The sequence below is a fragment of the Galbibacter sp. PAP.153 genome, assembly GCF_037029175.1.
GTDB lineage: Bacteria > Bacteroidota > Bacteroidia > Flavobacteriales > Flavobacteriaceae > Galbibacter > Galbibacter pacificus.
Genome location: NZ_JAZEUN010000015.1, coordinates 1 through 57,671 on the forward strand (window position 1 = coordinate 1; position 57,671 = coordinate 57,671).

A 57,671-nucleotide genomic window follows, 5' to 3' on the forward strand; every position below is an offset into this window, starting at 1 on the left:
TAAGTTATATATGTTTTTATTACCCTTTTAACCAGGCTTCACGTAAAGTATCTTGTTGGGGGGTCGTGGTTTCCATTTTTGTTATTTTGTCCACTTCAATGCTAGGGGAGCCTACCTTTCCTTTAAGGGTCAACTCCTCTCCATCTCTATTTATAACCATGTTGATATCGGTTTCGGGCTGCCATGACATAGAGCCAATTATAACGTTTCTTATGTTTTCCATTGTAAATTCTGTACCGTTAACCGATTTGATGATATCCCCGCTTTTAAGTCCCAATGCTTTCATGGAGCTATTAAGGGCTGTTTTTCTTACAAATATTTCATTGTTTTGCGGATTTACATCTATATAAGGGATTTGCCCGTTTAAGAAAAAACCTGTTTCTTTTTCTTCGGTATGGAATGTTAACCCTGCCTTGTTTAAAAATTCATCATAAGGAATAGGAGTGTCACCAATAACATAGGTATTGAAGAAAGTTCTAACCTCGGGGTAGGTAAGCGAAACTATTTTATCGAATAATTCATCATCTTTAAAAGACTTGTCCATTCCATATTCCCTTGAAAGTTGTTTCATTAACCATAAAATTCCTTTCTCGCCATTGCTTTCCTCGCGGATAATAATGTCGAGGCACATCCCGATAAGGGCGCCTTTTTCGTATACATTGGCATATTGGTCTTTGTAGGGTTCTACCAATACATTTTTGCTCATTTTTGTAAATGACAAACTATCGTTGTAACGCTTTGAGTTTTGAATTTTCGTGGCAATCCTGTCGTAAAAATCTTGTTCGTCAATAAGTCCTTGATTTATTTGGAACAGGTTGGCAAAATATTCGGTAACACCTTCGTACATCCATAAATGTTCGGACATTTTTGGGTTGTTGTAGTCAAAATATTGAATTTCTTCCGAATGAACCGTTAATGGGGTTACAATGTGGAAAAACTCGTGCGAAACAACATCTGTCATGGTTTTTACCATATCTTCCTTGGGCATGGTTTCGGGCAATACAACGGTGGTGCTCGTGTGATGCTCTAACGCTCCAAAACCTGTTGGGTCGCCTTTTTCCATAGCGCCTAAAAACAATAGGATGTTATAGGTTTTTGTTGAATTGATGTCCCCTAAAAATGTTTTTTGGGCCTTCATCATTTTTTCCATTTCGTTTTTAATGCTTACGGCAGAATAAACTTTATTAGGAGAATAGACCGACAAGGTTACTTCAATATCGTTTACCGAAAAAGTTTGGGAATCTGGTTTGGAGTACATTATCGGGTTATCGGTTACCTCAAAATAGCGGTTGGCAAGAAAAGTGTCGGTATTTGCTTCTTGTGTTTTGGTGGTAGCTTTATGTAGCGACGTGGAAGCTTCAAAACCACTTGGATGCTTAAAATGCAACAAATAGGATTGTTCTTTTAAATTATCGAAATACCCTACAAACATATGAAGGTTTAAAAAGAAGTCCTTATTGGCCTCGATATTGCTCCCTGCCGGGGAAAAAACGGGGTCTTCTACTTCGCCTTCGGTATCAAAAGAATCATTTACGTCGTATTCAATCCGGTCTAATTGTGTAGCATTGTCTATTTTCCACGTATTTACGTCCACACTGGTGGCCTGTAATGGTTTGTTGTTGTAATCGTAAGCGGTGAGGTTTTCTATAAACTGCCCATAATCATTATTGCTGTATGTTCCGGGAACGGTTTTTGGGATATAAAAATTAATGCTTTCGGCAGTGAACCTTCCCGGGTCTACCGAAACATGTACCATATCGTTCTTTACATTTACCAAGTCTATATTGGTTTCTATGGGCATGCTGGTTGCAAGATCGTTTACTTTTGGGGTACAGGCCACGATAGAAGCGGCAAGCAGTGTAAAAATTAATTTCTTCATATTCTTATTTTCTTCAAATTTCTGTATAAGACCTTAATATTTTAAATTAGTTACCAATTTTAACTATTAAATAACTTTTTCAGGTAAATGGCAACGCCATCTTCTTTGTGGTGTTCTGTAACGGCTTTTGCCACAGATAGCACTTCTTTCCTTGCATTGGCAACTGCCACGCCACAACCAACGGCGGCAATCATCTCCACATCGTTATAATTATCGCCAAAGGCCACTGTTTCTTCCAGTGTAAAATCGGGATAGCAACAATTTAGCAGTTTGTTGATCCCGGTAAGCTTTGAAACTTCTTTATTGGCTATCTCAATATAGGTTTCTTTAGATCTGTACAGGTGCAAAACAGCACCGTAGTTTTCTTCAAGATAGGTGTAAATTGCATCAATTTTATCTTTATCGCCCATGCACATAATTTTATGGGCGCCTTTTTCTTTTGATTTCCATAGGGAAACAACATCTTTGTTTGTTTTAACTTCTGGAGACGTCTTGGTGTTTGTTTCTTCTCTTAATGCCCAGTAATCCATACTGTCTACATACCAATCGTCTGCATTAAAAAGACTTATATGAATTTTATCCGAACCGTTTTTTTCGTTTTCGTTAACCAATTTTTCTATGATGCCTACGGGGATTTCGGTAGAATGTATTACTTTTTTCTTTTGAACCACATAAGCTCCGTTGAAAGCAATTAAGGGCAGTTCCAGAACATCTAATTCTTCTTGTAAATGATACATTTGCCTTGGCATTCTGGAAGATACAAGTATAAAGGGGATTTTATTTTTTAATTTTTGTATTTCTTTTATGGTAGGTTTTGTAAGTTCTCTTTTTGGGCCCAATAGCGTTCCGTCTATATCGCTAAAAATTATTTTGTACATTGAAATAGTTTAGGGGTTTGTTTTTATAAAGGGTATTTCTTGTCCGTTTTGGTAGAGTGTTAAGCCCACGACCGTGTTGCTTTCATCGCGTTCAAAAACAATTTTGGCTTTAACAATTTTATAGAAGAAGGTAGATTCTCCTTGATAATACACAGGGAATTCCGGTTGATTATTAAGTTGGGCATGCAGGGCATCTTCAACTAGAGAAAAATTATATGTCATGTTTAAGCCATCGTTTATATAATTCCCTTCAAAATCCATAAGTTCTTCGGCAGTAATAGGCATTTCTTCTTTGGCAAAATCCAACGGATTTTTATCCGGGTCCATTAAATATTCTGCAATGTCCTCAGCAGGGCTGGAACCGGAATTCGTCATAATGGCGACCACTTTTCCATGTTTGCCATCAATAGCAATAAAAGTCCTAAATCCGCCTGTACCTCCACCGTGAAAAATAATTCCCTCCGGATTGATAAACCAAGCAAGTCCGTGCAATTGGCCCTCTTGATCTTTAAAGTGAACGGTTTTTGTGTATTCTTGGGCTTTGTATAGCGGACTATCGTTTTTTAAATAGCTCTCTCCGTATTTAACAAGGTCTTTTATGGTGCTCCTTATGCCGCCCGCAGCCGCCATGGCCTGAAATTTCCAATGTGGCACTTCTTTCTGGGAAAGGTATCCCTTTGCATAATTTCCTTTTTGGCTTTCGGGAACTTTAAAATATGTATTTTTTAAGTTTAATGGCGTCAAAATTTTCTTTTTCACCAAGTTTTGATAAGTATCGTTTTGGCTAATGGATAGGATTTCGCCCAAAAGTCCGGCCCCAAGATTGGAGTATTCAAACTTTTTCCCAACATTTCTGGGGATATAATGACTTAAAAAAGAAAACATGTCCGACCGGGTATAATTGGCATATGGATTCATTTGATCCATAACATTTATATTGTTTGGAATTCTTGGTAGGCCGCTCGAATGCGTAGAAAGGTTTTTAAGGGTCACGGAAACCCCTTTTTTATCGGTTAAATCAATAGAATCGGGCAAAAACTCATTGGCTTCATCATCAATGGAAATAATACTGTCCACAGCATATTTTGCCAGCAACAAGGAAGTAAAGGTTTTGGTGATCGAACCTATTTCATAAAGGGTGTTTTCGTCTGCCTTTATCTTGTTTTCGAGGTCTTTGTAACCTTTAACATAATAATATACCCCAGACGAATCCAATACGCCTACTGCAATGGATGGGTTGATATGGTTGTCGATACGATATTGTATTTCTTTTTTTACATTTTCGGGAATTTGGGCAGTCCCGGCGTTTAAAAAGAAAAAAGTTACCGCAAAAAGGGCGGTATGTTTAAACTTCATTTGATGTCTTTTATACTTTATACGTTTTGTTTTAATCTTTAGTTCACAAATAGCGATTAAAAGTTGTAAATTTTAAGGGGGTGAATACTTTAAACAGCATATAAAGCAATTATGCGTAAAGGTAAGAAAGAGTTATTGAAATTCTATAAAAGAACAATAATATAAATAGATGCTTTATTTAACACCAAAATAGATTTAAGAATTTTATTTTTGAAGAAAAATCAAACCTATGCGCTATTTATTGGTTTTCTCGCTATTGTTTTTTCAGCAATTATCGGCAAATGCCCCATTTTGGGGCAAAACCGGGCACCGTGTTGTGGGTGAAGTTGCAGAGCAGCATTTAAAAAACAGCACAAAACGAAAAATAATGAAATTGCTGGACGGACAAAGCTTGGCCTTGGTATCTAATTATGGCGACGATATAAAATCTGACCCAAAATACAAAGAGTATAGTGCCTGGCATTATGTAAACTTTCCTTTTGATAAAGCATATGGCGAAGAAACTCCCAGCGAATATGGAGATATAATTATTGGCATTGATAAATGCATTGCGGTTTTAAAAGATGATAATGCCAAAAAGGAAGACAAAGTCTTTTATTTAAAATTATTGGTTCACTTTATGGGCGATCTTCACCAGCCGTTACATGTGGGCAGGGGCGAAGATAAAGGTGGAAACGATATACAGGTGCGCTGGTTTAACGAGGGCAGTAACTTGCACCGTGTTTGGGATAGCGATATGATTGATTTTTACGGAATGAGTTACACAGAACTGGCCAACAACTTGCCGGTGTATTCCAAAACACAAGAAAAGTCCATTGCCGAAGGAAGTATTTTAGACTGGGTCGAAGAATCGCAGGAATTGGCCAAAAAAGTATATGCATCGGCAAATACCGGAGAGAAATTGGGGTATAGGTATATGTACGATTATTTCGATACCGTAAGGGCACAACTTGAAAAAGGCGGGCTGCGTTTGGCCAAGGTTTTAAACGATATTTTTTAAACCCTTTTTGAAGATAAACAACTTTGCGGTAAAGGTGTTTTTTAAATTTAAGAATGCTCGACAAGTTCCTTTCTGTATTCTTTTGGAGTTTTATTAAAACGTTTTTTAAAAGACTTTGTTAAGTGGCTCTCATCGGTAAAGCCCAGTTCGTAACTAATTTCAGAAATGGTATAATTCGTGTTTTTTAGCCGGTATTTTACAAGCATTAATTTATAGTTAATAATATATTGCCTTATACTTTCCCCGGTTTCTTTTTTAAAAAGCGCTACAATATTGGCGGGAGACATATTGAATTTGGCAGCCAAGTGCTCTATTTTTACCAGTTCGGGTTCGTATACATGTGTCCGGATGTACGAGAGTATCTGGTCTGTTTTTTTTAGGTTCAGAGTTGGCTTAACGTCATTGGGGTTGTACGTTTTAATAATGCTTCTGGCCAAAATGCTCAAAGTGGTTGTAATGGCATTGGTAATAATGCTCCAGTAAAACTCGTCCTTACTCTTGTATTCGTCTATTATAAAATCATGGATTCTCCATAACCTTTTTCTGTCATCATGGCTAAGCTGGCATTCCCTGGGCATAATGTTGGGGTTGTGCAATATGTGCTCTATGTTGTGCAGCCAATGCTCTCTGTCTGGTAAACTGGACTTACTTGAGAACAGGATTTCGGTAAACTTAAAAGCAGTGTAACAGGTCTGGCTGTTTGGATTGATATAATAATCGTCTTCGGGAGCAATTAAAAAAATACTTCCTTCATTATATAAAACTTCTATTTCATTAATTGTAATAATACCCTTACCATATTTAATGTAAAGGATTTGGAAATAGTTGTGCCTGTAGTTAGAAGGACTCCGTTTGTTAATCACTTCTTCTACCAGTAGAAAACCTTCGTGAAAGGCACCTGTCTTCATGTTTTATTATTTAAAAATCAGTTGGTTACTTCAAAAATAGAAATTTTTTTATTGTTTTTTACAAGTTGTAAGCCTTATATCTGCGGTAACTTTGTCCTGTAATTGGAAGTAAAGATAAAACGTTCATTAAAATATACATTTTACCTATTTATGTAAATCATAATTATGTGAGATTTTTCATAATTTTTTTTGGTTGGTTAGTTTGTAGAGCCGTACATGGTCGTGCCCTAAAACGCAAGTGCGGTTCTACTATTTTAAACAATAAATAGTGTAGTTAAAGATTTTTCATTGATTGTATTTTTTATTGGTTAGTATTTAAGGGCCGCAATTTCCCCCAAGCATTGTCCCCAAACCTGCACGCGGCCCTTTTTTTAAAATACGGTTAATTGCATATAAAAAGTTTGTTTGATTATTTTTTAAGTTGGTTAGTTAGAAAAGGCCGTGCGTTCCCTAAAGCATGGCCTTTTTTTATGGTTTACAGTCTGTAAATCAATTTACTATAATGAGAAAAGGAAATTTTTTTATTGTTTTTTACAAGTGGTAACCCTTGTATCTATGGTAACTTTGTCCTGTAATTGGAAGTAAAGATAAAACGTTCATTAAAATATACATTTTACCTATTTATATGAATGATTCTTGTATAAGATTTTTCATAATTTTTGGTTGGTTAGTTTGTAGAGCCGTTCGTAAACGTGCCCTAAACCGTTATGGTTCGGCTCTACTTTTTTAAATGAATAGGTAATTACAAAGATTTGTTTGATTATTTTTTAAGTTGGTTAGTTTGAGAAGGCCGCATGTTCCCTAAAGTGCGGCCTTTTCTTTTTTCATGAAGTTTTAATCTTCAATTACCGTTTTAAGCTCGTTTCGGTATTGAGAAGGAGATTTTCCCGTAAATTTTTTAAAGGATTTATTGAAGTACGAAAAATTGTTGAAACCACTTTCAAAGCATATTTCGGTAATACCAATGGGTTTTTCGGCAAGCAGTTTAGAGGCGTGCACCAATCTGTATTCATTAACAAAATGTGTAAATGTCTTTCCCGTAATCTGTTTAAAATAACGGCAAAAAGAAGGGACCGTCATGCCAGAAATATTGGCAATTTCTTCTAAAGTAATTTGTTGCTGAAAATGTGTCTTCACATAATTAAAAACAATATTGATCCTGTCGTTGTCCTGAACATCGGCTTGCATGGAAAAGCCTTCGGCATTTAAAATCTGGTAATCTTCGGATAACTGAAGCTCGTTTAAAATAGACAAAAAGCCCAGCAACCGTTCAAAACTGTTCATCTTTTCCAGGGCCTCGATGCGGGTCCCGATTATTTCTTTTGTTCTTCCGTTAAAGGCAAGTCCGCCCTTGCAGCGCTTAAACAACAAACTAATGTTGTTCATTTCGGGTTTAGACATAAGTTCGGCACCCAAAAAATCGGGCAACATTTGTATAACCACCTCATTTTCGTTTCCCGTAAACTTATCGGTAAATCCACAATGAGGAAGATTGGAACCAATTAAAATAAGGTCTCCTTCAGTATAATAAGAGATATGGCTCCCAATTTGCCTTTTCCCGGCACCTCCTTTTACATATACAAGCTCTATTTCCGGATGGTAATGCCAATACGATGTGTTCTGGTTTTGGTTCTCATCGTATTTAATGAAAGAAAAAGAACTGCCGAAGGTTGGGTTAATTACTTCTAATGCAGGCTTTTTAATACTCATAGCATAATGTTTTTTTATAATACAACTTAATAAATATACATGTTCTATCGGGGTGCAAGATACAAAATATTACCATAAATATGTGCTATTTTATCCTTTACTTTAAATTAACATGCATGTTGTGTTAAAATAGTGCATAAACTTGAAAATCCTGACGTAGTGTACCTGCCATGTTGCACCTATCTTTGTAATGTAGTTAAAATAAATGTCTAACTATTAAAAATTGCAAGAAGATGAAAAAAACAATTAAAAACAGTATGCTGGTTGTTATACTAAGTGTAATGACTTTAGCCATGGCAAGAGCCAACGATTTTTACCTTTCGGTAAAAAAGGACGATAACAGAACTGTTGACCTGTTTATTGAGAAAACAAACCAGCCTTTGGCAATCTCTTTTGTTGACGCAAGAGGCGAGGTGCTTTATAATTATAAGTATAAAGAGTTACCAACAAACGTAAAGCGTTATAACTTTAAAAATTTACCAACGGGAACTTATTATTTCGTGGTAGAAAGCGAAACTAAAATAGAAAAGGTGCCTGTTGTACTTTCTGAAAACGAAACTGTTGTAAAAAGAGGAAAAACAACAACTATTTACAAACCTTATTTTAGAAAAGACAACAATTTGTTGAGTGTAAACATGTTGAGTATTGACGAATCTCCGGTAGATGTTAAAATTTACAACGAGACTACCAATCAACTAATTCACGAAGAAGTATTAAAAGGGGAAAAAAGCTTAGGAAAAAGATTTGACTTCTCTAATGTAAACGGAGTTTACAGATTTGAAGTAACACACAAAGGAAATACTTTTTACAAAACAGTTAGCTTGTAATCTTACATTAGATTTTAAAGTTGGAAAAGGGAGAGGTTAGACTCCCTTTTTTTTATGCCAAATTTTTACCGAAGTCCATTTTTTTAATGCTTTTTAATGGCTCCGGCATAAAATATCTTTATGTATTGATATACCAATATGCCCAGAACATTAGTGCAAATTGTAATGGTACGCGCAATATTAACATCCATTTTGGAGCTACTTTTTCAAACTTCTTGTCCTGTAGCATGTAAATATGCACAGGGATAAATGCCAAAAGCATTATTATAATTCCCCAAAGGGCAATGTTTTTCAGGTTGGTAAACAATAATATCCCCAACAGTATTTCGGCTAGGCCACTAACATATACCATTACTTTTTTGTACGGAATGTAAAGCGGCATTATGGACACGTATGTATTTGGTTTTACAAAGTGCAATGTTCCGGTAATTATATAAATAACGGCCATTAAGTAAAAGTGCCATGGATGTAGCATATTGGTTTATGTATATGGTGTTTTTTTATTTTTTTATGATTAAGGCATTGACTTCTTTTTTTAATTTTGGGAGGTGATTTATTAAAATCGACCAAATGTTTTCATCAGAAATATTGTCGTAAACATGAATAATATGGTTTCTTAAGCCAACAATAGATTTTGCATGCGTAATATGATCTGCATAAGAAGCATCATATTTTATAATTCTGTTTAAAGCCTCTCCAATAATTTCTAAATTTCTTTCAATGGCCCTTTTTAACATTAAGTTTTCTTTGTAAGTATGGAAATCTTTGTTTGTTTTTTTGAAATATCCTTCAATTTCATCAATTGCCATTTTAACGTCGTATAACCATTTAAGAATCCTTTCATCCATAAATTAATTCTTTGTTTCTGTTGATGGAATTAATTAAGATTGGATTTTTGAGGGTTTGCTCTTCAATCAAATCGATTTCCCTACCTAATAGTTTTTTTAAATTTTCTTTAAAATCTATATAATTGTCGAAGTATTGTGCTAAATCTATGGGCTTGAACTTTACCAAAAAATCGATATCGCTTTTTGTGTTGAAATCCGCATTTAAAACCGAGCCAAAAAGGTACATTTTTTCCACATGGTAACTGGCGCATAACTTCTTTATATTATCGATATGGTTTTCAATCGGGTTCATTTATCAAATGTAACGAATTTTTATAGAGCAATCTATTTTATATATTCTGCCCGCCTAAAGCGTACAGCTTCCCAGTCGGGGTTTATTTTTAATATTTTTACTTGTTCGTAGCGGTTTTTTACCAATGGGGCCCAGTCGTAATCGTCGGTGATGTCGGTAGTGAGTTTTTCTGATTTTTTTCTGGGGTGGGCAACCCACAGTACTACATCGTCCTTAAGTTTGGGGTGCAGGGTTTGCATTTGGCCTTCCAGTTCTTTAATGGTATTTACAAAAACCAAAGCAAATTCCATTTTGTTTACCTGAATGAGCGACTGGTAAATGTCTATATCTACCAAATTGGCCAATTGCTCGGCAAAACCTTCGGGTTCGTTGAGGATCAAGATTTCTTTTTGATTCTCCAGCTTCAATTTTTCGAATAATGTTTTCATATTATTGGCAGTTTATGAGGTATGTGGTATATGTATTGGTTTTTGCACTTATACAAGGTATAAAAAATATTTGTCGGGAGCAACATACGGTATTTAATTGAGTAATTTAAAACTTAAAATCTTTAATAGTGATAAGGGAAAAGGGATTAGGGAGATAGTTGATTATTAATTGATAATTGGATAATTGATAAATGATAACATTGCTGCTAAAACAGCTATTTATTGTGCTTCAATACTAATTGAACGTGCTCCAATACTTTTTGAACATGCTCCAACGCTAATTGAATGTGCTCCAATGCTAATTGAATGTGCTCTAATACCAATTGAACATCTTCCAATACTAAATGAACATGCTCCAATGCTATTTGAATGTGCTCCAATACTGTTTATGGGCGCCCTTATTTCTATAGGCTTTATATGGCTACATATATTACTCACTGATTTACAGCGAGTTGACCTTGACAAACTCCTGCAAGGTCTTTTTTATGACCTTGTAGGTCTGTATTTCGGTTTTAAAATACCTACAAGGTTTTGAGAACCTTGCTGGGTTAAACAAAAACAATAGATGTTAACTTTTTTACACCAAACTCCCTTTAAATACCAGCTGAAGGCCATTTATACTTAATAAAAAGTTTTATGCCCGATTGTGCTTATTTTGCATCGTTACATTTATATTATGATTTTTATCGTATTTGAAAACAAAGAGCTTTTGTATCTTTGACATAATTAAAGTTTGAGGAGGGAGCCTAAAAAACAAAGTGATGAAAATAGAACAAATATACACCGGATGCCTTGCCCAAGGTGCTTATTATATAGAATCTGAAGGAGAAGCTGCCATTATTGACCCATTGCGGGAAACGGCTCCTTACATAGACCGTGCAGAAAAAGGAGAAGCCAAAATTAAATATGTTTTTGAAACACATTTCCATGCCGATTTTGTTTCTGGACATGTTGATTTAGCCGAAAAAACAGGAGCAACCATTGTTTTTGGCCCAAATGCCAAAACAACATATGATATTTACCAGGCAGAGGACAACGAAGAATTTAAAATTGGAAAGCTGACCATAAAGGCACTCCATACCCCCGGGCACACATTGGAGTCTACCACGTATCTTTTAATTGATGAAGATGGAAACAACAAGGCATTGTTTACGGGAGACACTCTTTTTTTGGGAGATGTAGGAAGGCCCGACCTGGCCATAAAACAAGATGTTACCAAAGAAGACCTGGCAGCAATGCTCTTTGATTCTTTGAGAAATAAAATTATGCCCTTGGAAGACCATATTATTGTTTACCCCGCTCATGGAGCCGGATCTGCCTGCGGAAAGAACTTGAGCAAGGAAACCGTGGATACCTTGGGCAACCAAAAGAAAACAAATTATGCGCTTCGAAGCGATATGACCAAAGAAGAATTTATAGAAGAAGTGTTGGATGGCATTATGCCGCCGCCGCAATATTTTTCTAAAAATGCACTTTTAAATAAAGAAGGGTATGAAACTTTTGAAACAGTACTAAAAAAGGGAAATGCCCCACTTACCCCTGACGAATTTGAAGCTATTGCCAATCAAGAAGGTGCACTTGTACTGGATGTAAGAAATCAAGACGAGTTTTTAAACGAGCACATTCCCAATTCTATCTTTATAGGCCTGAACGGTTCTTTTGCACCGTGGGTAGGCGCTTTGATAAAAGACTTAAAACAGCCTATTTTGCTGGTGGTGCCGGATGGAAAGTCTACCGAGGCCGTAACACGCTTGTCTAGGGTTGGGTACGATAATACTTTGGGTTATTTGGAAGGCGGACTGGAAAATTGGAAAAAAGCAGGAAAAGAAACAGATACCATACAATCTATTACTGCCGATGCTTTTGAAAACGAATACAATAACACCATAGAAATATTGGATGTGAGAAAGCCGGGGGAATTTGAGGCCGAACACCTGCAAACAGCCGATAGTTTTCCTTTGGATTTTATAAACGATAACATGGGGCAATTGGATAAAACCGAAAAGTATTACATTCATTGTGCCGGCGGGTATCGTTCTGCAATTGCTGCCTCCATATTAAGGGCCCGGGGCTATAAAGATTTAGTGGATATAAAAGGGGGGTTTGGAGCCTTAAAAAACACCCAGATCCCTAAAACGAACTTTGCCTGTCCGAACTCGTAAAAAGGGCAAAAAACTATAGAAATGCTTAGAAAAGATTATCTTTTAAGGTTTTTAAACGACTTATTTGAAGCCCTCCAAAAAATTAAAAAAAAGGTTGGCACAAATATAGAAGATCCAAGTACCGATATAGCAAATGCATATAACATGTTGGGTAAGGATGTTAATTTTTTCCTGGACAATGAAATAGATGTGCTAATTGATTTTTTTAATGCTAAAAACAACGAACATCTTGAATCGATAAAATACTTGGCCGAACTTTTATATTATGACAGCCTTATCCAAAGCAACAAAGGGCCAAAAGAAAAAATGCTTCTAAAGGCACGGGAGCTTATTAATTATTTTAACAACAATTCCACAACTTACGATCTTTCATCATTTCAATTATCAGAAAAAATTGCGCAACAGTTAGTTAATCTTTAGGTTTGCTTTTTTTAAATACCGTAAAACTGTATTTTTATAAAAAATGTTGTTTTGAAGAAAAATATGGGTCAAAAAGACAAATTGGTCAGGGTTGTTATTGCCTTTATAATTGCTGTATTGTTTTATTACCAAATAATTAGCGGTTTTATTGGCGTAGCTTTACTACTTTTTGCCATAGCAATTTTACTTACCAGCCTATTTAGGTTTAGCCCGCTGTACAAAATTATTGGGATCGACACCAATAAAAGCAATAACTAGGCCATAGCCTTGAAAGAAAGCATTTGTAAAAAGAATGAATTATACAATTTCTGCACTAAGCCCGGCCTGAAGTAGTTTGGAACAACGCGGTTTTAAATCGTCGTATTCACCGGTCTTAACTGTACACTTTCCTTTATAATGTACAATAATAGAACATTGTTCTGCTTGTTCGGGGGTATGCTCACAGGTATTGATGAGCATATCTATAACATAATCAAAAGTGTTCACATCGTCATTATAAAGAATGATTTCACTCTGTTTTACCACTTCTTCCTCAAGTAATAATTCTTCTGAAATTCTTTCCTTTGTACTCATATTCAGTATTTTGTACTAATTTATAAATTTTACGGCAACCCAATGATTCTTTTCCAGATTTTCAACAAATTTTAACGAAAATTGCTCGCATCGGTCCTTTATTTTAGGAATATCATCTTTATAAAAGCCACTTAACAGCAATATTCCATCATTATTTAAACAGGAAATGTAAATTGGGATATCCTCTAAAAGAATGTTCCTATTGATATTGGCAATAATTACATCGTAGTTTTTATTATTTAGCAATGAAGCATCGCCTTCATATACTTTTATATGCTCACAATTGTTCCGGGTTATATTTTCGACCGCGTTTTCAAAACACCATCTATCTATATCAATGGCATCTATGTTTGTTGCGCCTTCTTTTTCGGCCAGGATTGCCAACACGCCCGTGCCACAGCCCATATCCAGCACTTTTTTTCCTTGAAGGTTGTTTTTTAACAGAAATTGAATCATCATGTGCGTGGTTTCATGGTGCCCGGTCCCAAAACTCATTTTGGGCTCGATAATGATATCGTATTTGGTTGATGGTTTTTCGTGAAACGGGGCTCTTACGGTGCACAATCCATCTACTTCAATAGGATGAAAGTTCTTCTCCCACTCGGCATTCCAATTTTGTTGCGCTATCTCTTTGTAGGTAAAATTAACCTTAAAAGATTCATTTTTAATTATTTCAACCGTTTCCAAGACATCTGGTGTCCACTCTTTTTTTTGAATATATGCCACTACCCCTTCTTCATTTTCAACAAAACTTTCAAAACCGGCATAGCCTAGCTCGGCTATTAATATTTCGTTTCCCGGCTCGGCGGGATTGACGGTAAATGTATATTCCAGATATATTTGATCCATTTTGGTAATGGTAAAAAAATTGCCCTTCCATATAGTTTTACAGAAAGGCAATGGTATATGTGTATTTTATATTTTTAAATTGCCTTTACGATTGCCACAAAATCTTCGGCCTTTAAAGAAGCACCGCCAATTAGTCCGCCATCGACATCGGGTTTAGAGAAAATTTCTTTGGCATTGTTTGGCTTTACGCTTCCGCCGTACAAAATTGGAACCTCGTCTGCCAGCGATTGACTGTACTTTGCCGCAATTGTATTTCTAATAAATTCGTGCATTTCCTGAGCTTGCTCCGGACTGGCTGTTTCTCCGGTACCAATTGCCCAAACTGGCTCGTATGCCAAAACAATGTGCTTCCATGCATTGGTGTCAAGATGGAACAACGCATTTTTTAACTGACTTTCAACCAAATTAAAATGTTTGTCGGCCTTCCTGTCTTCCAGTTCCTCTCCAAAACAAAAAATTACATCCATATTATTTTTAATGGCTGCATCTACCTTTTTGGCCAGCAAGGCATCGTCTTCACCAAAATAAGCCCTGCGCTCGGAATGCCCTAAAATAACTGTTTTTATGCCTACACTTTTTAACATGGCCGCAGAGATTTCTCCTGTATAGGCCCCGTTTTCTGCTTGGTGCATGTTTTGGGCCACTACTTCAATGGCATTTTCTTTTAAAGCTTCGTATGCTGGGTACAAGTTTGTAAAAGTAGGTGCTATTTTTACCTCGGCATCGGTGGCCGGCATACTTTTTTTTAGATCGCTTATCAGGGTCTGTGTTTCGGCAAGGTCGTTGTTCATTTTCCAGTTTCCGGCAACAATTTTCTTTCTCATTATTTTCTTTTTATTATACTATTGGTGTTTGTTTTAGTTTATACAAAAATATTAATTAAGTAACAGCATCGCTATATACTTAACATCTTCTTACAATTAAAGTTGAAAGTGTTATTTTATTTACTCTTCCATTTTTTTCATCTCTTCCAAAGTTAAAACTTCATATTCAAAATCATCTCCAAAAAGATTTTTGCCATATTCTTCAACGGTTGTGTCCAACCCAGCCTCCTTTCTTCTTGTATTAACATTTTCTGGATCCTTAATTGGCCAAATAATGGGTATCCTTTCTTCGGCTGTATTTATATAAGAGCCTTGTGTTCCATATATCTGCATCTTCCCTTGTCGCATTAAATAACGGTCTTCCATTAATGGCATTAAACGTTTTGGTAATTCCCCTTTTTCTGCTTCTTTTCGAAGCATAGGCAAATATTCTTCAATCTTTGGAGAATGTTGAATTACAAACCATGCTATTTTATCGGTTGGTTCTCCAACCAATGATTTTCCGGGATATCCATATTGGTCAATAATTTTGTCAACTGCAACCATATTTGTAGAGTCAATTACTGGCCATATTTTATCCATGTAATCATTTACCTCCTCCTGAACCTCTATTCCAACTTCTTTTGCTATGGAATCTTTTTTTGCTTTGCTTTCTGCGTAATAAATTTCTCTTATCCCTTGATCCAGTCTGTATATACTGTCTAGTTGTTTTTTTAATGCTGTATTAATTTCAGGTTGCTTAACTACATCCTTACTAAACACAAATTCATCGGCATCGTTATAATGTAATTTCTGGGTTATGGTTCCTTTTTGAAGTTCTAAAAGCGCCGGATTGGAGCGTATAATGGTCTTTACGGTGGTTAAGTCGCAAAAATAAAAGTCGAAATCCAACCCATAATTTTCTTTTACGAGAGCTATTTGTTCTGGATTTGAAGCCGATAGGCCTATTACCCTATATCCTTTCTCTTTTGCTTTTTCTGCTACTTTTTTTATTGCCTGTAATCCTTTTTCATCGGCTTCGTTGATTACCCTGGAAACTATTACCAATACATGGTTTAGATCCATGATTTCTTCGGTATGGTCTTCGCCATCAATTTCCATGGTAAAATCGTGAATGGGCGGTTCGTAACCTTTTTGGATCTCGGTAGTCTTTACATCAATAAATTCGCCATCTACCGTTGGATAATCGCCATTGGTAGTTATCACTTTTTCTTCACCATTTACCTTAAATTTCCATGCATATTCGTATATGGCCTTTGGGGCATTTTCGGGAATTTGTATCCCCTCCATAATATTTGCCCCTATTTTATATGGGCGGAAATCTATTACCGGCAAATGGTTATATACATAATAAACATATATAATACACAATGCCAAGGCTATAAATGTTCCGGATTTTGCAAATTTAACCGTTGATATGTGTTTCCTTCCGAAGAAAAGAATTAAAATAAAAAATAGTAAAACAATATCTTTTGAGAAAGATTGCCAAGGTGTTAATTTTATGGCATCTCCAAAACACCCACAATCGGTAACCTTGTTATAATAGGCCGAATAAAATGTTAAAAATGTAAAAAAGAGAATCATTAACAGCAAACTCCATGTAGTAAATTTAGGTTTAAAACCCAATAAAAGCATTACGCCGAGTAAGGTTTCAAACACAACAATTACAATGGCTATGGCCAATGCGTAGGGTGTTAAGAAATCTAGGTTTAATACGCCCGGGCTAAAATACTCTTCTAGCTTAAAAGAGAAACCTACCGGATCGTTTAATTTTATTAATCCGCTGATGATAAATAATAAACCCACCAAGATTCTTGCTATTGAAACCAATATTTTACCCATTCTTTTTATTTTTCATTTAAGTGAATCATGGCAAATACCGAGTAATTAATCATATCTTGATAATTGGCATCAATCCCCTCGCTCACAATGGTTTTGCCTTTGTTGTCTTCAATTTGTTTAACACGCAATATTTTTTGAAGTATTAAATCTGTAAGCGAGCTTACACGCATATCACGCCAAGCTTCGCCATAATCGTGATTTTTGTTTTCCATTAAAGTTTTGGTCTGCCCTGCTTTTTTGTCATACATGGCCAAGGCATCTTCAGCAGAAAGATCTGCATATTTTGCCACACCTTTTTCTATTTGCACCAACGCCATGATGGAATAATTGATAATCCCTATAAACTCGGATATTTCGCCTTCATCTACTTTTCGCACTTCCTTTTCCTGCAATGACCGTATGCGCTGTGCTTTTATAAATATTTGGTCTGTTAACGACGGAAGCCTTAAAATGCGCCACGCACTACCGTAGTCTTTCATCTTTTTTTCAAACAATTCACGACAAACGGCAATCGCCTCATCGTATTGTTTTGATGTATTTTGCATAAGTTTGATAGTATTTTGCGTAAATTTCGCTTAAAATTTTTAAAAGTTCAAAGTTAGCCATATAAACTTTACCTTTTAATTACTTTTAACGACCGTAAAAATTTTCTTGAACATAAAATAGCTATATAAAATGACTATTAATTGCAATGGTGCCCCTGTAGACCTTTCCAGTCCAAAAATAATGGGAATCCTCAATATTACCCCCGACTCTTTTTACGATGGTGGAAAATACACCAAAGATACCAACATACTCCACCGCGTGGAAAACATGCTTGGGGAAGGTGCTACCTTTATAGATCTTGGAGCCTACAGCTCCCGTCCCGGCGCCGATGAAATTTCTGTTGATGAAGAACTAAGTCGGAGTGTTGCAACTGTGGAGCTAATAGTAAAAAATTTTCCAAACACGCTTATATCCATAGATACTTTTAGGGCCAAGGTTGCCAAAGAGAACATTGAGGCCGGTGCCTGTATGGTAAACGATATCTCTGGCGGGACCTTAGATGCCGATATGCTCTCAACGGTTGGCAAGCTTAATGTGCCATATATTTTAATGCATATGAAGGGAAACCCGAAAAACATGCAGGAAAATGCCCTTTACCATAATTTTATGCGCGAACTGATTTACTTTTTTTCTGAAAGAATTGCCGAGGCCAGGGCACATAAGATAAATGATATTATTATAGACCCGGGCTTTGGGTTTGCCAAAACATTGGACCAAAATTACGAGCTCATGGCAAAACTAGACTTATTGCACATTATCAACCTACCCGTACTGGTGGGAATAAGCCGAAAATCAATGCTATACAAACTCTTAAATACCAATCCCGAAAATGCCCTTAATGCCACCACGAGCCTCCATACCATAGCACTTGGCAAAGGAGCACACATAGTAAGGGTGCACGATGTAAAAGAAGCCATGGAATGTATAAAAATACATGAAATGATAACAAAAAACCGAAAGGATATTTAATCCTCATGCAATATTATAACCTGAGTTGGATTATTCTAACTTTGTCAAAAACGCATATAGATAGTGAGGTACAAGGCCTTTTTGAAGGCAATATGGGATATTGTGTCAGAAAAAACCGAAGCAGATTGCTGAATAGAGATGATTAAGGCTTAATTTTTTAATAAAAGCACCTGTTTCCTACGTTAGCTTTTCACGAGATAGCTCGCTATCCCTTAGAAAACCTGCCTTGCAACCAAATACTTTTATTAATTTTGGCTTTGTTATAATAATCGAACTCAGGTTTATATTTTAAGCTAAACTAAATTTTATATTTTTACATAAAACCAATACGTCTTGGAATTATTTGATTTTGTTGAATTAAAAATAGTAGATATCATCGATATCTTTTTAGTGGCATTCTTGTTTTACTACTTGTACAAACTGGTAAAAGGGACCGTTGCCATTAATATTTTCATAGGGATTGTAGTTATCTATGTAATTTACTTACTTACAGAGGCGCTTAACATGCGCATTCTAAGCAATATATTTGGAAAATTTATTGGGGCTGGGTTCTTTGCACTTTTAGTAGTTTTCCAACAAGAAATCAGGAAGTTCCTCCTTATGGTGGGGTCTACCAATTTTACCAGCAAAAAAGGTTTTTTAAAGCATTTTAACTTTTTAAAGCATGACGGGATTGGCATAGACACCAACATAGATGCCATACTTGCGGCCTGCGAAAAAATGAGCATTATACATACCGGTGCCCTCATTGTTATAGAAAGGAACACCTCTCTTGATTTTGTAAAGCATACGGGAGATACCATGAACATTGAAATAAACCAGCCAATTATAGAGAGTATCTTTTACAAAAATAGCACGCTTCACGATGGTGCGGTTATTATAGAAGGCAATAAAATTGTTGCCACGCGCGCCATTCTTCCTGTGTCTAACGAGCGTACCATTCCGCTCCGTTTCGGGCTTCGACACCGGGCCGCTATTGGGGTAACCGAAAAAACAGATGCCGTTGCATTGGTGGTAAGCGAAGAAAACGGTCAGATTTCTTATATGAAAAATGGGGAATTTGTACTTTACAATGAACTTTCTGATTTAAAAAACATGATTATCAAGGATTTATCCTAACATTTAAAGAAGCAGAAATATAGAATCGCTTTCAATCTAGGGCTAGCACAGAAAGGGTTGGTTTACATAGCATACTTTAAACAGCTTCTTCGGCCATAAACTGTACTTCGTATAAATTTCGGTAATATCCATCTGCTTTTTTAAGCAACTCGGTATGTGTGCCAGATTCTACTATTTTTCCGGCTTCCATTACCAAAATCCTGTTTGCTTTTTTTATGGTTGCAAGTCTGTGCGCAATTACAATAGACGTTCTTCCTTTGGTAATTTTATCGGTTGCTTTTTGAATCAAGATTTCGGAATGCGTATCTACCGACGATGTGGCCTCATCGAGCACCAAAATACTGGGATCGCTTACATAGGCACGTAAAAAGGCTATAAGTTGTCGCTGTCCGCTGGAAAGCATACTTCCTCTTTCTTTTACGTTGTAATGGTAACCACCGGGCAAACTTTTTATAAATTTATGAATGCCAATATCTTTGGCCGCTTGTATTACGCCTTCTTCCTTGATAGAAGGATCGTTTAAGGTAATGTTGTTCAAAATAGTATCGGCAAAAAGGAAAACATCCTGCAATACAACCGCTATTTGAGAGCGTAGCGATTCTAATGTAAAATTGTTAATATTAACTCCATCGGCTAAAATTGCCCCCGAATTGATATCGTAAAAACGGTTTAACAAGTTTATAATGGTCGATTTTCCGGCTCCCGTAGCGCCTACAATGGCAATGGTTTCTCCCGGTTTTGCTTCAAAAGAAATTCCATGCAAAACTTCTTCATCTTCTAAATATCCAAAACGGACATCTTTAAAAACGATGTCGCCTTTAAGGTTTTTCGCAATAACCGTCCCATCGTTGTCAATTCTACTATCTGTATCCAAAATATCAAAAACACGATTGGCGGCAACCATCCCCATTTGCAGCGTATTAAACTTGTCGGCTATTTGACGTAAAGGCCTAAAAATCATGGACGAAAGCATGATAAACATAAAAATATTACCCAAGTCTTCCGCACCGTCTGTAACAGCTCTTAATCCTCCGTACCAAACAATAAGTCCGGTGGTAACGGCCGACATTAATTCTACGACCGCTATAAAAATGGAGTTGTACCAAACCGTATTTATCCACGCTTTTTTATGCTTGTTGTTAATTACTTTAAACTGATTGTATTCTTCTTTTTCACGAACAAAAAGCTGTACGATTTTCATTCCGGTTAACCGTTCCTGAACAAAAGAATTAAGGTTCGATACTTCTTTGCGCACTTCAATAAAGGCTTTTTTCATTGCCTTTTGAAACAATCTGGTGGCGTATAACATTAACGGTAAGATTGCAAAAACGATTAACGATAATTGCCAGTCGAAATAAATCATTACTCCGGCCACCACAATCATTTTAAGCAAATCGCTCACGATCATGAACAGACCATCGCTAAAAATGGCCGCTATACGTTCGATATCGCTCACCGCCCTGGTTACCAAAATACCAACGGAAGAATTATCAAAATACTTCATCCTGAAACGGAGCATGTGCTTAAACAGCTTTACCCGGATGTCTTCAATAACAGATTGCCCTAGCCAGTTGGCATAATAAATAAAGGAAAGCTGGCTAATGACTTCCAGGAACAAAACCGCGGTCATATAAACAACGAACATGAGCAATCCGTGCGCATCTTTGTTTAAAATATAATCATCTACGGTATATTTTAGTAATATGGGCCGTACCGATGAAAATACAGAAAGCATTATTGCTGCAAGCGCAACTCCCAAAAAAGTAAGCCTGTATGGTTTTGTATAGCGCATTAACCGCCTAAACAACCCCACATCAAAGGTATTTCCTGTTGTATCTTTACTCATTTATATTTTTATATATAGCATCGGGGTATAGAACTTCGGTTAAATACAATCCGTGTGCCGGAACCGATACCCCCGCATTGCTCCTATTTTTACTTTCAATTATTTTTTTAACGTCTTCAACAGAAGATTTCCCCATTCCTACATTTATCAACGTACCAACTATTGCACGCACCATATTCCTTAAAAATCTGTCGGCGGAAATATAAAAAACTAACTTATTTTTTTCCTGTACCCAAACTGCTTTTTTAACATCACAAATATAGGTTTTTACATCTGTGTTGGATTTAGAAAAACACTGAAAATCTTTATGTTTTAATAATTCGGTCGCCGCTTCGTTCATTTTATCGACATTCAAATTGGCTTTTAAATAATATGCAAAATCAGTATAAAATGGATCTTTTTGCTGCACTATCCAATATTCGTAACTGCGTTGTTCGGCATCAAATCTGGCATGTGCATCGCTGTTTACTATTTTTATGTCGTGAATGGCTATATCGGTCGGCAAAAAGCTGTTCAACTTATAAATCAGCTCATTTTTGTCTATCATGATTTCCATATCAAAATGGGCGTACATTTGCTTGGCATGTACTCCCGAGTCTGTTCTTCCCGCTCCTAAAATTTGAATTTCGGCACGTAAAAGTGTAGAAAGTGCTTTTTCCAATACTTCCTGAACCGAAATGGCATTGGGTTGATTTTGCCAACCGTGATAGTGCTTACCATTGTATGATAGCTCTAAAAAATATCTCAAACCAAAATGTTATTTTTGCAACAAGGTACAAAGATACCAATATTTTAAAGCAAGAAGTTAAAGGGAAAAGGTTAAAAATTTAATAATAAAAAACAATGTATTAAATTAAACATTCCCATTTTTATTTTCTGATTGTCCGCTATTGGTCATACCATGATGCTTAATGCCAGAAGCAGAATCATTTTGATTAATTACGGATATTCAATTTATTTTTAAGAACCTTCAACCTATTTTATGCAAAAAATACTATTGCTATCAGACACGCACAGTTTTATTAACAACCAAATATTAAAATATGTCAAGCAGGCGGACGAAGTTTGGCATGCCGGGGATATTGGGGACCAAAAGGTTACCGACACCATAAAAAAACTAAAACCCTTAAAAGGTGTTTTTGGTAATATTGATGATGATGTAATAAGAGCCGAATTTCCAGAAAACAACAGGTTTATGTGTGAAAATGTAGATGTATGGATTACCCATATTGGGGGTTACCCAAACAGGTACGACAGGAGAATTCGCAAAGCTATACAAAACAACCCGCCAAAATTGTTCATAAGTGGGCATTCTCATATTTTAAAAGTCATATGGGATAAAAAGTTAAACCTTCTGCATATGAACCCCGGAGCGGCCGGAAAGTACGGTTTTCATAAAGTAAGAACAATGCTCCGGTTTGTTATTGATGGTGAAAACATAAAAGACCTGGAAATTATCGAACTGGAAAAAAGAGCGTAAATATTCGCCTTTTCTTTTTAAATTTTCAGCTTATATTCTAAAAAGGGTGTATTTTTACGATTGACAAAAAGAAAAAGCATGAAAAAAATTTCTCTCATCCCAGTTTTATTAATGGCCGGTTTACTAAATTTTTACGGTTGTACATCCATGAGCACTGCCGGAAGCGGTACTCAAAACAGTAATGTAATGTTGAATACTGTTCAGTCTGTTTTAAAAAACGGCACACAATCTGCTTTTGATGTTTTTGGCGATCAAAATAAATTTATGACCAATGCGCTTATCGATGCCGCCATGCCACAAAAGTTAAAGGACATCAACAGTAAATTGGAATCTTTGGGACTTTCTCAAGTTGTAGAAAAAGAACAGGCATTGATTAGCGATATTGCCAATGCTTCCATAAATACTGTCCGCCCAATTGTTACAAAAGCCATTAATGAAATGACCGCTCAGGATGCCATCAATATTATTTCTGGCGGAAAAGGTGCTGCTACCCAATATTTAAAAGGTAAAACATATAACGACCTTACAACAGCCATTGGCCCAGTAGTAAACAAACAGACCGAAAGCCTTGGGATTAACTCATTACTCTCTAACGCTTTGGGCAGTAACAACAGCTCCCTTAATGCTATTTTAGGTACTGTTTTAGGAAATGGCACAGCTACAAATACTACAGAACTTTTAAACGATGCTATTACAAAACAACTAACAGATGGCTTATTTAGCATTGTGGAAGATGTGGAAAACGATACCCGTGCCAACCCTTCAACTATATTAAACTCAATATTAACCAATTAAGCTAAATAATACCTAAAGAAGCGCTGTCTTCCTGAGTTTATTAAAATTTTAGGTCTCTTTACTTTATTTATAAATAAGTATCCTACAGCCCGATCGAACGAGGTCTTTCGGGCAGGGACCAGCCCAACTTATATAAGTTATGCCTCGCCTGTTGGACCAAAATTTAATGGAATCGGCGGTTGCTCGTAATCCTTGATTTCTCCATGGGCCTGTTCAAACCTGTGCACATTGTCGTTCAATGCCTTTAAAAAGCGTTTGGCATGCTGTGGTGTCAATATAATCCTGCTCTTAACCTTTGCTTTGGGTCTTCCCGGCATGATACTTATAAAATCCACTACAAATTCTGATACCGAATGATTGATAATTGCCAAGTTGGCGTAGGTTCCTTCGGCAGTGGCATCGTCTATTTCTATATTGATTTGATTTTTCTTTTGTTCGTTCTGATCGCTCATTGTATTTGTTTAAAAGTTTGTAAAGTTGTAACCAATTATTGTGGGAGCGTTTTTTAAGTTGCAATACATTTTGCCAACCTTTTTTTGCTCTTGTAAAAATAACATATAAAAAAAGAAAACCCCAAAGGATTTGTCATCCTTTGGGGTTTCTATATTATAAATTAAGCTATAAACTTAAAAATTAACGTGCTGTTGTTTACTGGCCATAATCTCGTTGTACTCTTCTTTAGAGCCTACAATAATATTATCGTAGTCTCTCATTCCGGTACCTGCCGGGATTTTATGTCCAACAATTACATTCTCTTTCAATCCTTCAAGGTCATCTACCTTACCGCTTACCGCAGCTTCGTTAAGGACTTTTGTAGTTTCCTGGAACGATGCAGCCGATATAAACGACTTAGTTTGTAACGATGCCCTGGTAATACCTTGCAATATTGGCGTTGCAACCGCAGGAACAGCGTCCCTGGCCACTACCAATTGCTTATCGGCTCTTCTTAAGATTGAGTTTTCATCCCTTAATTCACGTGGAGAAATAATCTGTCCAGCTCTCAAGGTATCTGAATCTCCCGCATCTTCGATAACTTTCATTCCAAAGATCCTATCATTTTCTTCAATGAAATCATCTTTATGAACTAGTTGTTGCTCTAAGAACGTAGTATCTCCAGAATCCTGAATATTAACTTTACGCATCATTTGACGTACTACAACCTCAAAGTGCTTATCGTTAATTTTCACCCCTTGTAAACGATATACTTCCTGTACTTCGTTCACTAGGTATTGCTGAACTGCAGAAGGTCCTTTAATCCTTAAAATATCTTCTGGAGTAATCGATCCATCAGAAAGTGGCATTCCGGCACGGACGTAATCGTTCTCCTGAACAAGTATCTGATTGGATAATTTTACCAAATACTTTTTAATATCGCCCAATTTAGACTCCACTATAATTTCACGGTTACCTCTTTTTATTTTTCCAAATGAAACTACACCGTCTATTTCTGTAACAACGGCTGGATTTGAAGGGTTACGCGCTTCAAAAAGCTCGGTAACTCTTGGAAGACCCCCTGTAATATCCCCGGCTTTTGATGACCTTCTTGGTATTTTTACAAGAATCTTACCTTCTTCTATCTTTTCATCGTTATCGACCATAATGTGTGCACCTACAGGCAGGTTGTACGAACGTAGCGTTTCCCCTTTTTTATCTTTAATAAGTAAGGTTGGGATTAGCTTTTTGTTTCTAGATTCAGAAATTACCTTTTCCTGGAATCCGGTCTGTTCGTCAATCTCAACTTGGTACGTTACACCTTGCTCGATGTTCTCGTAAGCAATTTTTCCAGAGAATTCTGAAATAATTACGGCATTGTACGGATCCCACTGACATACCACATCTCCTTTGCTTAAAGTCTGCCCTTCTTTAACAAAGATTTGCGAACCGTAAGGAACATTATTGGTAGCCAATATAATACCCGTTTTCTCATCTATAAATTTAACTTCTGCTGTTCTGGAAATTACAATATCAACTTCTTTTCCATCAGCATCTGTTCCTTTTACAGTTTTAAGATCTTCTATTTCAATCTTACTCTTAAACTTGGTAATGATTTTATTTTCTTCTGAAATGTTTCCGGCAATACCCCCTACGTGGAAGGTACGCAATGTAAGCTGTGTACCTGGTTCCCCAATAGATTGGGCAGCCACAACACCAACGGCTTCTCCACGTTGAACCATTTTTCCGGTAGCTAGGTTACGGCCGTAACATTTTGCACAAATACCCTGTTTTGCTTCACAAGTAAGTGGCGAACGTACTTCCATTCTTTCTACAGGAGATGCTTCTATTTTCTTAACGATTTCTTCTGAAACTTCTTCACCTGCCCCTACCAACAATTCTTCTGTAAGCGGATCGTATACATCGTGTAAAGAAACACGTCCTAAGATTCTTTCACCTAAAGATTCTACAACCTCGTCGTTTTTCTTTAACGCTTCTACTTCTACTCCGCGAAGTGTTCCACAGTCTTCGGTATTTACAATAACATCTTGCGAAACGTCTACCAAACGACGTGTTAAGTAACCGGCATCGGCCGTTTTTAACGCGGTATCTGCCAATCCTTTACGTGCACCGTGCGTAGAGATAAAGTATTCAAGAATTGACAATCCTTCCTTAAAGTTTGAAAGAATCGGGTTCTCGATAATTTCACCACCTCCGGCTGTCGATTTTTTAGGTTTCGCCATTAATCCACGCATACCTGTAAGCTGGCGGATCTGTTCTTTGGATCCCCTTGCTCCAGAATCAAGCATCATGAACACCGAGTTAAACCCTTGGTTGTCTTCACGGATACGTTTCATTGCAAGCTCGGTCAACATGGCGTTGGTAGATGTCCAAACATCAATTACCTGATTATAACGTTCGTTATTGGTAATCAATCCCATGTTATAGTTCATCATAATCCCTTCTACCTGCTCGTTTGCATCTGCAATCATTGGGTGTTTTTCTTCAGGTATGATAATATCTCCTAAACTGAAAGAAAGACCTCCTTTAAATGCAAAGTTGTACCCCATGCTCTTAATCTTGTCCAAGAATTCGGCAGTGGTTGGTACATCGGTAGCTTTTAAAATATTACCAATAATATCACGAAGCGATTTTTTGGTCAATACCTCGTTAATATAACCGGCTTTTTCTGGAACTACTTGGTTGAACAAAATTCTACCAACAGTAGTTTCTATAATCTGCATTGTTAATTCGCCATTTTCATTAAAGTCCTTGGCACGGACTTTTACCGTAGCATTTAAGTCAACTTTCTTCTCGTTGAAAGCAATTGTAACTTCATCGGCAGAATAGAAAGTAAGCCCTTCTCCTTTAATTTTATGTTCGGGAGTAGATTTTCTTGCTTTGGTCATGTAGTACAGCCCAAGAACCATGTCTTGAGAAGGTACCGTAATTGGCGAACCGTTTGCTGGGTTTAGTATGTTATGAGAAGCCAACATTAACATTTGTGCCTCTAAAATAGCTTCTGGCCCTAAAGGTAAGTGTACCGCCATTTGGTCACCATCGAAGTCGGCGTTGAAGGCCGTACAAACTAATGGGTGCAACTGGATAGCTTTACCCTCTATCAATTTAGGCTGGAATGCCTGGATACCCAAACGGTGAAGCGTGGGGGCACGGTTAAGTAGTACCGGATGACCTTTAAGAACATTCTCTAGGATATCCCATACAACTGGCTCTCTTTTATCTATAATTTTCTTGGCCGACTTAACTGTTTTTACAATTCCTCTTTCAATTAGTTTTCTAATTACGAAAGGCTTGTAAAGCTCGGCAGCCATGTTTTTAGGAAGACCGCATTCGTACAATTTCATTTCAGGTCCAACAACAATTACAGAACGTGCTGAATAGTCCACACGTTTACCAAGTAAGTTTTGACGGAAACGCCCCTGCTTACCTTTTAATGAATCTGAAAGTGACTTTAACGGTCTGTTTGATTCTGTTTTTACGGCCGAAGACTTACGTGTGTTATCGAACAATGAATCAACCGATTCTTGAAGCATACGTTTTTCGTTACGCAAGATAACTTCTGGCGCCTTGATTTCCATCAAGCGTTTTAAACGGTTGTTCCTGATGATTACACGTCGGTAAAGATCATTTAAATCGGAAGTTGCAAAACGTCCTCCGTCCAATGGAACTAACGGACGTAATTCCGGTGGAATAACCGGAACCACTTTCATAATCATCCATTCCGGATTGTTCTCTCTGTTCTTTTGAGATTCACGAAGTGCCTCAACAACCTGAAGACGTTTTAAGGCCTCTGTTTTACGTTGTTTTGATGTTTCGTTGTTTGCCTTGTGCCTTAATTCATAAGAAAGCTCGTTCAAGTCGATTCTTGAGAGTAATTCTATAAGACATTCGGCGCCCATTTTAGCAATGAACTTATTTGGGTCTGTATCTTCCAAGTATTGATTTTCCGCAGGAAGTGATTCTAGAATATTCAAGTATTCTTCTTCCGTTAAGAAATCCATTTTTTCAACAGGATCCCCATCGGCATTTTTGGCGTTACCCGGCTGGATAACAACATAACGCTCGTAATAGATAATCATGTCCAGCTTCTTAGATGGTAATCCAAGAAGGTACCCAATTTTATTAGGTAAAGAACGGAAATACCATATATGGGCTACGGGCACTACCAAATTGATATGGCCTACCCTGTCGCGACGTACTTTTTTCTCGGTAACTTCTACCCCACATCGGTCGCAAACAATCCCTTTATATCGTATTCTTTTATATTTACCGCAGGCACATTCGTAATCCTTTACCGGACCAAAAATACGCTCGCAGAAAAGACCGTCACGCTCAGGCTTGTGTGTACGGTAGTTAATGGTTTCCGGTTTAAGCACTTCTCCTCTGGATTCTGCTAAAATAGATTCCGGAGAGGCCAAACCAATTGAGATTTTGTTAAATCTCTGTACTGTATTCTTATCTTTATTATTTCTAGCCATAATATATGGTGATAATGAATTAAGTGTAATTTAGTATTACCTTTTTAGCCAAGGCACCCGGTAAAACCAAATGCCTATGCTAAAATTATTATTCTTCTAATCTGATATCTAATCCAAGGCCTTTTAATTCATGCATCAATACATTGAATGATTCTGGCAACCCTGGTTCTGGCATCATCTCTCCTTTTACGATAGACTCGTAAGTTTTGGCTCTCCCGATAACATCATCAGATTTTACAGTCAAGATTTCCCTTAGTGTACTTGATGCTCCGTATGCTTCAAGTGCCCAAACCTCCATCTCACCAAAACGCTGACCACCAAATTGTGCTTTACCACCTAATGGCTGTTGTGTAATTAATGAGTATGGACCAATAGAACGTGCGTGCATTTTGTCGTCTACCATATGCCCTAACTTAAGCATATAGATAACTCCTACTGTTGCTGCTTGGTCGAAACGTTCTCCAGTACCACCGTCGTACAAGTGTGTATGGCCAAATCTTGGGATTCCTGCCTCATCGGTCAGTTCGTTGATTTGATCTAAGGAAGCACCATCAAAGATTGGTGTTGCGAATTTCTTACCAAGGTTTTTACCGGCCCATCCTAATACGGTCTCGTAAATCTGCCCGATGTTCATACGTGAAGGTACCCCAAGTGGGTTCAACACGATATCTACCGGCGTACCATCTTCTAGGAACGGCATGTCCTCCTGACGTGTTATTCTTGCAACGATACCTTTGTTACCGTGACGTCCAGCCATTTTATCTCCTACTTTAAGCTTACGCTTTTTAGCGATATAAACTTTGGCAAGCTTCATAATTCCGGCAGGCAGTTCATCTCCCACAGAAATGGTAAATTTATCTCTTCGCAACGCTCCTTGAAGGTCGTTCAGTTTAATTTTATAATTGTGAAGAAGATCGTTTATCAATGCATTGGTTTCATCATCAGTTGTCCAAGTTCCGCTAACCAAATGCGCAAAATCATCAACTGCATTTAACATCTTTTGTGTGTATTTTTTTCCTTTAGGGAATACTTCTTCGCCTAAATCGTTAAATACACCTTGCGATGTTTTCCCGTTTACAATCGAGAACAATTTTTCTACCAATACATCTTTAAGCTGTGTGAATTTTGTTTCAAACTCCAATTCAAGCTTAGCGATATCTTCTTTATCTTTTGCTCTTTTGCGCTTATCTTTAATAGCCCTTGAGAACAATTTCTTGTCTATAACAACACCACTTAATGACGGAGAAGCTTTTAATGAAGCATCTTTTACGTCACCGGCTTTATCTCCAAAGATGGCACGAAGTAATTTTTCTTCCGGGGTTGGATCTGATTCTCCTTTTGGTGTAATCTTACCAATTAAAATATCGCCCGGTTTTACTTCGGCACCAATACGGATCATCCCGTTTTCATCGAGGTCTTTTGTGGCCTCTTCAGAAACATTTGGTATGTCGTTTGTCAATTCTTCGGCACCAAGTTTGGTATCCCTAACTTCAAGTGAATATTCGTCGATATGGATAGAAGTAAAGATATCTTCCCTTACTACTTTCTCAGAAATTACGATCGCATCCTCGAAGTTATATCCTTTCCAAGGCATGAACGCTACTTGTAGGTTTCTACCCAAAGCAAGTTCCCCTTGTTGTGTTGCATACCCTTCACAAAGTACTTGTCCTTTGGCAACTTTATCGCCTTTTTTAACAATAGGTTTCAAGTTTATGGAAGTACCTTGGTTTGTTTTTCTGAATTTAACGAGATCGTAGGTTTTAAAGTCATCGTCAAAACTTACCAATCTGTCATTTTCTGTTCTATCGTACTTAATAACGATTTTTGAAGCATCTACATAATCTACAACTCCATTTCCTTCAGCATTTACCAATACTCTTGAATCTGATGCTACTTGACGTTCCAAACCTGTTCCCACAATTGGAGACTCCGGTCTTAATAATGGTACTGCCTGGCGCATCATGTTCGATCCCATCAGGGCACGGTTTGCATCATCGTGTTCCAAGAATGGAATTAAGGATGCAGAAATTGATGCAATTTGGTTAGGAGCAACATCTGTATAGTGTACTTCTACCGGATCTACTACCGGGAAATCGCCTTCTTCACGGGCAATTACCTTTTCTGTATCGATGGTACCATCGTTTTTTAAAGGGATGTTTGCCTGTGCAATTTTCTTTTCTTCTTCTTCTTCGGCACTTAAGTAAAGTATTTCGGAAAGGTCTACTTTACCTTCGTTTACTTTTCTATATGGTGTTTCAATGAAGCCCATACTGTTCACTTTTGCAAACACGCTCAATGAAGATATCAAACCAATGTTCGGTCCTTCAGGCGTTTCAATAGGACAAAGACGCCCGTAGTGAGTATAGTGAACGTCACGCACCTCGAAACCGGCCCTTTCACGGGAAAGACCTCCAGGCCCTAATGCTGATAAACGACGTTTGTGCGTAATCTCTGCCAATGGATTGGTTTGATCCATAAACTGAGACAACTGGTTGGTACCAAAGAACGAGTTAATAACCGATGACAATGTCTTGGCATTGATCAAATCGATTGGCGTAAACACCTCGTTGTCACGAACGTTCATACGCTCGCGGATGGTTCTTGCCATACGTGCAAGACCTACTCCAAACTGAGAGGACAATTGTTCTCCAACGGTTCTAACACGACGGTTTGACAAGTGGTCGATATCATCGATCTCTGCTTTGGAATTAATTAACTCGATAAGATATTTAATAATTGTAATAATATCTTCTTTTGTTAACACTTGCTTATCCATGTCGATATTCAAGCCTAACTTCTTGTTCATTCTATAACGGCCAACTTCACCTAAGTTGTATCGTTGGTCCGAGAAGAACAGTTTGTCTATAATGCCCCTTGCTGTTTCTTCGTCTGGCGGTTCGGCATTACGCAATTGACGGTATATGTGCTCTACAGCTTCTTTTTCAGAGTTTGTAGGATCTTTTTGTAATGTGTTGTAGATAATTGCATAGTCTCCTGTTTGGCTATCTTCTTTGTGCAACAAGATAGTTTTAACATCGGTTTCCAGTATTTCATCTACATGTTCTTTTTCTAGAATTGTATCTCTATCCAGGATGATTTCGTTACGTTCTATGGAAACCACCTCGCCTGTATCCTCATCAACAAAATCCTCATGCCAAGTTTTTAGCACACGTGCTGCCAACTTCCTGCCCAACACTTTTTTAAGTCCGCTTTTGGAAACCTTAACTTCTTCGGCTAGATCGAATATTTCTAGAATATCCTTATCGCGCTCGAATCCAATGGCACGGAAAAGCGTAGTAACAGGTAATTTTTTCTTTCTATCGATATAAGCATACATAACGCTGTTGATATCGGTAGCAAATTCTATCCAAGATCCTTTAAAAGGAATAACCCGGGCAGAGTATAATTTTGTTCCGTTAGCATGGAACGATTGACCAAAGAATACACCTGGAGATCTGTGCAATTGCGATACGACTACGCGTTCTGCGCCATTTATTACAAAGGTACCACTAGGTGTCATGTACGGGATGGTACCCAAATACACGTCCTGTACTATGGTTTCAAAATCTTCGTGCTCTGGATCTGTACAATAAAGTTTAAGCCTAGCTTTTAGCGGAACGCTGTATGTTAACCCTCTTTCTATACATTCCTGGATAGAATAACGTGGAGGATCGATAAAGTAGTCTAAAAATTCAAGTACAAATTGATTACGCGTATCAGTAATGGGGAAGTTCTCCATGAAGGTGTTATAAAGACCTTCGTTACCTCTTTCTTCAGATTTGGTTTCCAGTTGAAAGAAATCCTGGAACGATTTAATCTGAATGTCCAAGAAATCCGGATATTCCGGGGTATTCTTTGCAGAGGCGAAATTAATTCTTTCAGTCTGATTTGTGAACATCAATGGACAATATTTTGATTAAAGTGAAAATTGATAAAACGTATATACTCATATACGCAAAAGGGTTTAGGTCTCAACCCGCAAATTTCGGGATGGACCTAAACCGTATTTTACAGCTCGGGGCTGTAGGGTTGAATTACTTTAATTCTACCTCAGCACCAGCTTCTTCTAAAGACTTTTTAAGACCTTCGGCCTCATCTTTAGATACTCCTTCTTTGATAGCTTTAGGAGCGCTGTCTACAATTTCTTTAGCTTCTTTAAGTCCTAAACCGGTTAATTCTTTAACCAATTTAACAACAGCCAATTTAGACGCTCCGGCAGCTGTAAGGACTACATCAAATTCTGATTTCTCCTCAGCAGCTTCACCACCTCCGGCAGCAACTCCACCAGCAACAGCTACAGCTGCAGCAGCAGGCTCGATACCATATTCTTCTTTTAATATATCAGCTAATTCGTTTACTTCTTTAACTGTTAAATTAACTAATTGTTCTGCAAAATCTTTTAAATCTGCCATTTTTCTATCGTTTTAATAAATTTTTAAAATATAATTGTTTTTAAGTGCGTACTTATTATTGTTTTTCTGATAACGTTTTAAGGATACCAGCCAATTTACCACCACCTGATTTAAGTCCGCTAATAACGTTCTTAGCAGGCGATTGTAACAAGCCAATGATATCTCCAATAACTTCCTCTTTGGATTTAATGCTCACCAATGCATCTAATTGGTTATCTCCAATGAAGATAGCTTCTTCGATAAATGCACCTTTTAAAAGAGGTTTCTCAGATTTTTTACGGAAGTCCTTGATAAGTTTAGCTGGGGCGTTCCCTGTTTCGGAAAGCATTAAAGAAGTATTTCCTTTTAGCACTCCGGGCAATTCCCCAAAATCTTTATCAGAAGCTTCCATTGCTTTTGCAAGCAATGTGTTTTTTACAACTGCGAGTTTGATGTTTGCTTTAAAACAAGCTCTACGCAAATTAGAGGTTGTTTGAGCGTCCAATCCTGAAATATCTGCTAAATAGATATTTGTAGTATCTCCTAACTGCGCAGTTAAATCTTCTATTACCGTTAACTTTTCTTCTCTAGTCATGATTAAAAAATTTATACCTGCCTCTTAAACTGCCTTAGGATCTACAGGAACACTTGGGCTCATAGTACTTGAAATAAAGATACTTTTGATATATGTTCCTTTAGCCGCAGTTGGCTTCAGTTTTAATAATGTTTGTAATAATTCGTTTGCGTTACCAGCAATTTTATCTGCCGAAAAAGATGCTTTTCCAATTGCTGCGTGAACGATTCCTGTTTTATCAACTTTAAAGTCGATTTTACCAGCTTTAACTTCACCTACAGCTTTGGCCACATCCATGGTAACCGTTCCTGTTTTTGGGTTTGGCATTAAGCCTCTAGGTCCAAGGATTCTTCCTAGGGGGCCTAATTTACCCATTACGCTTGGCATCGTGATGATTACATCTACATCTGTCCAACCGTCCTTGATCTTTTGCAAGTATTCATCTAACCCTACATAGTCTGCCCCAGCCTCTTTGGCTTCTGCTTCTTTATCTGGGGTAACCAATGCTAAAACCTTAACATCTTTACCGGTACCGTGAGGAAGTGTTACCACCCCTCTTACCATTTGATTTGCCTTACGAGGGTCTACCCCTAAACGCACTGCTAAATCTACAGATGCATCAAACTTAACGTTAGTGATATCTTTTACTAATTGAGAAGCTTCTGCAACAGAATACAATTTGTTCCTGTCTATTTTACCTACAGCTTCTTTTTGCTTTTTTGTTAATTTTGCCATTTCTAGATTCTTTTAAGATTTAAAAAGGCTTATCACCTGAAACCGTTAATCCCATTGATCTTGCAGTTCCTGCAACCATGCTCATTGCCGATTCTACAGTAAATGCATTAAGATCTTGCATTTTGTCTTCTGCGATAGCTTTTACCTGATCCCAGGTAACGCTCGCCACCTTTTTACGGTTTGGCTCTCCGGAACCCTTTTTAACCTTAGCCGCTTCCAATAGCTGAACTGCCGCTGGCGGTGTCTTAATTACAAAGTCAAACGACTTGTCTTTGTAAACGGTGATAACAACTGGTAAAACCTTACCCGGTCTGTCCTGTGTACGTGCATTAAATTGCTTACAGAACTCCATAATGTTAACGCCGGCAGCACCTAGAGCGGGTCCAACCGGTGGCGACGGATTCGCAGCACCTCCCCTAACTTGTAGTTTAACTACTTTACTAACTTCTTTTGCCATTGTTTATGTTCAATTTTAAAATTTGAATCGCCTGATCTTTTGGAAGCTAGGCGAATCTATATAATGTGTAACAATTATATCTTTTCTACTTGCATATAACTCAATTCCAATGGTGTTTTTCTTCCAAAAATCTTCACCATTACCTCAAGTTTACGCTTTTCTTCATTGATCTTTTCAACAGTTCCGTTAAATCCGTTAAAAGGACCGTCTATAACTTTCACGGTTTCCCCTAACACATAAGGTATAGCAACATTATCTGTCTTCACGGATAATTCGTCAACTTTACCAAGCATTCTGTTTACCTCAGATTTCCTCAATGGAACGGGATCCCCCCCTTTAACTTCACCTAGAAAACCAATAACTCCAGTTATAGACTTGATAACGTGTACAATTTCTCCTCCCAAATTGGCCTTCACCATTACATAGCCGGGAAAATAAACACGTTCTTTATTTATTTTCTTTCCATTGCGTATCTGCACCACTTTTTCGGTCGGTACCAATACTTCATCTACATAATCTTCATATCCAAGACGCGCTATATCCTGCTCTATGTAGCCTTTAACTTTATTCTCTTGACCACTCACAGCCCTTACTACATACCATTGTTTTGCCAACGCTTCTGCCATTGCAATACCCGTCTTTAATATTATTAATTAGTAATTATTCCAAAATAAAGCTTGATAAGTTTAGCGAAAACCGTATCAATACCCCATATTGCCAATGAAAAAAGTATAGAGAAAACAGCAACCACAACCATCAGGTTTTGTCCCTCGGCCCATGACGGCCAAGTAACATTCGCTCTTAACTCTTGAAATGATTCTTTTATATAATTCACCATTTTACTCTATCTTATTATGGACCGAGAATCCCAATTTTCTTTTTCAAAACTCTTCTGACCCAATCCTATTATTTCGCACGGGTGGAGAGATTCGAACTCCCATCAACGGTTTTGGAGACCGCTATTCTACCCTTGAACTACACCCGTTTATTCAAGTTTAAAGGCATCCTGCTACTATAAAGCAGGACACCTTAAAACTTGTATGCTTATTGAAATTAGTCTAAAATTTCAGTTACCTGACCAGCACCTACTGTTCTACCACCTTCACGGATAGCAAAACGCAGACCTTTGTTCAAGGCAATTGGCTGAAGCAACTCAACAGTAATAGTTAAGTTATCACCAGGCATAACCATTTCAACTCCATCAGGCAATGTAATTGTACCTGTTACGTCAGTTGTACGTACGTAGAACTGAGGACGGTAGTTGTTATGGAACGGTGTGTGACGTCCACCTTCTTCTTTTTTAAGAACGTAAACCTCTGCTTTGAATTTAGCGTGAGGAGTTACAGAACCTGGCTTACAGATAACCATACCTCTTTTGATGTCGGTTTTCTCGATACCTCTTAAAAGGATACCAACGTTATCTCCAGCTTCACCTCTATCTAATATTTTACGGAACATTTCAACCCCTGTAATAGTAGAAGTCAATTTCTCTGCTCCCATACCGATAATATCTACAGCTTCACCAGTTTTAGCAACTCCAGACTCTATACGTCCAGTAGCAACTGTTCCACGACCAGTAATTGTAAATACATCCTCGATAGGCATCAAGAAATCTTTATCCACGTCTCTTTGTGGCAATTCAATCCACTCATCAACAGCTTCCATCAATTTCATTACTGAGTCAACCCACTTTTGCTCACCATTTAAAGCACCAAGTGCAGAACCAGGAATTACAGGTCCGTTATCCCCGTCATACTCATAGAAGCTCAACAATTCTCTTACTTCCATGTCTACAAGCTCTAAAAGCTCCTCATCATCAACCATATCCACTTTGTTCAAGAAAACAACTATTCTTGGAACACCTACCTGACGTCCTAATAAGATGTGCTCACGAGTTTGTGGCATAGGTCCGTCTGTAGCAGCAACTACCAAAATAGCGCCATCCATTTGAGCAGCACCTGTAACCATGTTTTTTACGTAATCCGCGTGACCAGGACAGTCAACGTGGGCATAGTGACGATTTGCAGTTTGATACTCAACGTGAGAAGTATTAATTGTGATACCTCTTTCTTTTTCTTCAGGAGCGTTATCGATTGAATCGAATGAACGTGCATCAGAAAGACCAGCATCTGCCAATACTTTAGTGATAGCAGCAGTTAAAGTAGTTTTACCGTGATCTACGTGTCCAATAGTACCTATATTTAAGTGTGGTTTGGAACGATCGAAAGTTTCCTTTGCCATGATTTAATAATTTTAATCTTAGTTATATATTAGTGTTCAAATTTAAACGCAACAAGAGCCAATGACGAGAATTGAACTCGTGACCTCTTCCTTACCAAGGAAGCGCTCTACCCCTGAGCTACACCGGCTTATAGATTCAAAGTTTCAAGTTTAAAAATCGCTTTTCATCACCTTAAACAACAACCATAAACTCAAAGTACTAGAACGAGAGAAGAGAACACATCTTTTTTCTTAAGATAAATTCTCATCTCTTCTTTTTTTTAACCTCAAAAATAAATTTTGAGCCACCTTGTTTAGAGCGGGAGACGAGGTTCGAACTCGCGACATTCAGCTTGGAAGGCTGACGCTCTACCAACTGAGCTACTCCCGCATTAAAATTTACTTCACAAAAGACCAAACAATAAATTGACCTTTAATACCTCTTGAGCTTTAAAACTCTTTATTCTTTTGCAGACGCTCTACCTCCCGATAACTACCGGGATGAGCTACTCCCGCATTTCTTGTAATTAAGAAATTTTTTTGTGGGGAGAGCAGGATTCGAACCTGCGAAGGTAAAAACCAACAGATTTACAGTCTGTCCTCGTTGGCCGCTTGAGTATCTCCCCCAATTTAGCATTTTGAAAAGCAGAAAACATTTAAATTTTACTGCTTAAAATTCCGAGCGCAAAAATAATCAATATTATCCAATTACCAACTACTTTCCTTATCTTTTTTTAAAGATAAATTGCACGCTTCTAAAAATCATCAAATTATCAAAAAACTTTACTTTTAAAAGAGCCGATAGAGGGACTCGAACCCACGACCTGCTGATTACAAATCAGCTGCTCTAGCCAGCTGAGCTACATCGGCATTTAATCAAAAAAGTCCGCTATTTCTAACGGACTGCAAATGTATATAAATTATTCTTTATACAAAACAAATTGTATAAAATTTTTATTTAGATGTATGCTCTCAATTTTTGCTTTCTTTTTTTTAGTACTCGCTCTAATGAATTTGCCGCACAGTCGACCGCTTCCTCAAATGTTCTGCACTGTTTTTTTACCATAAATTCGTCTCCGGGAACGTGCACCTTTACTTCTGCTATCTTGTTTTCTTTTGCACTGGTGTTTTGGACTTTCAAATACACGTCAGAATAAACAACCCTATCGTAATAGTGGTCCAGTTTATCTAATCGCTTTTGAATGAAAATTACTAATTTTTGATCTACATTGAAGTTGACAGATTGCGTGTTTACTTCCATTTCCTCTAAATTTTGTGGTTAAACATTCATTTTAAGCGGTTAGGATTTTTTTTGGTTTCTAGGATGCGCCAAACCGTATTGTTTTTTTAGCTCAGCTATACTATTGTGTGTGTACACCTGGGTCGATGCAAGGCTGGAATGACCTAACAATTCCTTAACCGAATTTAAGTCAGCACCTTCATTAAGCAAGTGGGTCGCAAATGTATGCCTAAGGATATGCGGACTCTTTTTTATTTTAGTTGATGCCTTACTAAAGTAATTATTTATTGTTCGATATACAAACGTTTCATTAATTTTATGACCATTTTTAAGAATAAGCAAAATGTCTCCAGATTCTATGGTAGAAGCGTTTTCCCGGTGTACCAAATATTCATGGATTGTCTCGCCAAGCGAAGAAAGCAGCGGAACATAGCGCTCTTTGTTGCGCTTGCCAAGCACCTTGATGGTGCTGTTTGCAAAATCTACATCGTTGGTTTTTAAATTTACCAGTTCGCTCCGACGCATGCCCGTGGCATAAAAAAGTTCGATGACCAATTTTTCCAAAATGCCGTCATGGCCATCGTCAAACTTCATTTCCTCCAAGACCAGTTTCATTTCCCGGACCGAAAACGGCACCTCTATTTTTTTGGCCGTTTTTAATGCCTTGTGCTTTGCCAACGGATTAATTTCAATTTCTTTTATCTTCAATAAAAATTTATAATAAGCCTTTAATGAAGCAATTTTCCTGTTGATACTCCTGTTGCTTAAACCCTGATTGACCATGCTGACAACCCATGAACGTACTTGGGTATAATGTACCCGGTCTACAGAAGATTCGTTGAAAGTTAGTTTGCAGAATTCCAAAAAAGAAGATAAATCGTTTTGATAAGCAGTAATTGTATGCTTGGAATAATTTTTTTCCAATTGAAGGTATTCAATGAATTTTTGAAATGGCATGCAATGAAGTTTAACCCAAAGATATAAAATTAGTTGATAGGTATCTAGGAGTTGGGTATTAGGTAAAAAATAAAAATCCCGCCTTTTGGAAAGGCGGGATTTATTATTTTTATATCAATAAAGACTTATTAGATTTCTTCCTGATCTCTTAATCCTTGAATATAAGCAGCTTTTTGAATTTGAGCTCTTTTTGCTACTGAAGGTTTTGTAAATTGTTGACGGCTACGTAGCTGACGCATTGTACCAGTTTTATCAAATTTACGCTTGTAACGCTTAAGCGCTCTGTCTATATTTTCTCCTTCTTTAATAGGTATAATTAACATAAGTGTACCACCTCCTTTCTTTTACGGACGGCAAAGATAGAAATAAATTTTATTTAAAAAACAAAAAATTATTTTTTTGCCTCCGTCAAAATCAATATTCGGATATTCCCTGATTCCCTATTTTAAGATATGTCTTGAGATGACCACTTTTTGTATTTCGGTAGTCCCTTCACCGATGGTGCACAATTTTGCATCGCGGTAAAATTTTTCTACCGGAAAGTCCTTGGTATATCCATATCCGCCATGTATCTGTACGGCCTCGTTTGCAATGCGCACGCAGGCTTCTGAAGCGAACATTTTGCTCATGGCGCTTAATTTGGTCATTTTTCTGCCTGCATTTTTCTCAAAGGCCGCTTTATGCAACAACAGTTCGGAAGCCTCTATATCGGTAGCCATTTCGGAAAGCTTGAAGGATATTCCCTGAAATTGGGATATTGGTTTTCCAAATTGCACCCGTTCTTTGGCATATTTCAATGCGGCCTCGTAAGCTCCTTTTGCGGTTCCTAACGATAATGCGCCAATAGAAATCCTACCGCCATCGAGTATCTTCATGGACTGTACAAACCCATCGCCAACTTCTCCCAATCTGTTTGCATCGGGAATCCTACAATCGGAAAATATAAGCTCGGCCGTCTCGCTTGCGCGCATGCCCAATTTGTTTTCTTTTTTACCGCTTGTAAACCCAGGCGTACCTTTTTCTATGGCGAAAGCCGTCATTCCATGAGAATCGCCTTTTTCGCCTGTACGTACTATAACAACCGCTATATCCCCGCTTTTTCCGTGGGTAATAAAGTTCTTTGCACCGTTAAGCACCCATTCGTCTCCATCTTTTACAGCAGTGGTAGCCATTCCGCCAGCATCAGAGCCGGTATTATGTTCGGTAAGGCCCCAGGCGCCAAGCCATTCTGCGGTAGCCAGTTTGGGCAGCCACTTTTGCTTTTGCTCTTCGTTACCAAAAGTAAGTATATGGTTTGTACAAAGCGAGTTATGGGCTGCTACCGATAGCCCAATAGATGGGTCTACCTTGGAAATTTCATCTAAAATTGCAATATATTCATGATATCCTAAACCGGACCCTCCATATATTTCGGGTACCAACACCCCCATAAAGCCTAATTCCCCGGCCTTTTTAAATACTTCGAGTGGAAATATTTGTTTTTCGTCCCACTCCATTACGTGGGGTTTTATATATTGCTCTGCAAAATCTTTTGCAGCATTGGCAATCAACTGCTGTGTTTCTGTATAATCAAAATTCATTTGTGCCGCTATATCCAGTTCCATTTTTACGATTTTTTACTCGGTCGTCAAATATAATTCAATTCTATTTAATTTTTCCGTAGGAAAATCCTCTATTTTTTTTAGTTCAGAAATTGAATTTATTTTAATATGGCTGGTTCTATAAGTTACGATTTTTTTTGCAATTTTCCAGTCGAGATATGGAAGCGAACTTAATTTTTTTATTGAGGCCAAATTTACATTTACAGGGGTGAATTTTGGCTGCTGTAAAATGGTAAATTGCTTCAATAATCTATTAACTACATCGGGCTTTAGCCCATAAACTTCATTGAGTTGATCTTTAAAATAAAAGCCCCCTAAAAGGTTTCGGTATTTTATAATTCTTGCGGCCAGCTTGTCGCCTATTCCATACACTTTTTTTAAATCTTGGACAGTTGCCCCGTTGATATCCTTTTTTGGCGTTTTATAAGAAACCGCTTGCGATTTATACTTTTTTGAAGGTTTTTTGTTGTTCGGAAACTTCAAGTAAGGGCCTAAAAAGGCATGCAATGAATCTGAAATCCCCGTTATTTTTTGAAATTCCGCTGGCGAATTTACATACCTGCCATGATTTCTGTACGCATGAAGCTTATCTATTTCTTCAATAGACATCCCCAATGCATATGCTTTATAATCGGTAAGGTAGTTTGGGTTGAACGGAAATATTTTCTGATGGTATTTTATTGTATTTTCTTCAAATGAAGTAAGCCCTGTCTTGTTAATCTTATAAAACTCATATTTAAAGGAATCCATTCCGAAGGATCCCATATAAAATGAAGCAACAATAATTATCAAAAAAAATATCCCACTCCGCTGACTTTTAGAAAAGCGTAAGTGGGATATAAATTTCATTTTTTATGAATTGCTAAGCAGATTTTTTCTCTACTTTCTGTTTTTTAAACAATTCGCCTGCTTTAAGTTTTCTTAAATATTCATTAAGGTCTATTTTCACTTCCTTGCTCATTATGTACAACCCGATAATATTGGGGAACGACATGGAAAGAATCATCATATCTGAAAAAGTTAACACAGCACCCAAACTTACCGAAGCACCAACTACCACAAAGAACATAAACACCAATTTATAAACCACTTCGGTTCTTCGGCTTTTCCCAAATAGGAAAGTCCATGCCCTCATTCCGTAGTAAGACCACGAAATCATGGTTGAAAAAGCGAATAAGAAAACTGCTACTGCCAATACGTAAGGGAACCAACCTATAACGCTACCAAAAGCATCTGAGGTTAACTGCGCCCCGCCAACACCTTCTACTTCGTGCATCCCGGTAAAAACAAGCACCAAGGCTGTTAACGTACAAACAACAACGGTATCTATAAACGGCTCTAGCAACGCTACAAAACCTTCGGATGGTGGATGGTTTGTTTTAGCGGCACTGTGTGCAATGGCAGCAGAACCAACCCCTGCCTCGTTTGAGAATGCGGCTCTTTGGAAACCTACAATTAAAACCCCGATAACGCCTCCTTTTAGTGCGCTTGGGCTAAATGCTCCGTCTATAATTGCTGAAAAAGCAGCCCCTATATTTTGAAAATTAACTCCAATTACAATCAAAGCAGCCAATACATATATACCTGCCATAAAAGGAACTATTTTTTCGGTAACCTTGGCGATACTGCTAATTCCGCCAAGAATTACAGCTCCTACCAATATTGCCGTAATAACGCCAAACCAGAAACCATGCCCTGCCAATGTTGGAAACTGACCGGATAACTGCTCGAAAGCCTGGTTAGCCTGGAACATATTACCGCCCCCAAAAGAAGCACCTACAGCAAGTATGGCAAAAACAACTGCCAATACTTTGCCTAGTCCTTTTAAATTTCTTTTTTCAAGACCATATCTTAAATAATTCATTGGACCACCAAATACACGGCCATCGGGAAGAATATTACGGTATTTTACCCCCAGGGTACATTCTACAAATTTTGAAGACATCCCCAAGAGTCCAGCAACGATCATCCACATAGTTGCACCAGCGCCCCCTAAAGAAACTGCCACTGCAACCCCTGCAATGTTACCAAGTCCAACGGTTCCCGAAACTGCTGTTGCCAATGCCTGAAAGTGCGTTACCTGCCCAGGTGCATTTGGATCGTCGTATTTTCCTTTGGCCAGTTCGAGCGAGTGTTTAAATCCGCGGATATTGATAAAGCCCATTCTAATGGTAAAGAATGTGGCACCCAGCAATAACCAAACTACGATAAACGGAATATTTTTTGTTTGAGGGTCCCCGTTTGGATGTAACAATGCTATAGGTTCATCGTATTTAATTTCTGCTAAGTAATGAGCTCCCTGTTCTATTACATGTTCTTTATTGTTGGAGTTATATATTACCCCACCTTCTTTTACGCGGTATTTTAGTTCGCCAGCGGCTGCGGCCTTAACTTCTACTTCTCCACCCGAAGCTTTGGATACAATTGCTATTGTTTCACCTTTTTCCACATGCGATCCTTCTGGCTTCAACCATTGCTTTAATGTAAATTTATCGTTCACATCTGCGCTCCAGTCCGGGATGGATATTAATTTCACATCAGCATAAACAACGGGGTCGTATACCCCTGTAGCCGCAAATGGGTCCCAAAATAAAACGGAACCTAAACCTGCTACTGCTGGGGTCATGATTCCGTTAAAAATTTCTGTTATCGACTCGGATTCTATCTGATATGTTTTGGTAACCGACCTGTTTTCTGCATCGGTAATTGTTACACTGTAATCAATTCCTTCTGTTAAACCTGTCGAGACGTTAGACTTAAGAGGGGTCTCTTGATTACTCCATTTATATGTATATGGAGCCTTTCCCCCTGACACGTCTACCGTGATCTGCCCATCATTAATCTGCTTAGAAGGATTAGTTAGTGTTTCTTTTACTGATAACTCCTGGGCAAAAAGCGCAATTGAGCTCAGCATTAAAAAAATTGAGAGAAATTGTTTTCTCATAAAGAATTAAGTTTAGGTTATAATTATATTAAAAATTCTTAAAAACTGACGGGGCAATATCATAAAAAAAAGGCGTTTATTCAAATTTTACCCGTTAAATGTGGTTTCCGGGATTTGAAACAGGGTATTTAGCTTCTTAATTTGGCCGGGTTGTCCGAGTACCACCAATTTGGAATTCGGCAACAATTCTACAGTTGCATCTGGGTTGATAATATATTTTCCGTCGGGTTGTTTGTAACCAATAACCGTACAGCCCGTTTGTTTCCGCAAGTCCAGGTCTATCAATGTTTTGTACAAATATCCGTTTGGCAGGTCGTCTACAGAGACTTCTTCTAAATTAATGGTATGCTCATCATCAAAAGAGAGATGGTCCATAAAGTCTATAAGGTCTGGCAATACCACCAACGAAGCCATATGGTCGCCGCCTATTTTATCGGGCATGATGGTTTTATTGGCCCCTGCCAATTTAAGTTTACGTTGGGATGTTTCCTGCGAGGCTCTGCTAATAATCGTGATTTCTTTGTTCAATTGCCTGGACGAAAGTACCACGAACAGGTTGTCGGCATCGTTTGGCAATGCCGAAATAAGGCAGTGTGCCCTATCTATGCCTGCCTCCAATAAGGTTTCGTCTTCATTGGCGTTCCCCACGACAAACATAATATCGTCGCTATATTTATTTACCAATTCTTCATCTTGCTCGATTACCACAAAAGGTTTTTGGTAGGCTTTAAGTTTTTTGGCGGCCTGCATTCCATTTCTTCCGTAGCCACAAATAATGATATGGTTGTCGAGCTTATCTATTTGGTTCTTCATTTTTCTATATTTTATGTTTTGCAGTGCATTTTTGGACAATACATATTCTGTTACCACCGAAATGGCATAGGCCACTATAAAAACACTTGATGTAATCAATACTATTGTAAATATTTTGGTGATATCGTCGGTGGGCCTTACTTCACCAAAACCTACCGTTGTAATGGTTATAACCGTCATGTAGGCTGCTTCTACCCATGTATAATCTCCCAATAACCTATACCCCATGATGCCAAACAGGAAAATGCCTACCAATAGGATAACTGCGATATAAAATTTGGATTTAAAGAGTTTAAACATATATGCCGATGGTCTTTATACTATTTTAGTCGATTATTATTTTTAATGGTGCCGGTTTTATACCCCCAAAAACTGTTACAGGTCGAAAACCGATGTTCGTTTTGTATAGACCAAATCTTTTAATTTTAGCCAAAAAGCCAATGTTAAATACACAAAAAACCAAATTCCAAGGGTGAAAAAGGAAGCGTAAATAAAAAACAAACGCACATTTTTGGTCTTCATGCCCAAGCGCTCTGCCAATCTTGAAGATACGGCATAGCCATGTTTCTCGAAATAATATCTAATATCCTGAAAAAGACTCATATTACAAATATAGAATTATCATTGTATTAATTTAACACCAATTTCGCATTCCAAACATTTATTTTTGCTGCAATACTGTTTGTAAAGCTGAAGCGTTGCCTGACTATGGATTGCCGAGCCTATTGTTAAACCAATGCTTTCAAACTTATTTAGCACTGCATTTTTTTCTTTTTTCAATTCTCCGATCAATGCCAAAATTTCTTCACCGGCATCTTTTCCCTTCGATTTTGCATAACAAAATTTAATGGGCACAATGGTATTTATTATAAGAAGGTCTATAAAGTTTTTGCTTATTTTTTTTCTTGCCCCGGAAGCAGATTGTTTGCCGAATGTATAATGGTTGTTCCAATATGATGAAGTCGAAACGCTAAAAAGCTTATAAAACCCCTCTGCCGAACGGATGTTTATAATTTTTTGAAAAAGCGAAGTCTCCGAATGATAGACCGCTGCCAACTGAGACAACCTTATTGTTGGAAAGTTACGAGGCCTTAAACTAAAATATTTTGGTTTAAAAGGGGCCTGCACTAATTTATATTTATGCTTTATATACGTATAGTTTTCTTTTAATTCTATAAAATATACGTCTGTGCAATTTTCGTTCAACATTAAAGACGTTCCGTAAAACAATGCCTCCAACAACTTTTTATCGACACTGTTTTTTCTAATAACCGTGTATGGGACAGTATTGGCGATTTCCAAAAAGGCATCTGCATTTACCTTAAGGCCAAAGTTTTTACAAAGCATTTTAAACAAAACGGCTTCCCAGTCGTTCTTTGCATGTTCCAGTTCGGCATTTATCAACTTTGCCTTTTGCTCCAAACGTTCAAAAAATAAACGTTCCAGCCATCGTTCCCAAAAAAACTCATCGACTGTGTTTATTTGGTTTTCGCAATTTATAAAATGCTTTTTGCGGTACAGCAAGTTATTGTATGCTGCAAGTGTGCTGCTATCTATTCTATCCTTTAAGGCCAAAGTGGGAATGCTGCCGTTTCCACTGTTAAACACCTCAACATCGTGCTCCCAAACTACATGGAGGATTACATTGTTGTATGCCGCATCTTTTTCGTGGTGGTGCGCGTACCAATGGGAGGATTTTATATGGAGCTCAACATTTCCCGCCCATAGCTGACCAGCAATTTTAATTTTAGCATTTAAAAAGTCGGGGCCGGCATGTTTATTATGCGTTCCAAACGATAGTATTTGAAGCGATTCACCCGTTTCGGTTACCAGTTTTCCAGGGGATAGCCTTTTAAATTTCCATATATAATGCAAAAAATCTTCTTTCAAAACCTGAAATTCTCAAATTCTGAAAGAAGATAATGAAAATTTTCTATTATAAATATTATTTTTTAAATTTAATCTTCTACGATTTCACCTTCCCATTCCATAAAGCCGCCTAGAAGATTGTTGGTGTTTTCAAAACCAAGTTGTTTCATCAACATACACGCTTGGGCACTGCGTTTTCCAGAACGGCAGTATACATAGTAGTTTTTGGATTTGTCCAGTTGCTCTACTTCATCCAGAAAACCCTGCCCCTTATATATGTCTATATTTATTGCGTTTGGGATGTATCCTTCGTCAACTTCTTCTTCTGTTCTTACATCTAGGACAACTGCGTTTTTATCGTTCTGAAGTTCTTCTGTCCATTCTTCCTGAGTTAAATCTGCCATATTGTTTCTTATTTTAAAAATCAAGATTAAAAAAAATCCGAAGCTTCCTTCGGATTACAAATTTATGCAAAACTTATATAAGAATTGGCTTTGACTTTTTCAATTGATTAAAATATGAAAAATAGCATCATACGTTCTAAATCTATACTTTAATAGAACACCCTATGGCTTTGGTATTTTTTATGGTTATTTCTTCACCTTGAAGCATGGCATCAATGGCGTCTTCAACATATGTGGTTTCCACAGCATCGGCATCTTGGTAATTATCGTCAATGGCACCTATGTATTTAACCACATTCCCGTCGCTGGTTTTTTCCAACAGGAAACAATGTGGGGTTCTTTGGGCACCATAAACCGGGAATATCTTTTGGCCTTCGTCTATTAAATATGGAAAACTGTACCCTTTTTCCTTAGCCCTTTGCTGCATGTTCTCGTAACTATCTTTGGGTTGGATTTCGGGGTTGTTCGGGTTTATGGCAATAACAGGCACTCCTTTTTCATTGTATTTTTCGTGCAGGGCAATAATTCTATCTTCATATGCATTGGCGTATGGACAACTATTGCATGTAAATATTACAAGGTATCCCTTTACATCTTCATAATCGGAAAGTGAAACCATATTTCCGTCTACATTTTTTAACTGAAAGTCGGTTGCCTTGTCACCTATTTTATATCCGTCCTTAAATTTTTCCGGTGGAGAAAAAGCACTACCCGCTACCAAAACGGCAACCAGCAGTAATAATTTTAAAAGTTTCATAGCGTGTTAGTTAGATTAGTTATTCACAAAATCTTTTATTTCTTTCTCTAATTCTATAAAGGTAAAGGATTTTTCATAAAAAGAACGCTTATTTTCACTAATTATTATAGTTGCGGGTATGGCTCCAGACCAATTTTCATCAACTTTGGGAATCCATCGGTTTTGTTTTGGATCATCTAAAAGGATTACATTACTTATAAGATTTTTCTTATTTATAAACGGAATCAAAATTTCGTTTACTTTATTTGGAAAGTCCAGGCTCACTAAAATTACTTCAACCCCCTCTTTTTTGTACTGTTTGTATGCCTTTTCAAAATTTGGCAATTCTTCTACGCAGGGTTTGCACCATGTGGCCCAAAAGTTTACCACATATATTTTATCGTCTTGTGGCTTTAAAAGTTTTTCAAGGCTGTTAAAATTGTATACCGGAATGGTTTTGGCATTGGTTTCGATTATTTTTAGGGGTGTTACCTTTTCAATAGAGGCCAGGGCAAACGCTGGTTCATTTTTTTGCTCCTTACATCCCGTCAATGCCAGCACACAAAGCAAAATTGCAATCCGTTTCATCTTTAATATTTTTAGTTAGCGCTTTTTAAATGTATAAATACCAATTTAAGTTTTATGAGGTTTAACATTTTTTTATAAGTTAAAAATTTGGTGCTGACCGAAAAATAATCATACATTTGTACATACAAATATTGTAAATACAATGAAAATTGAAGACATCATACAATCTAAAGCAATGCCATTGGGCAGGAAAACTGCCTTGAATTTGATGTATACTTCAAATTTATTGCAGGATAAAACCGCAGAAATCCTTAAACCGTTCGATTTATCGCCCGAACAGTTTAACGTATTGCGTATTTTAAGGGGCCAAAAAGGCAACCCGGCCAATTTGTGCACCATACAGGAACGCATGATCTGCAAAATGAGCAACACCACGCGCCTGGTAGACAAACTCCTTGCCAAAGGTTTGGTAGAGCGCTCTGTTTGCCAAGAGAACCGGCGTAAAGTAGAAATCAATATTACCGAAAAAGGATTGTTTATATTGGCCGAAATCGACAAACCCATCGATGAACATAACGGCAACATTATAAAAAACCTTACCAAAGAAGAAATAGAGGCTTTTAACGAAATGCTGGAAAAAATAAGGGATTAAAAAATTTTAACTAAATACTTGTATATACAACTAAAGTAAACACAATAGTCATGAGCAATTACAACAAAAATTTAAACTGGCGCTATGCCACAAAAAAATTTGATGCAACCAAAAAAGTATCCGAAGACGATTTAAATATTTTAAAGGAAGCCATACAACTTTCGGCATCATCATACGGGTTACAGCCATACAAGGTTTTAATAATTTCTGACCCAGAAGTAAGAGAAAAACTAAAACCTGCAGCGTGGAACCAAACCCAAATTACAGATGCTTCACATTTAATAGTCTTTGCCAATATCAATGATTTTGGTGAAAACCATATAAATGAATACATTAAAAATGTGAGCGACACAAGGGGGCTTCAACCAGAAAACCTTCAAGCGTATGCCGACATGATGAAAAATTCGGTTAACTCTTTATCAGAAGATGCCAAAAATGCCTGGACCGCCAAACAAACGTATATCGCGCTGGGCAATTTACTCTCTGCGGCCGCCGACCTAAAAATAGATACCTGCCCAATGGAAGGGTTCGAGCCCGATAAATTTACCGAAATATTGGAGCTTAAAGAACTTAATTTAACCCCAACCGTTATTGCACCTATTGGTTACCGCTCTGAAGAAGATGAAACACAGCATTACAAAAAGGTGAGAAAACCAGAAGAAGAACTCTTTATTGCATTATAAAAACGCTAAAACAACTATAAAACATGAAAAAGAAAATTTTAAAATCGGCTGTAATTTTGGCCGTAACGCTAGGAACCAGTGCTTTTAACGATATTGACACCAAAAAGGTAGATATCGAAAAAAGTGAAGTTACATGGAAAGGCTATAAAGTAACCGGCTCGCACGAAGGAACCGTTGCCCTAAAAAGTGGCGAACTTGAATTTAATGGCGAAACCTTGACCGGCGGAAATTTTGCGGTGGATATGACTACCATTGGCTCTACCGATTTAAGCGGTGATTACAAAGGGAAATTGGACGGCCATTTAAAATCGGACGACTTTTTTGGGGTTGAAAAATTCCCGACCGCCACTTTAAAAATAACCAATGCCAAAGCCAATGGGAAAAACTCATACGAAGTAACCGGAGATTTAACCATTAAAGGAAAGACAAACCCGGTAACTTTTACCATGTCTGTTTATGAAAATAAAGCGAATGCCACACTTAAAATCGACCGGGCTAAATACGATGTCCGTTATGGTTCAGGCAGTTTCTTTGATAACTTGGGCGATAAGACCATTTACGATGAATTTGACTTGGTAGTCGACTTGGCTTTTTAATCTCACACACCCCAAACCGGTTAAACAATGGAAAAGAGGTAGCTGTCTAAAAAGCCCTATGTAAACTTGTTTTGTCAGTCTGAGCTTGTCGAAGACTTGTTGGCATTCACCGAATTATGCTTCGACAGGCTCAGCATGACATCAGGATTTACAGCTTTTTAGACTGCCGCTTTTTTATGTTTAAATAATTCGAATTTCTCACGACTTTACCACAAATCGTTGTAAATTCATTTTTTTGTTTGATAAATAAAATTTGATTTCTATATTTGATGCAACAAATGAGAACAATACAAAAAAATACTTGGTGGTGGTACAACTTACGTCAAAAGTCGTGAGGTAACATTGCTGTAGTATATTTTAAAAATATAGAAGGCTTGTCAATCACGACAAGCCTTTTTTTATGCCAAAAATCAAAAAATTACAACACGTTAAAAACAACAGCCATGACAAAAGATAAAAATCTCAGGCAAGCTAACTCCTCTTCTCCTTTGGAGAGGGGGGCGGGGGGAGAGGCCTATCATTTAAAAACCAATTACAAACAAATACTTGCCGATACCATTACACCGGTAAGTCTCTACCTAAAAATTAGAGACCGGTACCCAAACAGTATTTTGCTGGAAAGTAGCGATTATCATGCCAACGACAACAGTTTTTCCTATATCTGTTTCAATCCCATTGCTTCTATTAAAATAGCCAATGAAACCATTGAAGAAGAATTTCCGGATGGCGCTCAAGTTTCAACAAAAATAACCTCCAATACCAACGTTCCTGAACACATTGAAAATTTTGCTGCACGTTTTAAAACCGATAAAAACGGCTTCAAATTCATCAATAACGGCCTTTTTGGTTACATAGCTTACGATGCGGTGCGTTATTTTGAAGATATTGAAATTACCAACAAGGAAAGCTCTTTACAAATACCCGATATTTATTACGCCATTTATCAAAATATTATCGCTATCAACCATTTTAAAAATGAAGCGTACATATTTTGTCATTGTTATGATTGCGATAACAATATTGAAGACATACACCAATTATTGCAATCTAAAAACTTTGCTTCCTACAACTTTTCAAAAGTAGGAGATCCGGTATCAAAATTAAAAGACAACGATTACAAGGAACTGGTAGAAAAAGCAAAAAAACACTGTCATCGCGGCGATGTTTTTCAATTGGTGTTAAGTCGGCGTTTTGCACAAAAATTCAAAGGCGATGAATTTAATGTTTACCGGGCGCTCCGCTCTATCAACCCTTCACCGTATTTATTTTATTTTGACTATGGAAACTTCAAAATTTTTGGCAGCTCGCCCGAGGCGCAATTAATTGTAAAAGATAACAAAGCCGAAATCCATCCCATTGCCGGAACTTTTAAACGTACCGGAAACGATGAAAAAGATGCCGAACTGGCCAAACAACTCTCGGTTGACGAAAAAGAGAACAGCGAACATGTAATGCTGGTAGATTTGGCCCGAAACGACCTCAGCAGGAATGGAAATACCGTAGAAGTGGAAACCTATCGCGAAGTGCAATTCTTCTCGCATGTTATTCATTTGGTATCCAAAGTAACCGGACAGAAAAAGAAAGAAATCCCGACCATGCAAGTTGTTGCCGATACTTTTCCGGCAGGAACTTTAAGCGGTGCACCCAAACACATGGCCATGCAGCTTATTGATAAATACGAAGCTACCAATCGTGATTATTACGGAGGCGCCATTGGTTTTATGGATTTTGAAGGCAATTTTAACCACGCTATTATGATTCGTACTTTTTTAAGCAAAAATCACGAATTGTATTACCAAGCCGGAGCCGGATTGGTATCAGAATCTAACCCAGAAAGTGAATTGCAGGAAACATACAATAAATTAGGAGCGTTAAACAAAGCCATGGAAATGGCAGAAGATATATAAAAGCCTCTTCAAAGAAAAGGATATAATCAAACATGAATTAATCAACATGAATATCAAAAAAAATACAACTCAACATAAATCCCCTTCCCTTTCGGGGAAGGATGGCATGGAGCCAGTTTTAGTTATAGATAATTACGATAGTTTCACCTATAATTTAGTGCATTATTTAGAAGATTTAGGTTGCGATGTTACCGTAAAAAGAAACGATCAATTAACACTGGAAGAAGTAGTGCCTTTTCAAAAAATTGTGCTTTCTCCCGGCCCCGGTATTCCCGATGAGGCCGGACTTTTAAAAGAAATCATAAAAAAATATGCCCCCTCTAAAAGCATTTTTGGCGTATGCTTGGGGCAACAGGCCATTGGCGAGGTATTTGGCGGGAAACTTATTAATATTGACGAAGTATATCACGGGGTAGCCACCAAAATAAAAATTGTTGAAGACGACCCCATTTACAAAGATTTGCCAAAGGAAATCGAAGTGGGCAGGTATCATAGTTGGGTTGTAGACCCTAAACTTCCCGAGGTTTTAAAAGCTACTTCTTATGATGCAAACGGACAAGTAATGTCGCTACGCCATATCGAATTTGATGTTTGCGGCGTGCAATACCATCCCGAATCGGTTTTAACCCCCGAAGGCAAAAAGATTTTGGAGAACTGGTTGAACAAATAGCTTGAAGCGGAGTTGGAAGACAGAAGTTGTATTTATGAAAAACGAAAGTTAAAAATGGAAACAAAATTTAAATTTGAAAAATTAATTGTTTGGCAAAAAGCAATGGATTTAGAAGAGGAAATCAATATTGCTTCTGATACTTTTCCTTCCAAAGAGACGTACAATTTATCTTCACAAATAAGAAGGGCTGTAGACTCTATTGCCTTAAACATTGCCGAAGGTTCTATTGGGCAATCCAATGCAGAGTATAAAAGATTTTTGGGATACACAATCCGGTCTTTAGCAGAAGTAATTACATGTTTGCATAAATCTTATAAAAGAAAATACATAGAACATTCTCAATTTAAAAACGCTATACAATCATTGTTTTGATCTCATGAACATATTGGTCGCCATAAAAAAGAAAATTGTTTAATAAAAAACTTCGGGCTACGGTCTTCCGTCTCCCAACTTATTTATATGAAAGAAATACTCAACAGACTCATAAACCACGAAACCATTTCCAAAGAAGAGGCTAAAAACGTATTGGTAAATATTTCCAACGGCTCGTACAATACCAGTCAGATTGCGGCTTTTTTAACCGTTTATATGATGCGCAGCATCACCATTCAAGAACTGGAAGGTTTCCGTGATGCCTTGTTAGAACTTTGTATCCCCGTAAAATTAGAAGGTTACAATACCATCGACTTATGCGGAACGGGCGGCGACGGAAAAGACACTTTTAATATATCAACTTTGGCATCTTTTGTAACGGCGGGCGCCGGAATCCAGGTAACCAAGCATGGGAATTATGGTGTTTCCTCCAAATGTGGCTCTAGCAACGTGATGGAATATTTGGGGATTCAATTTTCAAATGATTACGATTTCCTGAAAAGATCCATCGACGAAGCGGGAATATGTATTTTACATGCGCCCCTCTTCCACCCTGCCATGAAAAATGTAGCTCCCATCCGTAAGGAATTGGCGGTAAAAACCTTTTTCAATATGTTGGGGCCCATGGTAAACCCCGCGTTTCCAAAAAACCAAATGGTGGGGGTATTTAATTTAGAATTGGCTCGAATGTATGGTTATCTCTATCAAAACACCGATAAAAACTATACCATCTTACATGCATTGGACGGTTACGATGAAATTTCGCTTACCGGTCCCGCAAAAACCATTAGGAACAATACCGAGCAAATGCTTAGCGGCGAAGATTTTGGGGCAAGCGAACATACCGAAGCAGCTATTTCGGGCGGGGGCACCATTGAAGCTTCTGCAAAAATATTCATGGATGTATTAAGCGGAAAAGGAACCGAGGCTCAAAACAATGTTGTATGCGCCAATGCAGGTATGGCCATTGCAACGGTAAAAGAATTAAGCCCCAAAGAAGGTTTTGAGCTTGCCAAAGAATCGTTGCTATCGGGTAAGGGGTTGGAAGCGTTTAAAAAATTAAAAGGGATAAGGGTTGGATGATTTAAGGATTGAAAAATTAAAAGATTGAAGGGTTATGGGAATGAGGGATTGAAAAATTAAATGATTTAAGGATTGAAAAATTGGAAGATTATAACTAAGTCTTTTGAAGATTTTGAGGTTTATAAAAAAGGAATCTTGTTGGCTACATTAATTTTTGAGTTGGTTAACAACAAACCTTTTGAAAAAGAATTTGGATTTAAAGACCAAATAAAAAGAGCTGTTATTTCAATTACAAATAATATAGCTGAAGGGTCTGAGTACAATAACAACAAACAGTTTATCAGATATTTGAAAATTGCAAAAGGAAGCTGCGCAGAAGTAAGGAGTATGCTAATCTTAGCAAAAGAATTAAAATTAACTTCCCCATCAAAAATGGAGAGATGTTATTGTTTAAGTATTGAAATCTCTCAAAACTTATCCAATTTTATCAAATATTTAAAAACCAAACTTTAGAAATTATATACTAACAAATCAAATTATAAAATCTTTCAATTTTTCAATCCTTTAATCGTAAAATATTCTAACTAAAAAAAATGAACATTCTAGATAAAATAGTGGCCGATAAACGTAAGGAAGTTGCCCTTAAAAAAAGTATTGTTCCGGTTTCACAACTGGAAAACAGTGTGCTTTTTAGCCGCAACAGCATTTCGTTGTCCAATAAATTAAAAGTAAGTCAAACGGGAATTATTGCCGAACATAAACGGCGATCGCCCTCCAAATCGGTTATCAACCAATCGCTTAATGTGCAAGATGTGGCCATTGGTTACGAGAATGCAGGCGTTTGTGGCATGTCGGTTCTTACCGATGGAAAATATTTTGGCGGTTCGTTAGACGATCTGTTACTTGCAAGGGCTTCTGTTGACATGCCTTTATTACGTAAAGAATTTATTATTGACACCTATCAAATTATAGAAGCCAAAGCCCATGGTGCCGATGTTATTCTTTTAATTGCCGCCATTTTAGAGCGGGAGGAAATTAAAATTTTATCAGAAACTGCCAAAAGCATAGGTTTGGATGTGCTACTTGAAGTGCATAATGAAGAAGAGCTCTACAAATCGCTTATGCCAAGTTTGGACATGCTGGGCGTAAACAACAGAAACTTAAAGACTTTTGAAGTGAGTTTGGATATTAGTAAGTCGTTATCGGGAAAAATCCCCAACGATTTTGTAAAAGTATCCGAAAGTGGCATCAGCAATATCGAAGCTATTAAAGAATTACAACAATTTGGTTACAAGGGCTTTTTAATAGGCGAAAACTTTATGAAGACCGATAACCCTGGGGAAAGCGCACGTGATTTTATAAAAAGCCTCTCGCCTAACCCCTCTCCAAAGGAAAGGGGAATTATTTAATTTTTCCTATTAATAAATGAAAGAAATGATTTTAATATGAAAAACGAGGAAAAAGGATTGAGAGGGAGACTCAAAATCTGCGGAATGAAATACCAAGATAATATTAAAGCTGTTGCAGCATTGCAACCGGATTATCTCGGCTTTATTTTTTATGAAAAATCGGCTCGTTTTAACAATGGTATTGTTCCAGAACTACCAAAAAGCATTCAAAAAATAGGTGTTTTTGTAGATGCCACTATTAAATTTATTGTCGAAAAAGTACAAAAGCATCAATTAAATGGTGTGCAATTACATGGAAATGAATCGGTTGATTATTGTAAAGAGCTAAAAAACAAACTAACATCTCAGGCAACATTAAGCGTTGAGATGCTGAAACAAGTTCAGCATGTGGTCATTATTAAAGTGTTTTCTATTAAAGACGAATTCGATTTTTCAATTTTAGATCCGTATGAAAACATTGTCGATTTCTATTTATTCGACACCAAAGGAAAACTCCCCGGCGGTAACGGTTATGCATTTAACTGGGAAGTATTGAAAGATTATCCATCTAAAAAACCATTCTTTTTAAGTGGTGGCATTGGCCCTGAACATATTGAAAAAATTAAAAATATAGATCCTAAACTTCCCATTCATGCTATTGACGTAAACAGTAAATTTGAATTGGAACCCGGATTGAAAAACATTGAATTATTAAATGAATTTGTTATGGAATATAGAGGGATAAGGGATAATTGTTAATTGATAATTGTTAATTGATAATTGTGAATTGATAACTGTTATTTGTGAATTGAACAACCTTTACTCTTTAACTTTAAAACCTTACAAACTTTCAACTTTACAAACTTTCAACTTTACAAACTTTCAACTTTACAAACTAAAATGAACACATACAACGTAAACAAAAAAGGATATTATGGCGACTTTGGGGGTGCTTACATCCCGGAAATGCTATACCCCAACGTAGAAGAATTGCGGCAACAATATCTTGCCATTATGGGTGAAGATTCTTTCAAAGAAGAATTCAACCAACTTTTAAAAGATTATGTCGGGAGGCCTTCGCCTTTGTATTTTGCCAAGCGGTTATCGCAAAAGCACGGGGCAAAAATATATTTAAAGAGAGAGGACCTCAACCATACGGGAGCGCATAAAATAAACAACACTATTGGTCAGATTTTATTGGCAAAACGTTTGGGCAAAAAACGCATTATTGCCGAAACGGGCGCCGGGCAACATGGCGTGGCAACGGCCACTGTTTGCGCACTAATGGGAATTGACTGCGTGGTGTACATGGGCGAGATAGACATTAAGCGGCAAGCGCCCAATGTGGCACGGATGAAAATGCTCGGTGCCGAGGTCCGCGCGGCACTTTCTGGCAGTAAAACCCTGAAAGATGCCACCAATGAAGCCATTCGCGATTGGATCAACAATCCGGTGGACACACATTACATTATTGGTTCTGCCATTGGTCCGCACCCGTATCCTGATATGGTTACCCGTTTTCAAAGTATTATTTCCGAAGAAATAAAATGGCAGCTAAAAGAAAAAGAAGGCCGGGAAAACCCCGATTATGTAATTGCCTGCATTGGTGGCGGAAGCAATGCCGCCGGTACCTATTACCATTTTCTGGATGAAGCCACTGTTGGCATTATTGCCGTGGAAGCTGCCGGAAAAGGTATTCATTCGGGCGAAAGTGCCGCCACCTCGCAATTGGGAAAAGAAGGTATTATTCATGGTTGCAAGACCCTTTTGATGCAAACCAACGACGGGCAGATTACCGAACCCTATTCTATTTCTGCCGGATTGGATTATCCGGGCGTTGGTCCCATGCATTCGCATTTGTACCAATCGGGGCGCGGGGAGTTTTTCTCGGTTACAGACAACGATGCCATGAAGGCGGGATTGGAACTGTGCAAAACCGAAGGCATTATACCCGCCATTGAAAGTTCGCATGCGTTGGCAATATTCAATCATAAAAAATTTAAAGAAGATGATGTTGTTGTAATTAGTTTATCTGGTCGCGGCGACAAAGATTTGAATACGTACATTGATTATTTCGATTTGTAAAACCTGAATATGAAACAAATGAACAGAATCCATAAAAAATTACAGGAAGACAAAAAACTGTTATCTATATATTTTACTGCCGGATATCCAAACCTGGACGATACCGTGCCCATTATTGAAAAGTTACAGGACAGTGGTGCAGACATGCTGGAAATAGGCCTTCCCTTTTCCGACCCACTGGCCGATGGCCCCACCATTCAGGCCAGTTCTACCCAAGCCCTTAAAAACGGGATGACTTCTGTTAAACTTTTTGAACAGCTTAAAAACATCAGGCAAACCGTTTCCATTCCGCTTATCATTATGGGCTATTTCAACCCGATTATGCAGTATGGTGTAGAGGCTTT

The 57,671-nt window shown here is 37.6% G+C and carries 60 protein-coding genes and 5 tRNA genes (1 of these 65 running past the window's edge); 21 read left to right on the forward strand and 44 right to left on the reverse strand.

The genetic code is table 11. The features are described 5' to 3' along the window. Positions 1–19 precede the first annotated feature (19 nt). From UXI14_RS10805 to UXI14_RS10815, 3 genes are read right to left on the reverse strand one after another with little or no spacing between them, the layout of a single operon-like run. Complete coding sequence (locus UXI14_RS10805; protein WP_335966151.1) at positions 20–1,879, reverse strand: peptidase M61; 1,860 nt, start codon at positions 1,877–1,879, stop codon at positions 20–22. A 59-nt stretch (positions 1,880–1,938) separates the two neighbouring features. Next, on the reverse strand, positions 1,939–2,757 hold the full coding sequence (locus UXI14_RS10810; protein ID WP_335966152.1) for an HAD family hydrolase: 819 nt from the start codon (positions 2,755–2,757) through the stop codon (positions 1,939–1,941). Positions 2,758–2,766: 9 nt separating this feature from the next. Beyond that, the gene (locus UXI14_RS10815) at positions 2,767–4,113 is read right to left on the reverse strand and encodes a serine hydrolase domain-containing protein (RefSeq protein WP_335966153.1); all 1,347 of its coding nucleotides are present in this window, start codon (positions 4,111–4,113) and stop codon (positions 2,767–2,769) included. A gap of 229 nt (positions 4,114–4,342) precedes the next feature. Here UXI14_RS10815 and UXI14_RS10820 point away from each other — a divergent pair, with 229 nt between their 5' ends. Further along, the gene (locus UXI14_RS10820) at positions 4,343–5,113 is read left to right on the forward strand and encodes a S1/P1 nuclease (RefSeq protein WP_277900992.1); all 771 of its coding nucleotides are present in this window, start codon (positions 4,343–4,345) and stop codon (positions 5,111–5,113) included. 47 nt (positions 5,114–5,160) lie between these two features. On the opposite strand, the gene UXI14_RS10825 is transcribed toward UXI14_RS10820, so the two are convergent. Both UXI14_RS10825 and UXI14_RS10830 read right to left on the reverse strand, forming a co-directional pair. Beyond that, a complete protein-coding gene (locus UXI14_RS10825; protein WP_335966154.1) occupies positions 5,161–6,021 on the reverse strand; it encodes an AraC family transcriptional regulator in 861 nt (286 codons plus the stop codon). 834 nt (positions 6,022–6,855) lie between these two features. Next, the gene (locus UXI14_RS10830) at positions 6,856–7,731 is read right to left on the reverse strand and encodes an AraC family transcriptional regulator (protein WP_335966155.1); all 876 of its coding nucleotides are present in this window, start codon (positions 7,729–7,731) and stop codon (positions 6,856–6,858) included. Between the two features lie 233 nt (positions 7,732–7,964). Between UXI14_RS10830 and UXI14_RS10835 the strand changes: the two genes are divergently transcribed. Continuing rightward, entirely contained in the window at positions 7,965–8,558 is a 594-nt protein-coding gene (locus tag UXI14_RS10835) for a DUF3244 domain-containing protein (RefSeq protein WP_277900989.1), read from the forward strand. Positions 8,559–8,676: 118 nt separating this feature from the next. Here the strand turns inward: UXI14_RS10835 and UXI14_RS10840 are convergent, their stop codons facing one another. From UXI14_RS10840 to UXI14_RS10860, 5 genes are all read right to left on the reverse strand, one after another. Next, positions 8,677–9,033, reverse strand: coding sequence for a MauE/DoxX family redox-associated membrane protein (locus tag UXI14_RS10840; RefSeq protein ID WP_335966156.1), 357 nt, complete (start codon positions 9,031–9,033; stop codon positions 8,677–8,679). Between the two features lie 25 nt (positions 9,034–9,058). Further along, positions 9,059–9,406, reverse strand: a complete 348-nt coding sequence (locus tag UXI14_RS10845; RefSeq protein WP_277900987.1) for a HepT-like ribonuclease domain-containing protein — start codon at positions 9,404–9,406, stop codon at positions 9,059–9,061. Then, positions 9,399–9,698 (reverse strand): nucleotidyltransferase domain-containing protein, encoded by a 300-nt coding sequence (locus UXI14_RS10850; RefSeq protein WP_335966157.1) that lies wholly within the window; start codon positions 9,696–9,698, stop codon positions 9,399–9,401. Before UXI14_RS10850 ends, UXI14_RS10845 begins: the two co-directional genes overlap by 8 nt. Before the next feature lie 32 nt (positions 9,699–9,730). Beyond that, positions 9,731–10,126 carry a hypothetical protein gene (locus tag UXI14_RS10855; protein WP_277900985.1) on the reverse strand — a complete coding sequence of 132 codons (396 nt, stop codon included), beginning with the start codon at positions 10,124–10,126 and terminating at the stop codon, positions 9,731–9,733. Between the two features lie 215 nt (positions 10,127–10,341). Beyond that, on the reverse strand, positions 10,342–10,506 hold the full coding sequence (locus UXI14_RS10860) for a hypothetical protein (protein WP_335966158.1): 165 nt from the start codon (positions 10,504–10,506) through the stop codon (positions 10,342–10,344). A gap of 381 nt (positions 10,507–10,887) precedes the next feature. On the opposite strand from UXI14_RS10860, the gene UXI14_RS10865 reads away from it, so the two are divergent. Genes UXI14_RS10865 through UXI14_RS10875 form a run of 3 tightly spaced genes read left to right on the forward strand, consistent with a single transcriptional unit; the run spans position 10,888 to position 12,966 of the window. Continuing rightward, on the forward strand, positions 10,888–12,288 hold the full coding sequence (locus UXI14_RS10865) for an MBL fold metallo-hydrolase (protein WP_335966159.1): 1,401 nt from the start codon (positions 10,888–10,890) through the stop codon (positions 12,286–12,288). 21 nt (positions 12,289–12,309) lie between these two features. Continuing rightward, a complete protein-coding gene (locus UXI14_RS10870; protein ID WP_335966160.1) occupies positions 12,310–12,708 on the forward strand; it encodes a hypothetical protein in 399 nt (132 codons plus the stop codon). Positions 12,709–12,759: 51 nt separating this feature from the next. Beyond that, positions 12,760–12,966 (forward strand): DUF2892 domain-containing protein, encoded by a 207-nt coding sequence (locus UXI14_RS10875; protein ID WP_335966161.1) that lies wholly within the window; start codon positions 12,760–12,762, stop codon positions 12,964–12,966. A gap of 39 nt (positions 12,967–13,005) precedes the next feature. On the opposite strand, the gene UXI14_RS10880 is transcribed toward UXI14_RS10875, so the two are convergent. From UXI14_RS10880 to UXI14_RS10900, 5 genes are all read right to left on the reverse strand, one after another. Beyond that, positions 13,006–13,281, reverse strand: coding sequence for an ATP-dependent Clp protease adaptor ClpS (locus UXI14_RS10880; RefSeq protein WP_335966162.1), 276 nt, complete (start codon positions 13,279–13,281; stop codon positions 13,006–13,008). A gap of 15 nt (positions 13,282–13,296) precedes the next feature. Further along, positions 13,297–14,130 carry a 50S ribosomal protein L11 methyltransferase gene (prmA, locus tag UXI14_RS10885; protein ID WP_335966163.1) on the reverse strand — a complete coding sequence of 278 codons (834 nt, stop codon included), beginning with the start codon at positions 14,128–14,130 and terminating at the stop codon, positions 13,297–13,299. Between the two features lie 74 nt (positions 14,131–14,204). After that, a complete protein-coding gene (tpiA, locus tag UXI14_RS10890) occupies positions 14,205–14,954 on the reverse strand; it encodes a triose-phosphate isomerase (RefSeq protein WP_335966164.1) in 750 nt (249 codons plus the stop codon). A 120-nt stretch (positions 14,955–15,074) separates the two neighbouring features. Continuing rightward, positions 15,075–16,796, reverse strand: a complete 1,722-nt coding sequence (locus tag UXI14_RS10895; protein ID WP_335966165.1) for a BT_3928 family protein — start codon at positions 16,794–16,796, stop codon at positions 15,075–15,077. Between the two features lie 5 nt (positions 16,797–16,801). Next, the gene (locus UXI14_RS10900) at positions 16,802–17,341 is read right to left on the reverse strand and encodes a DUF1599 domain-containing protein (protein ID WP_277900977.1); all 540 of its coding nucleotides are present in this window, start codon (positions 17,339–17,341) and stop codon (positions 16,802–16,804) included. 130 nt (positions 17,342–17,471) lie between these two features. On the opposite strand from UXI14_RS10900, the gene folP reads away from it, so the two are divergent. Further along, entirely contained in the window at positions 17,472–18,311 is an 840-nt protein-coding gene (folP, locus tag UXI14_RS10905; protein WP_335966166.1) for a dihydropteroate synthase, read from the forward strand. Between the two features lie 333 nt (positions 18,312–18,644). Further along, on the forward strand, positions 18,645–19,430 hold the full coding sequence (gene cdaA, locus UXI14_RS10910; RefSeq protein WP_277900975.1) for a diadenylate cyclase CdaA: 786 nt from the start codon (positions 18,645–18,647) through the stop codon (positions 19,428–19,430). A gap of 76 nt (positions 19,431–19,506) precedes the next feature. On the opposite strand, the gene UXI14_RS10915 is transcribed toward cdaA, so the two are convergent. Continuing rightward, positions 19,507–21,276: an ABC transporter ATP-binding protein gene (locus UXI14_RS10915; RefSeq protein ID WP_335966167.1), complete on the reverse strand. Its 1,770-nt coding sequence runs from the start codon at positions 21,274–21,276 to the stop codon at positions 19,507–19,509. After that, a complete protein-coding gene (gene truA, locus UXI14_RS10920) occupies positions 21,269–22,024 on the reverse strand; it encodes a tRNA pseudouridine(38-40) synthase TruA (protein ID WP_335966168.1) in 756 nt (251 codons plus the stop codon). The genes UXI14_RS10915 and truA overlap by 8 nt, the downstream gene beginning before the upstream one ends. A 234-nt stretch (positions 22,025–22,258) precedes the next feature. Between truA and UXI14_RS10925 the strand changes: the two genes are divergently transcribed. Both UXI14_RS10925 and UXI14_RS10930 read left to right on the forward strand, forming a co-directional pair. Beyond that, on the forward strand, positions 22,259–22,756 hold the full coding sequence (locus UXI14_RS10925) for a metallophosphoesterase family protein (RefSeq protein WP_335966169.1): 498 nt from the start codon (positions 22,259–22,261) through the stop codon (positions 22,754–22,756). A gap of 78 nt (positions 22,757–22,834) precedes the next feature. Next, the gene (locus tag UXI14_RS10930; protein WP_335966170.1) at positions 22,835–23,551 is read left to right on the forward strand and encodes a DUF4197 family protein; all 717 of its coding nucleotides are present in this window, start codon (positions 22,835–22,837) and stop codon (positions 23,549–23,551) included. 137 nt (positions 23,552–23,688) lie between these two features. Here the strand turns inward: UXI14_RS10930 and UXI14_RS10935 are convergent, their stop codons facing one another. From UXI14_RS10935 to UXI14_RS11065, 27 genes are all read right to left on the reverse strand, one after another. Next, positions 23,689–24,003, reverse strand: a complete 315-nt coding sequence (locus UXI14_RS10935) for a DUF3467 domain-containing protein (protein ID WP_277900969.1) — start codon at positions 24,001–24,003, stop codon at positions 23,689–23,691. Between the two features lie 174 nt (positions 24,004–24,177). Continuing rightward, on the reverse strand, positions 24,178–28,482 hold the full coding sequence (gene rpoC / locus UXI14_RS10940) for a DNA-directed RNA polymerase subunit beta' (protein WP_335966171.1): 4,305 nt from the start codon (positions 28,480–28,482) through the stop codon (positions 24,178–24,180). Between the two features lie 88 nt (positions 28,483–28,570). Continuing rightward, positions 28,571–32,380 carry a DNA-directed RNA polymerase subunit beta gene (rpoB, locus tag UXI14_RS10945; protein WP_335966172.1) on the reverse strand — a complete coding sequence of 1,270 codons (3,810 nt, stop codon included), beginning with the start codon at positions 32,378–32,380 and terminating at the stop codon, positions 28,571–28,573. 136 nt (positions 32,381–32,516) lie between these two features. Continuing rightward, positions 32,517–32,894 (reverse strand): 50S ribosomal protein L7/L12, encoded by a 378-nt coding sequence (rplL, locus tag UXI14_RS10950; RefSeq protein WP_335966174.1) that lies wholly within the window; start codon positions 32,892–32,894, stop codon positions 32,517–32,519. A 55-nt stretch (positions 32,895–32,949) separates the two neighbouring features. Then, positions 32,950–33,468, reverse strand: coding sequence for a 50S ribosomal protein L10 (rplJ, locus tag UXI14_RS10955; RefSeq protein ID WP_277900965.1), 519 nt, complete (start codon positions 33,466–33,468; stop codon positions 32,950–32,952). Between the two features lie 24 nt (positions 33,469–33,492). Continuing rightward, positions 33,493–34,182, reverse strand: coding sequence for a 50S ribosomal protein L1 (rplA, locus tag UXI14_RS10960; protein WP_277900964.1), 690 nt, complete (start codon positions 34,180–34,182; stop codon positions 33,493–33,495). Positions 34,183–34,201: 19 nt separating this feature from the next. After that, positions 34,202–34,639: a 50S ribosomal protein L11 gene (rplK, locus tag UXI14_RS10965; RefSeq protein ID WP_277900963.1), complete on the reverse strand. Its 438-nt coding sequence runs from the start codon at positions 34,637–34,639 to the stop codon at positions 34,202–34,204. 74 nt (positions 34,640–34,713) lie between these two features. Further along, the gene (gene nusG, locus UXI14_RS10970; RefSeq protein WP_277900962.1) at positions 34,714–35,265 is read right to left on the reverse strand and encodes a transcription termination/antitermination protein NusG; all 552 of its coding nucleotides are present in this window, start codon (positions 35,263–35,265) and stop codon (positions 34,714–34,716) included. Positions 35,266–35,288: 23 nt separating this feature from the next. Next, on the reverse strand, positions 35,289–35,477 hold the full coding sequence (secE, locus tag UXI14_RS10975; RefSeq protein ID WP_277900961.1) for a preprotein translocase subunit SecE: 189 nt from the start codon (positions 35,475–35,477) through the stop codon (positions 35,289–35,291). Positions 35,478–35,553: 76 nt separating this feature from the next. Next, positions 35,554–35,624 (reverse strand) — tRNA-Trp (locus UXI14_RS10980). A 68-nt stretch (positions 35,625–35,692) separates the two neighbouring features. Continuing rightward, a complete protein-coding gene (gene tuf, locus UXI14_RS10985) occupies positions 35,693–36,880 on the reverse strand; it encodes an elongation factor Tu (protein WP_277900960.1) in 1,188 nt (395 codons plus the stop codon). Between the two features lie 56 nt (positions 36,881–36,936). Next, positions 36,937–37,008, reverse strand: a tRNA-Thr gene (locus tag UXI14_RS10990). A 169-nt stretch (positions 37,009–37,177) separates the two neighbouring features. After that, positions 37,178–37,250 (reverse strand) — tRNA-Gly (locus UXI14_RS10995). Between the two features lie 152 nt (positions 37,251–37,402). Beyond that, a tRNA-Tyr gene (locus tag UXI14_RS11000) sits at positions 37,403–37,485 on the reverse strand. Between the two features lie 170 nt (positions 37,486–37,655). Next, positions 37,656–37,729: transfer RNA gene (locus UXI14_RS11005), tRNA-Thr, on the reverse strand. Between the two features lie 88 nt (positions 37,730–37,817). Beyond that, positions 37,818–38,120, reverse strand: a complete 303-nt coding sequence (gene raiA / locus UXI14_RS11010) for a ribosome-associated translation inhibitor RaiA (RefSeq protein ID WP_277900959.1) — start codon at positions 38,118–38,120, stop codon at positions 37,818–37,820. A gap of 39 nt (positions 38,121–38,159) precedes the next feature. Continuing rightward, on the reverse strand, positions 38,160–39,056 hold the full coding sequence (locus UXI14_RS11015; protein WP_335966175.1) for a tyrosine-type recombinase/integrase: 897 nt from the start codon (positions 39,054–39,056) through the stop codon (positions 38,160–38,162). 128 nt (positions 39,057–39,184) lie between these two features. Then, positions 39,185–39,379, reverse strand: a complete 195-nt coding sequence (rpsU, locus tag UXI14_RS11020) for a 30S ribosomal protein S21 (RefSeq protein WP_277900957.1) — start codon at positions 39,377–39,379, stop codon at positions 39,185–39,187. 117 nt (positions 39,380–39,496) lie between these two features. Continuing rightward, on the reverse strand, positions 39,497–40,636 hold the full coding sequence (locus UXI14_RS11025) for an acyl-CoA dehydrogenase family protein (protein ID WP_277901137.1): 1,140 nt from the start codon (positions 40,634–40,636) through the stop codon (positions 39,497–39,499). Positions 40,637–40,672: 36 nt separating this feature from the next. Next, entirely contained in the window at positions 40,673–41,506 is an 834-nt protein-coding gene (locus UXI14_RS11030) for a helix-hairpin-helix domain-containing protein (RefSeq protein WP_335966177.1), read from the reverse strand. A 13-nt stretch (positions 41,507–41,519) separates the two neighbouring features. After that, positions 41,520–43,601 carry an amino acid carrier protein gene (locus UXI14_RS11035; protein WP_335966178.1) on the reverse strand — a complete coding sequence of 694 codons (2,082 nt, stop codon included), beginning with the start codon at positions 43,599–43,601 and terminating at the stop codon, positions 41,520–41,522. Between the two features lie 87 nt (positions 43,602–43,688). After that, positions 43,689–44,714, reverse strand: coding sequence for a potassium channel protein (locus tag UXI14_RS11040; protein WP_335966179.1), 1,026 nt, complete (start codon positions 44,712–44,714; stop codon positions 43,689–43,691). Between the two features lie 75 nt (positions 44,715–44,789). Next, the gene (locus UXI14_RS11045; protein ID WP_277900953.1) at positions 44,790–45,017 is read right to left on the reverse strand and encodes a PspC domain-containing protein; all 228 of its coding nucleotides are present in this window, start codon (positions 45,015–45,017) and stop codon (positions 44,790–44,792) included. An 18-nt stretch (positions 45,018–45,035) separates the two neighbouring features. Next, positions 45,036–46,304, reverse strand: coding sequence for a DUF2851 family protein (locus tag UXI14_RS11050; RefSeq protein ID WP_335966180.1), 1,269 nt, complete (start codon positions 46,302–46,304; stop codon positions 45,036–45,038). Between the two features lie 68 nt (positions 46,305–46,372). Beyond that, positions 46,373–46,687, reverse strand: a complete 315-nt coding sequence (locus tag UXI14_RS11055; RefSeq protein ID WP_277900951.1) for a rhodanese-like domain-containing protein — start codon at positions 46,685–46,687, stop codon at positions 46,373–46,375. Between the two features lie 142 nt (positions 46,688–46,829). Further along, entirely contained in the window at positions 46,830–47,444 is a 615-nt protein-coding gene (locus UXI14_RS11060; protein ID WP_335966181.1) for a thioredoxin family protein, read from the reverse strand. Between the two features lie 15 nt (positions 47,445–47,459). Next, positions 47,460–48,011 (reverse strand): redoxin domain-containing protein, encoded by a 552-nt coding sequence (locus tag UXI14_RS11065; RefSeq protein WP_335966182.1) that lies wholly within the window; start codon positions 48,009–48,011, stop codon positions 47,460–47,462. A 142-nt stretch (positions 48,012–48,153) separates the two neighbouring features. On the opposite strand from UXI14_RS11065, the gene UXI14_RS11070 reads away from it, so the two are divergent. From UXI14_RS11070 to trpA, 12 genes are all read left to right on the forward strand, one after another. Beyond that, the gene (locus UXI14_RS11070; RefSeq protein WP_335966183.1) at positions 48,154–48,603 is read left to right on the forward strand and encodes a MarR family transcriptional regulator; all 450 of its coding nucleotides are present in this window, start codon (positions 48,154–48,156) and stop codon (positions 48,601–48,603) included. Positions 48,604–48,653: 50 nt separating this feature from the next. Then, positions 48,654–49,286, forward strand: a complete 633-nt coding sequence (locus UXI14_RS11075) for an NAD(P)H-dependent oxidoreductase (RefSeq protein ID WP_335966184.1) — start codon at positions 48,654–48,656, stop codon at positions 49,284–49,286. 23 nt (positions 49,287–49,309) lie between these two features. Beyond that, positions 49,310–49,882 (forward strand): YceI family protein, encoded by a 573-nt coding sequence (locus tag UXI14_RS11080; RefSeq protein ID WP_335966185.1) that lies wholly within the window; start codon positions 49,310–49,312, stop codon positions 49,880–49,882. 443 nt (positions 49,883–50,325) lie between these two features. Beyond that, positions 50,326–51,789 carry an anthranilate synthase component I family protein gene (locus UXI14_RS11085; RefSeq protein ID WP_335966186.1) on the forward strand — a complete coding sequence of 488 codons (1,464 nt, stop codon included), beginning with the start codon at positions 50,326–50,328 and terminating at the stop codon, positions 51,787–51,789. A gap of 106 nt (positions 51,790–51,895) precedes the next feature. Beyond that, a complete protein-coding gene (locus UXI14_RS11090; RefSeq protein WP_335966235.1) occupies positions 51,896–52,459 on the forward strand; it encodes an aminodeoxychorismate/anthranilate synthase component II in 564 nt (187 codons plus the stop codon). A 54-nt stretch (positions 52,460–52,513) separates the two neighbouring features. Further along, the gene (locus UXI14_RS11095; RefSeq protein WP_335966187.1) at positions 52,514–52,831 is read left to right on the forward strand and encodes a four helix bundle protein; all 318 of its coding nucleotides are present in this window, start codon (positions 52,514–52,516) and stop codon (positions 52,829–52,831) included. A gap of 87 nt (positions 52,832–52,918) precedes the next feature. After that, complete coding sequence (gene trpD, locus UXI14_RS11100) at positions 52,919–53,914, forward strand: anthranilate phosphoribosyltransferase (protein ID WP_335966188.1); 996 nt, start codon at positions 52,919–52,921, stop codon at positions 53,912–53,914. Positions 53,915–53,986: 72 nt separating this feature from the next. Then, positions 53,987–54,367, forward strand: a complete 381-nt coding sequence (locus UXI14_RS11105) for a four helix bundle protein (protein WP_335966189.1) — start codon at positions 53,987–53,989, stop codon at positions 54,365–54,367. Positions 54,368–54,447: 80 nt separating this feature from the next. Further along, positions 54,448–55,263 (forward strand): indole-3-glycerol phosphate synthase TrpC, encoded by an 816-nt coding sequence (gene trpC, locus UXI14_RS11110; protein ID WP_335966190.1) that lies wholly within the window; start codon positions 54,448–54,450, stop codon positions 55,261–55,263. An 84-nt stretch (positions 55,264–55,347) separates the two neighbouring features. After that, positions 55,348–56,001, forward strand: a complete 654-nt coding sequence (locus UXI14_RS11115; RefSeq protein ID WP_335966191.1) for a phosphoribosylanthranilate isomerase — start codon at positions 55,348–55,350, stop codon at positions 55,999–56,001. A 141-nt stretch (positions 56,002–56,142) separates the two neighbouring features. Further along, positions 56,143–57,327, forward strand: a complete 1,185-nt coding sequence (trpB, locus tag UXI14_RS11120; protein ID WP_335966192.1) for a tryptophan synthase subunit beta — start codon at positions 56,143–56,145, stop codon at positions 57,325–57,327. A gap of 18 nt (positions 57,328–57,345) precedes the next feature. Further along, positions 57,346–57,671 carry the 5' end (the start) of a tryptophan synthase subunit alpha gene (gene trpA / locus UXI14_RS11125; protein WP_335966193.1) on the forward strand. It continues 442 nt past the right edge of the window, so 326 of the gene's 768 nt are visible here — the first part of the coding sequence; it begins with the start codon at positions 57,346–57,348; its stop codon lies off the right edge, out of view.

Bases quoted from the DNA above. Each gene is read 5' to 3' on its own strand.
- UXI14_RS10915 (WP_335966167.1), bottom strand. From the start codon at position 21,276: ATGAGTAAAGATACAACAGGAAATACCTTTGATGTGGGGTTGTTTAGG.
- rpoC (WP_335966171.1), bottom strand. From the start codon at position 28,482: ATGGCTAGAAATAATAAAGATAAGAATACAGTACAGAGATTTAACAAA.
- UXI14_RS11045 (WP_277900953.1), bottom strand. From the start codon at position 45,017: ATGAGTCTTTTTCAGGATATTAGATATTATTTCGAGAAACATGGCTAT.
- UXI14_RS11030 (WP_335966177.1), bottom strand. From the start codon at position 41,506: ATGAAATTTATATCCCACTTACGCTTTTCTAAAAGTCAGCGGAGTGGG.
- UXI14_RS10845 (WP_277900987.1), bottom strand. From the start codon at position 9,406: ATGGATGAAAGGATTCTTAAATGGTTATACGACGTTAAAATGGCAATT.
- UXI14_RS11080 (WP_335966185.1), top strand. From the start codon at position 49,310: ATGAAAAAGAAAATTTTAAAATCGGCTGTAATTTTGGCCGTAACGCTA.
- UXI14_RS10840 (WP_335966156.1), bottom strand. From the start codon at position 9,033: ATGCTACATCCATGGCACTTTTACTTAATGGCCGTTATTTATATAATT.
- UXI14_RS10855 (WP_277900985.1), bottom strand. From the start codon at position 10,126: ATGAAAACATTATTCGAAAAATTGAAGCTGGAGAATCAAAAAGAAATC.
- prmA (WP_335966163.1), bottom strand. From the start codon at position 14,130: ATGGATCAAATATATCTGGAATATACATTTACCGTCAATCCCGCCGAG.
- UXI14_RS10880 (WP_335966162.1), bottom strand. From the start codon at position 13,281: ATGAGTACAAAGGAAAGAATTTCAGAAGAATTATTACTTGAGGAAGAA.
- folP (WP_335966166.1), top strand. From the start codon at position 17,472: ATGACTATTAATTGCAATGGTGCCCCTGTAGACCTTTCCAGTCCAAAA.
- UXI14_RS11035 (WP_335966178.1), bottom strand. From the start codon at position 43,601: ATGAGAAAACAATTTCTCTCAATTTTTTTAATGCTGAGCTCAATTGCG.
- UXI14_RS10820 (WP_277900992.1), top strand. From the start codon at position 4,343: ATGCGCTATTTATTGGTTTTCTCGCTATTGTTTTTTCAGCAATTATCG.
- rpsU (WP_277900957.1), bottom strand. From the start codon at position 39,379: ATGTTAATTATACCTATTAAAGAAGGAGAAAATATAGACAGAGCGCTT.
- trpB (WP_335966192.1), top strand. From the start codon at position 56,143: ATGAACACATACAACGTAAACAAAAAAGGATATTATGGCGACTTTGGG.
- UXI14_RS10815 (WP_335966153.1), bottom strand. From the start codon at position 4,113: ATGAAGTTTAAACATACCGCCCTTTTTGCGGTAACTTTTTTCTTTTTA.
- nusG (WP_277900962.1), bottom strand. From the start codon at position 35,265: ATGGCAGAAGCGTTGGCAAAACAATGGTATGTAGTAAGGGCTGTGAGT.
- UXI14_RS11085 (WP_335966186.1), top strand. From the start codon at position 50,326: ATGACAAAAGATAAAAATCTCAGGCAAGCTAACTCCTCTTCTCCTTTG.
- UXI14_RS10900 (WP_277900977.1), bottom strand. From the start codon at position 17,341: ATGCAAAATACATCAAAACAATACGATGAGGCGATTGCCGTTTGTCGT.
- UXI14_RS11025 (WP_277901137.1), bottom strand. From the start codon at position 40,636: ATGAATTTTGATTATACAGAAACACAGCAGTTGATTGCCAATGCTGCA.
- UXI14_RS11075 (WP_335966184.1), top strand. From the start codon at position 48,654: ATGAGCAATTACAACAAAAATTTAAACTGGCGCTATGCCACAAAAAAA.
- trpD (WP_335966188.1), top strand. From the start codon at position 52,919: ATGAAAGAAATACTCAACAGACTCATAAACCACGAAACCATTTCCAAA.
- UXI14_RS11065 (WP_335966182.1), bottom strand. From the start codon at position 48,011: ATGAAACGGATTGCAATTTTGCTTTGTGTGCTGGCATTGACGGGATGT.
- UXI14_RS10925 (WP_335966169.1), top strand. From the start codon at position 22,259: ATGCAAAAAATACTATTGCTATCAGACACGCACAGTTTTATTAACAAC.
- UXI14_RS11055 (WP_277900951.1), bottom strand. From the start codon at position 46,687: ATGGCAGATTTAACTCAGGAAGAATGGACAGAAGAACTTCAGAACGAT.
- UXI14_RS10850 (WP_335966157.1), bottom strand. From the start codon at position 9,698: ATGAACCCGATTGAAAACCATATCGATAATATAAAGAAGTTATGCGCC.
- rplJ (WP_277900965.1), bottom strand. From the start codon at position 33,468: ATGACTAGAGAAGAAAAGTTAACGGTAATAGAAGATTTAACTGCGCAG.
- UXI14_RS11040 (WP_335966179.1), bottom strand. From the start codon at position 44,714: ATGTTTAAACTCTTTAAATCCAAATTTTATATCGCAGTTATCCTATTG.
- trpC (WP_335966190.1), top strand. From the start codon at position 54,448: ATGAACATTCTAGATAAAATAGTGGCCGATAAACGTAAGGAAGTTGCC.
- rplK (WP_277900963.1), bottom strand. From the start codon at position 34,639: ATGGCAAAAGAAGTTAGTAAAGTAGTTAAACTACAAGTTAGGGGAGGT.
- tpiA (WP_335966164.1), bottom strand. From the start codon at position 14,954: ATGAGAAAGAAAATTGTTGCCGGAAACTGGAAAATGAACAACGACCTT.
- rpoB (WP_335966172.1), bottom strand. From the start codon at position 32,380: ATGTTCACAAATCAGACTGAAAGAATTAATTTCGCCTCTGCAAAGAAT.
- UXI14_RS10810 (WP_335966152.1), bottom strand. From the start codon at position 2,757: ATGTACAAAATAATTTTTAGCGATATAGACGGAACGCTATTGGGCCCA.
- UXI14_RS10825 (WP_335966154.1), bottom strand. From the start codon at position 6,021: ATGAAGACAGGTGCCTTTCACGAAGGTTTTCTACTGGTAGAAGAAGTG.
- UXI14_RS10870 (WP_335966160.1), top strand. From the start codon at position 12,310: ATGCTTAGAAAAGATTATCTTTTAAGGTTTTTAAACGACTTATTTGAA.
- UXI14_RS11095 (WP_335966187.1), top strand. From the start codon at position 52,514: ATGGAAACAAAATTTAAATTTGAAAAATTAATTGTTTGGCAAAAAGCA.
- UXI14_RS10865 (WP_335966159.1), top strand. From the start codon at position 10,888: ATGAAAATAGAACAAATATACACCGGATGCCTTGCCCAAGGTGCTTAT.
- tuf (WP_277900960.1), bottom strand. From the start codon at position 36,880: ATGGCAAAGGAAACTTTCGATCGTTCCAAACCACACTTAAATATAGGT.
- UXI14_RS11115 (WP_335966191.1), top strand. From the start codon at position 55,348: ATGAAATACCAAGATAATATTAAAGCTGTTGCAGCATTGCAACCGGAT.
- rplA (WP_277900964.1), bottom strand. From the start codon at position 34,182: ATGGCAAAATTAACAAAAAAGCAAAAAGAAGCTGTAGGTAAAATAGAC.
- UXI14_RS11060 (WP_335966181.1), bottom strand. From the start codon at position 47,444: ATGAAACTTTTAAAATTATTACTGCTGGTTGCCGTTTTGGTAGCGGGT.
- UXI14_RS11070 (WP_335966183.1), top strand. From the start codon at position 48,154: ATGAAAATTGAAGACATCATACAATCTAAAGCAATGCCATTGGGCAGG.
- UXI14_RS10935 (WP_277900969.1), bottom strand. From the start codon at position 24,003: ATGAGCGATCAGAACGAACAAAAGAAAAATCAAATCAATATAGAAATA.
- UXI14_RS10805 (WP_335966151.1), bottom strand. From the start codon at position 1,879: ATGAAGAAATTAATTTTTACACTGCTTGCCGCTTCTATCGTGGCCTGT.
- UXI14_RS10930 (WP_335966170.1), top strand. From the start codon at position 22,835: ATGAAAAAAATTTCTCTCATCCCAGTTTTATTAATGGCCGGTTTACTA.
- UXI14_RS10835 (WP_277900989.1), top strand. From the start codon at position 7,965: ATGAAAAAAACAATTAAAAACAGTATGCTGGTTGTTATACTAAGTGTA.
- UXI14_RS10830 (WP_335966155.1), bottom strand. From the start codon at position 7,731: ATGAGTATTAAAAAGCCTGCATTAGAAGTAATTAACCCAACCTTCGGC.
- secE (WP_277900961.1), bottom strand. From the start codon at position 35,477: ATGGTGAATTATATAAAAGAATCATTTCAAGAGTTAAGAGCGAATGTT.
- raiA (WP_277900959.1), bottom strand. From the start codon at position 38,120: ATGGAAGTAAACACGCAATCTGTCAACTTCAATGTAGATCAAAAATTA.
- UXI14_RS11015 (WP_335966175.1), bottom strand. From the start codon at position 39,056: ATGCCATTTCAAAAATTCATTGAATACCTTCAATTGGAAAAAAATTAT.
- rplL (WP_335966174.1), bottom strand. From the start codon at position 32,894: ATGGCAGATTTAAAAGATTTTGCAGAACAATTAGTTAATTTAACAGTT.
- UXI14_RS10895 (WP_335966165.1), bottom strand. From the start codon at position 16,796: ATGGGTAAAATATTGGTTTCAATAGCAAGAATCTTGGTGGGTTTATTA.
- UXI14_RS11090 (WP_335966235.1), top strand. From the start codon at position 51,896: ATGGAGCCAGTTTTAGTTATAGATAATTACGATAGTTTCACCTATAAT.